At 71.5% G+C, this 56,958-nt stretch carries 51 protein-coding genes, 1 tRNA gene and 2 pseudogenes (1 of these 54 only partly in view); 34 read left to right on the forward strand and 20 right to left on the reverse strand.

Annotation, left to right across the window (positions count from 1 at the left end; genetic code table 11):
- The 7 genes from ABZ624_RS34425 to ABZ624_RS34455 form a co-directional block, all read left to right on the forward strand.
- The coding region (locus tag ABZ624_RS34425) for a sugar phosphate nucleotidyltransferase (RefSeq protein ID WP_360098114.1) at positions 1-375 on the forward strand (375 nt) is incomplete at its 5' end.
- Entirely contained in the window at positions 372-1,694 is a 1,323-nt protein-coding gene (gene glp, locus ABZ624_RS34430) for a gephyrin-like molybdotransferase Glp (RefSeq protein WP_360098116.1), read from the forward strand. The genes ABZ624_RS34425 and glp, both read left to right, overlap by 4 nt.
- An 85-nt stretch (positions 1,695-1,779) precedes the next feature.
- On the forward strand, positions 1,780-2,292 hold the full coding sequence (gene moaC / locus ABZ624_RS34435; RefSeq protein WP_360098118.1) for a cyclic pyranopterin monophosphate synthase MoaC: 513 nt from the start codon (positions 1,780-1,782) through the stop codon (positions 2,290-2,292).
- Entirely contained in the window at positions 2,289-2,789 is a 501-nt protein-coding gene (locus ABZ624_RS34440; protein WP_360098120.1) for a MogA/MoaB family molybdenum cofactor biosynthesis protein, read from the forward strand. The genes moaC and ABZ624_RS34440 overlap by 4 nt, the downstream gene beginning before the upstream one ends.
- 20 nt (positions 2,790-2,809) lie before the next feature.
- On the forward strand, positions 2,810-3,433 hold the full coding sequence (locus tag ABZ624_RS34445) for a GNAT family protein (RefSeq protein WP_360098122.1): 624 nt from the start codon (positions 2,810-2,812) through the stop codon (positions 3,431-3,433).
- Between the two features lie 174 nt (positions 3,434-3,607).
- Positions 3,608-4,873: a gephyrin-like molybdotransferase receptor GlpR gene (gene glpR, locus ABZ624_RS34450; protein WP_360098124.1), complete on the forward strand. Its 1,266-nt coding sequence runs from the start codon at positions 3,608-3,610 to the stop codon at positions 4,871-4,873.
- Between the two features lie 91 nt (positions 4,874-4,964).
- Positions 4,965-5,038: transfer RNA gene (locus ABZ624_RS34455), tRNA-Ala, on the forward strand.
- Positions 5,039-5,087: 49 nt separating this feature from the next.
- Here ABZ624_RS34455 and ABZ624_RS34460 read toward each other — a convergent pair.
- Positions 5,088-5,564 (reverse strand): GNAT family N-acetyltransferase, encoded by a 477-nt coding sequence (locus ABZ624_RS34460; protein ID WP_360098126.1) that lies wholly within the window; start codon positions 5,562-5,564, stop codon positions 5,088-5,090.
- Between the two features lie 78 nt (positions 5,565-5,642).
- Here ABZ624_RS34460 and ABZ624_RS34465 point away from each other — a divergent pair, with 78 nt between their 5' ends.
- Complete coding sequence (locus tag ABZ624_RS34465) at positions 5,643-6,446, forward strand: exodeoxyribonuclease III (RefSeq protein WP_360098128.1); 804 nt, start codon at positions 5,643-5,645, stop codon at positions 6,444-6,446.
- On the opposite strand, the gene ABZ624_RS34470 is transcribed toward ABZ624_RS34465, so the two are convergent.
- Positions 6,443-7,063 (reverse strand): MerR family transcriptional regulator, encoded by a 621-nt coding sequence (locus ABZ624_RS34470; protein WP_360098230.1) that lies wholly within the window; start codon positions 7,061-7,063, stop codon positions 6,443-6,445. The genes ABZ624_RS34465 and ABZ624_RS34470 overlap by 4 nt on opposite strands.
- Before the next feature lie 186 nt (positions 7,064-7,249).
- Between ABZ624_RS34470 and ABZ624_RS34475 the strand changes: the two genes are divergently transcribed.
- From ABZ624_RS34475 to ABZ624_RS34490, 4 genes are all read left to right on the forward strand, one after another.
- Positions 7,250-8,788, forward strand: a complete 1,539-nt coding sequence (locus ABZ624_RS34475; RefSeq protein WP_360098130.1) for an NAD(P)/FAD-dependent oxidoreductase — start codon at positions 7,250-7,252, stop codon at positions 8,786-8,788.
- Positions 8,785-9,777: an alpha/beta hydrolase gene (locus tag ABZ624_RS34480; protein WP_360098132.1), complete on the forward strand. Its 993-nt coding sequence runs from the start codon at positions 8,785-8,787 to the stop codon at positions 9,775-9,777. Before ABZ624_RS34475 ends, ABZ624_RS34480 begins: the two co-directional genes overlap by 4 nt.
- A complete protein-coding gene (locus ABZ624_RS34485; RefSeq protein ID WP_360098134.1) occupies positions 9,774-10,658 on the forward strand; it encodes an SDR family oxidoreductase in 885 nt (294 codons plus the stop codon). The genes ABZ624_RS34480 and ABZ624_RS34485 overlap by 4 nt, the downstream gene beginning before the upstream one ends.
- Before the next feature lie 93 nt (positions 10,659-10,751).
- Positions 10,752-11,009, forward strand: a complete 258-nt coding sequence (locus ABZ624_RS34490) for a hypothetical protein (RefSeq protein ID WP_360098136.1) — start codon at positions 10,752-10,754, stop codon at positions 11,007-11,009.
- A 159-nt stretch (positions 11,010-11,168) separates the two neighbouring features.
- On the opposite strand, the gene ABZ624_RS34495 is transcribed toward ABZ624_RS34490, so the two are convergent.
- A complete protein-coding gene (locus ABZ624_RS34495; protein WP_360098138.1) occupies positions 11,169-14,738 on the reverse strand; it encodes a S41 family peptidase in 3,570 nt (1,189 codons plus the stop codon).
- A gap of 153 nt (positions 14,739-14,891) precedes the next feature.
- Between ABZ624_RS34495 and ABZ624_RS34500 the strand changes: the two genes are divergently transcribed.
- Positions 14,892-15,536 carry a TetR/AcrR family transcriptional regulator gene (locus ABZ624_RS34500; protein WP_360098140.1) on the forward strand — a complete coding sequence of 215 codons (645 nt, stop codon included), beginning with the start codon at positions 14,892-14,894 and terminating at the stop codon, positions 15,534-15,536.
- Positions 15,537-15,695: 159 nt separating this feature from the next.
- Entirely contained in the window at positions 15,696-17,900 is a 2,205-nt protein-coding gene (locus tag ABZ624_RS34505; RefSeq protein WP_360098142.1) for an MMPL family transporter, read from the forward strand.
- A gap of 99 nt (positions 17,901-17,999) precedes the next feature.
- Here the strand turns inward: ABZ624_RS34505 and ABZ624_RS34510 are convergent, their stop codons facing one another.
- A complete protein-coding gene (locus tag ABZ624_RS34510) occupies positions 18,000-18,515 on the reverse strand; it encodes a hypothetical protein (protein ID WP_360098144.1) in 516 nt (171 codons plus the stop codon).
- Between the two features lie 158 nt (positions 18,516-18,673).
- Between ABZ624_RS34510 and ABZ624_RS34515 the strand changes: the two are divergent.
- The 3 genes and pseudogenes from ABZ624_RS34515 to ABZ624_RS34525 all read left to right on the forward strand — a co-directional run.
- Positions 18,674-18,858 (forward strand): annotated as a pseudogene (locus ABZ624_RS34515) (EamA family transporter); the annotation flags it as partial.
- A gap of 58 nt (positions 18,859-18,916) precedes the next feature.
- Positions 18,917-19,828, forward strand: coding sequence for an NAD(P)-dependent oxidoreductase (locus ABZ624_RS34520; protein WP_360098146.1), 912 nt, complete (start codon positions 18,917-18,919; stop codon positions 19,826-19,828).
- 64 nt (positions 19,829-19,892) lie between these two features.
- Positions 19,893-20,168 carry a DUF1876 domain-containing protein gene (locus tag ABZ624_RS34525; RefSeq protein ID WP_360098148.1) on the forward strand — a complete coding sequence of 92 codons (276 nt, stop codon included), beginning with the start codon at positions 19,893-19,895 and terminating at the stop codon, positions 20,166-20,168.
- Positions 20,169-20,202: 34 nt separating this feature from the next.
- Here the strand turns inward: ABZ624_RS34525 and ABZ624_RS34530 are convergent, their stop codons facing one another.
- The 5 genes and pseudogenes from ABZ624_RS34530 to ABZ624_RS34550 all read right to left on the reverse strand — a co-directional run bounded on the left by ABZ624_RS34530 (position 20,203) and on the right by ABZ624_RS34550 (position 24,241).
- Positions 20,203-21,363 (reverse strand): serine hydrolase domain-containing protein, encoded by a 1,161-nt coding sequence (locus ABZ624_RS34530; RefSeq protein WP_360098150.1) that lies wholly within the window; start codon positions 21,361-21,363, stop codon positions 20,203-20,205.
- A gap of 206 nt (positions 21,364-21,569) precedes the next feature.
- Positions 21,570-21,689: pseudogene (locus ABZ624_RS34535) on the reverse strand (MarR family transcriptional regulator); the annotation flags it as partial.
- Positions 21,686-22,447 (reverse strand): ABC transporter ATP-binding protein, encoded by a 762-nt coding sequence (locus tag ABZ624_RS34540; protein ID WP_360098152.1) that lies wholly within the window; start codon positions 22,445-22,447, stop codon positions 21,686-21,688. The gene ABZ624_RS34540 and the pseudogene ABZ624_RS34535, both read right to left, overlap by 4 nt.
- Positions 22,435-23,196, reverse strand: coding sequence for a cobalt ECF transporter T component CbiQ (gene cbiQ / locus ABZ624_RS34545; RefSeq protein ID WP_360098154.1), 762 nt, complete (start codon positions 23,194-23,196; stop codon positions 22,435-22,437). The genes ABZ624_RS34540 and cbiQ overlap by 13 nt, the downstream gene beginning before the upstream one ends.
- 1 nt (position 23,197) lies before the next feature.
- Positions 23,198-24,241, reverse strand: coding sequence for an energy-coupling factor ABC transporter permease (locus tag ABZ624_RS34550; protein ID WP_360098156.1), 1,044 nt, complete (start codon positions 24,239-24,241; stop codon positions 23,198-23,200).
- A gap of 170 nt (positions 24,242-24,411) precedes the next feature.
- On the opposite strand from ABZ624_RS34550, the gene ABZ624_RS34555 reads away from it, so the two are divergent.
- Positions 24,412-24,750 (forward strand): SsgA family sporulation/cell division regulator, encoded by a 339-nt coding sequence (locus tag ABZ624_RS34555; protein ID WP_360098158.1) that lies wholly within the window; start codon positions 24,412-24,414, stop codon positions 24,748-24,750.
- Here the strand turns inward: ABZ624_RS34555 and ABZ624_RS34560 are convergent, their stop codons facing one another.
- Positions 24,751-26,421, reverse strand: coding sequence for a penicillin-binding transpeptidase domain-containing protein (locus tag ABZ624_RS34560; RefSeq protein ID WP_360098160.1), 1,671 nt, complete (start codon positions 26,419-26,421; stop codon positions 24,751-24,753).
- 163 nt (positions 26,422-26,584) lie between these two features.
- Positions 26,585-28,333, reverse strand: a complete 1,749-nt coding sequence (locus tag ABZ624_RS34565) for a phospholipid carrier-dependent glycosyltransferase (protein ID WP_360098162.1) — start codon at positions 28,331-28,333, stop codon at positions 26,585-26,587.
- 98 nt (positions 28,334-28,431) lie between these two features.
- On the opposite strand from ABZ624_RS34565, the gene rsmI reads away from it, so the two are divergent.
- The 6 genes from rsmI (at position 28,432) to ABZ624_RS34595 (ending at position 34,557) form a co-directional block, all read left to right on the forward strand.
- Positions 28,432-29,280 carry a 16S rRNA (cytidine(1402)-2'-O)-methyltransferase gene (gene rsmI, locus ABZ624_RS34570; protein WP_360098164.1) on the forward strand — a complete coding sequence of 283 codons (849 nt, stop codon included), beginning with the start codon at positions 28,432-28,434 and terminating at the stop codon, positions 29,278-29,280.
- A gap of 326 nt (positions 29,281-29,606) precedes the next feature.
- Entirely contained in the window at positions 29,607-30,008 is a 402-nt protein-coding gene (locus ABZ624_RS34575) for a hypothetical protein (protein WP_360098166.1), read from the forward strand.
- A gap of 47 nt (positions 30,009-30,055) precedes the next feature.
- Entirely contained in the window at positions 30,056-30,952 is an 897-nt protein-coding gene (locus ABZ624_RS34580) for a TatD family hydrolase (RefSeq protein WP_360098168.1), read from the forward strand.
- A gap of 160 nt (positions 30,953-31,112) precedes the next feature.
- Complete coding sequence (locus ABZ624_RS34585; RefSeq protein WP_360098170.1) at positions 31,113-32,537, forward strand: ubiquitin-like domain-containing protein; 1,425 nt, start codon at positions 31,113-31,115, stop codon at positions 32,535-32,537.
- A 260-nt stretch (positions 32,538-32,797) separates the two neighbouring features.
- Positions 32,798-33,667, forward strand: coding sequence for a 16S rRNA (adenine(1518)-N(6)/adenine(1519)-N(6))-dimethyltransferase RsmA (rsmA, locus tag ABZ624_RS34590; protein WP_360098172.1), 870 nt, complete (start codon positions 32,798-32,800; stop codon positions 33,665-33,667).
- Positions 33,664-34,557: a 4-(cytidine 5'-diphospho)-2-C-methyl-D-erythritol kinase gene (locus ABZ624_RS34595; RefSeq protein WP_360098174.1), complete on the forward strand. Its 894-nt coding sequence runs from the start codon at positions 33,664-33,666 to the stop codon at positions 34,555-34,557. Before rsmA ends, ABZ624_RS34595 begins: the two co-directional genes overlap by 4 nt.
- A 9-nt stretch (positions 34,558-34,566) precedes the next feature.
- Here ABZ624_RS34595 and ABZ624_RS34600 read toward each other — a convergent pair whose 3' ends face one another.
- On the reverse strand, positions 34,567-35,172 hold the full coding sequence (locus tag ABZ624_RS34600) for a Uma2 family endonuclease (protein WP_360098176.1): 606 nt from the start codon (positions 35,170-35,172) through the stop codon (positions 34,567-34,569).
- 145 nt (positions 35,173-35,317) lie between these two features.
- On the opposite strand from ABZ624_RS34600, the gene ABZ624_RS34605 reads away from it, so the two are divergent.
- The 4 genes from ABZ624_RS34605 to ABZ624_RS34620 all read left to right on the forward strand — a co-directional run bounded on the left by ABZ624_RS34605 (position 35,318) and on the right by ABZ624_RS34620 (position 42,213).
- Positions 35,318-37,126 carry an ABC-F family ATP-binding cassette domain-containing protein gene (locus ABZ624_RS34605; RefSeq protein ID WP_360098178.1) on the forward strand — a complete coding sequence of 603 codons (1,809 nt, stop codon included), beginning with the start codon at positions 35,318-35,320 and terminating at the stop codon, positions 37,124-37,126.
- A gap of 500 nt (positions 37,127-37,626) precedes the next feature.
- Positions 37,627-39,414 carry a PQQ-binding-like beta-propeller repeat protein gene (locus ABZ624_RS34610; protein WP_360098180.1) on the forward strand — a complete coding sequence of 596 codons (1,788 nt, stop codon included), beginning with the start codon at positions 37,627-37,629 and terminating at the stop codon, positions 39,412-39,414.
- Positions 39,415-39,494: 80 nt separating this feature from the next.
- Complete coding sequence (locus ABZ624_RS34615; RefSeq protein WP_360098182.1) at positions 39,495-41,300, forward strand: PQQ-binding-like beta-propeller repeat protein; 1,806 nt, start codon at positions 39,495-39,497, stop codon at positions 41,298-41,300.
- A gap of 229 nt (positions 41,301-41,529) precedes the next feature.
- Positions 41,530-42,213, forward strand: coding sequence for a LuxR C-terminal-related transcriptional regulator (locus ABZ624_RS34620; RefSeq protein WP_360098184.1), 684 nt, complete (start codon positions 41,530-41,532; stop codon positions 42,211-42,213).
- Positions 42,214-42,322: 109 nt separating this feature from the next.
- On the opposite strand, the gene ABZ624_RS34625 is transcribed toward ABZ624_RS34620, so the two are convergent.
- Entirely contained in the window at positions 42,323-42,673 is a 351-nt protein-coding gene (locus ABZ624_RS34625; RefSeq protein ID WP_360098186.1) for a hypothetical protein, read from the reverse strand.
- A 21-nt stretch (positions 42,674-42,694) separates the two neighbouring features.
- The gene (locus ABZ624_RS34630; RefSeq protein WP_360098188.1) at positions 42,695-44,386 is read right to left on the reverse strand and encodes a sodium:solute symporter family protein; all 1,692 of its coding nucleotides are present in this window, start codon (positions 44,384-44,386) and stop codon (positions 42,695-42,697) included.
- A gap of 180 nt (positions 44,387-44,566) precedes the next feature.
- Between ABZ624_RS34630 and galT the strand changes: the two genes are divergently transcribed.
- The 3 genes from galT to galK are packed head-to-tail and all read left to right on the forward strand — an operon-like array spanning position 44,567 to position 47,741.
- Positions 44,567-45,628 carry a galactose-1-phosphate uridylyltransferase gene (gene galT / locus ABZ624_RS34635; protein ID WP_360098190.1) on the forward strand — a complete coding sequence of 354 codons (1,062 nt, stop codon included), beginning with the start codon at positions 44,567-44,569 and terminating at the stop codon, positions 45,626-45,628.
- Positions 45,625-46,587, forward strand: coding sequence for a UDP-glucose 4-epimerase GalE (gene galE, locus ABZ624_RS34640; RefSeq protein ID WP_360098192.1), 963 nt, complete (start codon positions 45,625-45,627; stop codon positions 46,585-46,587). The genes galT and galE overlap by 4 nt, the downstream gene beginning before the upstream one ends.
- Positions 46,587-47,741 (forward strand): galactokinase, encoded by a 1,155-nt coding sequence (gene galK, locus ABZ624_RS34645; protein ID WP_360098194.1) that lies wholly within the window; start codon positions 46,587-46,589, stop codon positions 47,739-47,741. Before galE ends, galK begins: the two co-directional genes overlap by 1 nt.
- Positions 47,742-47,763: 22 nt before the next feature.
- Here the strand turns inward: galK and ABZ624_RS34650 are convergent, their stop codons facing one another.
- Positions 47,764-47,967 (reverse strand): hypothetical protein, encoded by a 204-nt coding sequence (locus tag ABZ624_RS34650; RefSeq protein WP_360098196.1) that lies wholly within the window; start codon positions 47,965-47,967, stop codon positions 47,764-47,766.
- Between the two features lie 411 nt (positions 47,968-48,378).
- Here ABZ624_RS34650 and ABZ624_RS34655 point away from each other — a divergent pair, with 411 nt between their 5' ends.
- Positions 48,379-49,146 (forward strand): response regulator transcription factor, encoded by a 768-nt coding sequence (locus ABZ624_RS34655; RefSeq protein WP_360098198.1) that lies wholly within the window; start codon positions 48,379-48,381, stop codon positions 49,144-49,146.
- Here the strand turns inward: ABZ624_RS34655 and tamR are convergent.
- A complete protein-coding gene (tamR, locus tag ABZ624_RS34660) occupies positions 49,105-49,602 on the reverse strand; it encodes a MarR family transcriptional regulator TamR (protein ID WP_069780386.1) in 498 nt (165 codons plus the stop codon). The two genes, ABZ624_RS34655 and tamR, sit on opposite strands and share 42 nt — an antisense overlap.
- 89 nt (positions 49,603-49,691) lie before the next feature.
- Here tamR and ABZ624_RS34665 point away from each other — a divergent pair, with 89 nt between their 5' ends.
- Complete coding sequence (locus ABZ624_RS34665; RefSeq protein WP_360098200.1) at positions 49,692-50,504, forward strand: trans-aconitate 2-methyltransferase; 813 nt, start codon at positions 49,692-49,694, stop codon at positions 50,502-50,504.
- 599 nt (positions 50,505-51,103) lie between these two features.
- Here the strand turns inward: ABZ624_RS34665 and ABZ624_RS34670 are convergent.
- The gene (locus ABZ624_RS34670; protein WP_360098202.1) at positions 51,104-51,781 is read right to left on the reverse strand and encodes a TetR/AcrR family transcriptional regulator; all 678 of its coding nucleotides are present in this window, start codon (positions 51,779-51,781) and stop codon (positions 51,104-51,106) included.
- Positions 51,778-52,785 (reverse strand): fatty acid desaturase, encoded by a 1,008-nt coding sequence (locus ABZ624_RS34675; protein ID WP_360098204.1) that lies wholly within the window; start codon positions 52,783-52,785, stop codon positions 51,778-51,780. Before ABZ624_RS34675 ends, ABZ624_RS34670 begins: the two co-directional genes overlap by 4 nt.
- A gap of 299 nt (positions 52,786-53,084) precedes the next feature.
- On the opposite strand from ABZ624_RS34675, the gene ppc reads away from it, so the two are divergent.
- Positions 53,085-55,829, forward strand: a complete 2,745-nt coding sequence (ppc, locus tag ABZ624_RS34680; RefSeq protein WP_360098206.1) for a phosphoenolpyruvate carboxylase — start codon at positions 53,085-53,087, stop codon at positions 55,827-55,829.
- A gap of 70 nt (positions 55,830-55,899) precedes the next feature.
- Here ppc and ABZ624_RS34685 read toward each other — a convergent pair whose 3' ends face one another.
- Positions 55,900-56,589 (reverse strand): hypothetical protein, encoded by a 690-nt coding sequence (locus tag ABZ624_RS34685; protein ID WP_360098208.1) that lies wholly within the window; start codon positions 56,587-56,589, stop codon positions 55,900-55,902.
- A 133-nt stretch (positions 56,590-56,722) separates the two neighbouring features.
- Positions 56,723-56,958 carry the 3' end of a hypothetical protein gene (locus ABZ624_RS34690; RefSeq protein ID WP_360098210.1) on the reverse strand. The gene runs 268 nt beyond the window's last position, so 236 of the gene's 504 nt are visible here — the last part of the coding sequence; its start codon lies off the right edge, out of view; it ends in the stop codon at positions 56,723-56,725.

The raw sequence follows: 56,958 nt of genomic DNA on the forward strand, positions 1-56,958 counted from the left end.
GAGCCGACCGTCGACGGCGACGTCGTGCGGGTCACCGGTCTGGTCGAGAAGCCGGATGCGGCGGACGCCCCGTCGGCCTACGCGGTCATCGGCCGTTATGTCCTCGACCCGCACATCTTCGACATACTCCGCAGGACCGAGCCGGGCCGCGGCGGCGAGATCCAGCTCACCGACGCGCTCCAGCAGCTCGCGACCGACGAGAAGGTCGGCGGCCCGGTGCACGGTGTCGTCTTCAAGGGCCGCCGCTATGACACCGGCGACCGCGGCGACTATCTGCGTGCCATTGTCAGACTCGCGTGCGAACGTGAAGACCTGGGCCCGGACTTCCGGACCTGGCTCCGCAGTTACGTAGCCGAGGAGATGCAGCAATCTTGAGCAGCGCCGCTACCCACCCCGCCGGCCAGGACCAGCTGTGGTCGGTGGACGACCACCTGGAGGACATCCTCTCGACGGTCCGCCCCCTCGAACCCATCGAGCTGCAGCTGCTCGACGCCCAGGGCTGCGTCCTGGTCGACGACGTCACGGTGCCGGTGTCCCTGCCGCCGTTCGACAACAGCTCCATGGACGGGTACGCGGTGCGGGTCGCGGACGTCGCCGGCGCCGGCGAGGAGTTCCCGGCCGTCCTGGAGGTCGTCGGTGACGTCGCGGCGGGCGCCGCCGACCCGGTCCGGGTCGGCCCCGGCCAGGCCGCCCGCATCATGACCGGCGCCCCGTTGCCGCCGGGCGCCGAGGCCGTCGTGCCGGTGGAGTGGACCGACGGCGGACTCGGCGAGGGCCCGGTGAGCGGCATGCGGGCGCGCAGCCTCGCCCCCGAGGGCGCCGAGGGGCACGTGCGCGTGCACCGCCCCGCCGAGGCACGCGCGCACGTGCGCGCCAAGGGCAGCGACGTGAAGGCCGGCGACCGCGCCCTGGAGGCCGGGACGATCCTCGGCCCGCCGCAGATCGCGCTGCTGGCCGCGATCGGCCGCGGGACGGTACGCGTGCGCCCGCGCCCGCGCGTGGTCGTCGTGTCCACCGGCAGCGAACTCGTCCAGCCCGGCGAGGAACTGGCCGGCGGCCAGATCTACGACTCCAACAGCTTCGCCCTGACCGCGGCCGCGCGGGACGCCGGCGCCATCGCGTACCGGGTGGGTGCCGTCGCCGACGACGCCGAGACCCTCCGCTCCACCATCGAGGACCAGCTCGTCCGCGCCGACCTGCTGGTGACCACGGGCGGGGTGAGCGTCGGGGCGTACGACGTGGTCAAGGAGGCGCTGTCGTACGCCCGTGACGAGGACGAGGCGGGCAGCGGCGTGGAGTTCCGCAAGCTCGCCATGCAGCCCGGCAAGCCCCAGGGGTTCGGCTCCATCGGCCCCGACCACACGCCGCTGCTGGCCCTGCCGGGCAACCCCGTGTCGTCGTACGTCTCCTTCGAGCTGTTCGTCCGTCCCGCCATCCGCGCCCTGATGGGCCTCCCGGACGTGCACCGGCCCCGTGTCCGCGCCACCCTGAAAGCGGACAAGGCGCTGCACTCGCCCCAGGGGCGCCGGCAGTTCCTGCGCGGTGCCTACGGCGACGGCCAGGTGAGCCCCGTGGGCGGCACCGGCTCGCACCTGATCGCCGCGCTGGCGCGCGCCGACGCGCTGATCGTCGTCCCCGAGGACGTCGAGTCCGTCGAGCCCGGCGCCGAGGTGGAAGTGGTCCTGCTCGGCTGAGCCCTGCTGGTTGGGGGTACCGTGTCGCGCACAGCAGGCCCGTGCACCGCACTGTGACGGGCCCGGACCGGGAGCGGCACACAGCATGACTGAGTCTTTCCGGGGGGAGACCTCCGGACCGCCTGTGCAGGACGGACTGACGCACATCGACGAGGCGGGCGCGGCCCGCATGGTCGACGTGTCCGAGAAGGACGTGACCGCGCGCACCGCCCGCGCCAGCGGCCGTGTCCTCGTCTCACCCCGCGTGGTCGAGCTGCTACGCGGCGAGGGGATGCCCAAGGGGGACGCACTCGCCACCGCGCGTATCGCCGGCATCATGGGCGCCAAGCGCACCCCGGATCTGATCCCGCTGTGCCACCCGTTGTCGGTGTCCGGTGTGAAACTGGATCTGTCGGTCGCGGACGACGCCGTGGAGATCCGGGCCACCGTGAAGACGACGGACCGCACGGGCGTCGAGATGGAGGCCCTCACCGCCGTGACGGTCGCCGCGCTCACCGTGATCGACATGGTCAAGGCGGTCGACAAGGGAGCGGTCATCACGGACGTACGCGTGGAGGAGAAGACGGGCGGCAAGTCGGGCGACTGGAGCCGGGCATGACCTACCGCGCTCTGGTGGTCACCGCCTCCAACAGGGCCGCCGCGGGCGTCTACGAGGACAAGGGCGGCCCCTTGATCGCCGACGGCCTGAAGGGCTTCGGGTTCGACGTCGACGGCCCTCAGGTCGTCCCGGACGGGGATCCCGTGGCGGCGGCCCTGCGCGCCGGAGCCGACGCCGGTTACGACGTCATCGTCACCACCGGCGGCACCGGGATCTCGCCCACCGACCGCACGCCCGAGGCGACCCGCGCGGTGATCGACCACGAGGTGCCGGGCATCGCGGAGGCCATCCGGGCGTTCGGACGGGAGAAGGTTCCCACCGCGGCGCTCTCGCGGGGCCTGGCCGGGGTGGCGGGACGGACCCTGATCGTCAATCTGCCGGGCTCCACGGGCGGGGTGAAGGACGGCCTCGCCGTGCTGGAGCCTCTGCTGGTGCACGCCGTCGACCAGATCCGCGGCGGCGACCACCCCAGACCCAACAGCGGGGGTGCGAGCTGAACAGCCCTTCCTGGCCCGTCGTGCTGGCGGACGGCGATGTCGTCCTCCGTCCGATAAAGCTGCGCGACCAGCGGGCCTGGCGCGAGGTGAACCGGCGCAACCGGGACTGGCTGCGCCCCTGGGAGGCGACCATTCCGCCGCCCACGCCGAGCGGGCCGATCGCGCACCGGCCGACCTACCGCCAGATGGTCCGGCACCTGCGCTCCGAGGCCCACGCGAGCCGGATGCTGCCGTTCGTCATCGAGTACCAGGGGCGGCTCGTCGGCCAGTTGACGGTCGCCGGGATCACCTGGGGGTCGATGTGCTCGGGGCACATCGGCTACTGGGTGGACGAGGCCGTGGCCGGACGCGGGGTGATGCCGACGGCCGTCGCCCTCGTGGTGGACCACTGTTTCCGTATGGTCGGACTGCACCGCATCGAGGTCTGCATTCGCCCCGAGAACCGGCCCAGCCGCCGGGTCGTGGAGAAACTCGGTTTCCGCGAGGAGGGGCTCCGGCCGCGTTATCTGCACATCGACGGGGCCTGGCGCGATCATCTGGTGTTCGCGCTCACCGCGGAAGAGGTGCCCGACGGGTTGCTCGCGCGGTGGCAGCGGGCACGCTCCCAGGAGCTGCGGCAGAAACCCCAGAGCACAGGAAATTGAATATGTGTTCGAAATTGATCGGGTGTTGACCGCCTCGGATGCGTCGAAATTCGGTCCCGAGGCGGTCGGCTGATCGCATCGGTCGCAAAAGAAGCTGGAAATATCAGCCAGATCGTGCGACACACCGGCCCAATTGGCGGATGGCCTCACGCAAACCCCTCTACGGTGTGAGACGTGAGCAGCAGCGGCCTCATCTACGCAGTCATTGTCGGGGCCTGGGCCGCCTACTTGGTGCCGATGTGGCTCCGTAGGCAGGACGAGCTGAACGAGGCCCGTCCGACGGAACGCTTCAGCACCGCCATCCGGCTGCTGTCCGGACGGGCGGGAATGGAGCGCCGGTACGCCAAGGACCTGCGGGCGCGCTCCACCGAGGAGGGGGAGCCGGGCGCCGGCGACCCGGACGCCGTCACCGACTCGGTGGACGTCCGGGCCTTCGCCATGCCTCCGACCCGCCGTCAGGTGCACGCCGACGCCGAACCCGACGTGCCCGCGAAGGCGGAACCGGCACGCGAGCAGGCCGCCGGCCCGGCACCCAAGCACGCGTCCACGCACGCGTCCACGCACGCGTCCGGCGCCGTGCCCCCCTCCAGAACCGCTCCCGCGTCCGGGACCGCGCACGCACCGGGCTCCGTGCCCGCGCAGAAGCGGGTGCCGGCCGCGCGGCGTGCACCCTCCGCGCAGGCGGCCGCGGCGCGCGCCCAGCGCTCGAAGGTCCTCGCGCGCCGTCGGCGCACCACTGTGGTGCTCTTCCTTGCCTTCACGCTCGGCGCCATCGTCGCCGCCGTCGGCGGGTTCACCTTCCTGTGGGCGCCCGCCGCACCGGCCGTGCTGCTCAGCGCATACATCGCCTATCTGCGCTCCCAGGAGCGCCGGCGCTTCGCGTATCAGATGGACCGCCGGCGCGCCGAGGACGCGGCCCAGCGGCTGCGGGAGCGCCAGCCGCGTCGGCGCGCACCCGTGGAGGCGCGCCCCGGCGCGGAGGAAACGGAGGAGGCCCCTCAGGCCGAGACGGACACCGGGCTCGCCGCGCTCGCCGCGGACCGGCGCGCCCTGGTCGAGCAGACGGACCATGCCGAGTGGGTCGACCAGCAGCGCGAGCGACAGCGGCGGCCCGGGGGGGACAGCTGGGACCCGGTGCCGGTACCCCTGCCGACGTACGTGACCGCGCCGGTCGCGCCGCGTGCCACGTCCGACGTGGATCTGGGGGCGCCCGGCACATGGAGTTCGGCGCGCTCCAGCTCGGTCGCTCCGGAGCACGAGTCGAGCCACGCGCCGCAGGCCGGGGCGGCCGAGCCGGCGCCCGCGGCCGAGGGCAAGCCGGCCGGCGGTCGCAGCGACGCGCGCCGTGCGGCCTCCGCGCGCCGTGCGCGCGAGCGTGGCGGCACGCCGCTCTTCGACCAGTACGAGGACGGCGACCGTCCGCGCGCCGCCAACGAGTGACGGCCGCCACACCGCTGGAAGGCGTGCTGACCAGTCAGGGAACGGATTTCCAAGCACCCCGATCGGGGTGCTAAAGTTTCACTCGTTGCAAGGGCCTGTGGCGCAGTCCGGTAGCGCACCTCGTTCGCATCGAGGGGGCCAGGGGTTCAAATCCCCTCAGGTCCACGCAGCATGAAGCCCCGGCCGACGGAAGTCGGCCGGGGCTTCATCGTCTTCACAGCCGCTTCGCGAAGCAGCGGCTCTCCTCGTGGTGACGGTAGTAGCCGAACTTGGCGCACGGCTCGTAACCGCTGGAGGTGTACAGGGCGATGGCCTCCGGCTGCCTGGAGCCCGTCTCCAGGACCATGCGGACCCGGCCGGCCATGCGGGCGTCCTCCTCCAGCTCCGCCAGGATCCGGCGGGCCAGGCCCCGGCCGCGCATCTCGGCTATGACGAACATGCGCTTCAGCTCGGCGTCGCCGTCCAGGTTGCCCTCCTCGTTGCGGTCCCGGCTGCGCCAGCCGCCGGTCGCCACGGGCCGGTCGAACTCGTCGTACGCGATCAGATAGACGCCGCGGGGCGGGTCGAAGTCCGCCGTGTCGAGGACGGTGGCGTCGCCGTCGTCGCCGTAACGCTCGGCGTACTCGGCCTGGACCTCGTCGTTGAGTTTGACGGCGTCGGGGTGATCGAAACGAACACGACGTATATTCATGCTGGGCATCGTACTTCTATGCGGGAATGGGGGGCCGGGCTTTCGGGGCCCCGACCAGTGTGCCGGTATCGTGCCCTGGTGCTGACTGTGACCTCGGTGAACGTGAACGGACTGCGAGCTGCCGCCAAGAAGGGCTTCGCGGAGTGGCTCGCGCAGACCTCCGCGGACGTCGTCTGCCTGCAGGAGGTGCGCGCCGAGCCGCACCAGCTGCCCGAGGAGGTGCGGCAGCCCGCCGGCTGGCACGTCGTGCACGCCCCGGCAGCCGCCAAGGGCCGCGCGGGTGTCTCCCTCTACACCCGGCGTGAGCCCGACCGCGTCCGCGTCGGTTTCGGCTCGGCCGAGTTCGACGGCAGCGGCCGCTACGTCGAGGCCGACCTGCCCGGCGTCACCGTCGCCTCCCTCTATCTGCCCTCCGGCGAGGTCGGCACCGAGCGGCAGGACGAGAAGGTCCGCTTCATGGGCGAGTTCCTCGGCCACCTCAAGGAACTGCGCGAGCGGGCCGCCGCCGACGGCCGCGAGGTGGTCGTGTGCGGCGACTGGAACATCGCCCACCAGCAGGCCGACCTCAAGAACTGGCGCGGCAACACCAAGAACTCCGGTTTCCTCCCCGAGGAGCGCGAGTGGCTCGGCCGGGTGTTCGCCGCCGAGGAGGGCGGCTACGTCGACGTCGTACGGGCCCTGCACCCGGACGTCGAGGGCCCGTACACCTGGTGGTCGTACCGGGGGCGGGCATTCGACAACGACTCCGGATGGCGCATCGACTACCACGTCACCACGCCCGGTCTCGCCGGCAAGGCCGTCAAGGGCTTCGTCGAGCGCGCGGCCACGCACGCCGAGCGCTGGTCCGACCACGCGCCGGTGACCGTCGTCTACGACCTCTAGTCCCGCTTGCTGATCCGCCGGTCCAGCGCCAGGGACAGTTCCGCCTCCACCACGCTGCGGGCCAGCGGGCGCAGACGGTGGAGGTCCTCCTGGGGGGCGTGCCGGAGGATCAGGTCGGTGAAGAGCTCGGCCAGCGCGTCGGCGTGTTCGCGGACGCGGGCGGCGGCCGTGAGCACCTCGCCGAGCGGGATGCCCTCACGGACCAGCGCGGAGGAGACGTCCAGCAGACGGCGGCTGATGTGGACGATCTCGTCGCCGTCGGTGCCGAGATAACCCAGTTCCAGGGCGGCGGCGAGGTTCTCGGGGGTGACCTCGCCCTCGAAGCGGGCGGCGAGTTCCTCAGGGGTGAGGCGGACCGGCTCCTCCTCGCTCGGGGGACCGACGCCGAGGAGGTCGGCGACGTTCCGGCCCTGGTCGAGGGCCTCCGCGAGTTCCGCGATGCCGTTCAGGGTGTGGCCGCGCTCCAGCAGGGCGGCGATGGTGCGCAGGCGGGCCAGGTGGTGGTCGTCGTACCAGGCTATCCGGCCCTCGCGGCGGGGCGGCGGGATCAGCTTGCGCTCGCGGTAGAAGCGCAGGGTGCGCACGGTGATGCCGGCGAGCCGCGCCAGCTCCTCCATGCGGTACTCGCGGCCGGCTTCCTTGTGTTCTGCGTCCTCTGCCACGCCCGCAGCCTATGGTGTACCGCCGGTAACTTCCCTCTCCCGACCCCTACCGCTCGGTACGGAGCTGCTCTACAGTCCCATTGCGCCAGTGTTCACTGGCGGAGTTCCTGGGTTCCTAGGTGATGCGTGGAGGCTTCGTCGATGGCCGAGCACGAGCATGTACGGGTGGCGGTGATCGGGTCCGGTTTCGGCGGGCTGGGGGCCGCCGTGCGGCTGCGCCGCGAAGGGATCACCGACTTCGTCGTCCTGGAGCGGGCGGACAGCGTCGGCGGCACCTGGCGGGACAACAGCTACCCCGGGTGCGCCTGTGACGTGCCCTCCCACCTGTACTCCTTCTCCTTCGCCCCCAACCCCGACTGGCCGCGCACCTTCTCCGGGCAGCGGCACATCCGCGCCTACCTGGAGCACGTCACCGACCTGTTCGGACTGCGCCCGCACCTCCGCTTCGGCTCCGAGGTCAAGCTGATGGCCTGGGATGCCGAGAACCTGCGGTGGGAGATCGAGACCGCGCGGGGCACGCTCACCGCCGACGTCGTCGTCTCCGCCACCGGGCCGCTGTCCGACCCGAAGACCCCCGAGATCCCGGGCCTCGAGTCCTTCCCGGGCAAGGTGTTCCACTCCGCCCGCTGGGACCACGACTACGACCTGCGCGGCAAGCGCGTCGCCATGGTCGGCACCGGTGCCTCCGCCATCCAGATCGTGCCGTCCATCCAGCCGCAGGTCGGCCGGCTCACCCTCTTCCAGCGCACCCCGCCCTGGGTCATGCCCCGCATCGACCGCGCCATCAGCGGCGCCGAGCGCCGGCTGCACCGGTCGGTGCCCTTCACCACCCAGCTCAGGCGCGGCCTGCTGTGGGGCATCCGGGAGCTGCAGGTCCAGGCGTTCACCAAGCACCCCGACGAACTCGGACTCGTCGAGCGGCTCGCCAAGCGCAACATGGCCCGCGCCATCAAGGACCCGGCCCTGCGCGCCAAGCTCACCCCCGACTACCGCATCGGCTGCAAGCGGATCCTGCTGTCCAGCACGTACTACCCGGCGCTGGCCAAACCGAATGTGGACGTCGTCGCCGGCGGGCTCAGCGAGATCCGCGGCTCGACCGCCGTCGCGGCCGACGGCACCGAGGCCGAGGTCGACGCGATCATCTTCGGTACGGGCTTCCACGTCACGGACATGCCGATCGCCGAGCGGGTGATCGGGGCCGAGGGCATCACGCTCGCCGAGTCCTGGAAGAACGGCATGCGGGCGCTGCGCGGGGCCACGGCCGCCGGGTTCCCCAACTGGATGACGATCATCGGGCCCAACACCGGCCTCGGGAACTCCTCCATGATCCTCATGATCGAGTCCCAGCTGAACTACATGGCCGACTATCTGCGCCAACTGGACGTCCTGGGGGTCTCCCCAGGCCCTCAAGGCACTGGGGGAGGCCGTACGGCCCTCGACGCCCGGCCCGCGGCCGTCGAGGACTGGAACCACAAGGTCCAGGAACGCATGAAACGCACCGTGTGGAACACCGGCGGCTGCACCAGCTGGTACCTGGACGCGAGCGGCCGCAACACCACCGTCTGGCCCGGTACGACCTCCGAGTTCCGGCGGGCGACCCGGCGGGTGGACCTGGGGGAGTACGAGGTCATCCGCACGCCGGCAGCAGTGCCCGGGAAGCGGAGCGAGGCCGTCGCATGAGCCGCCGCGCCTCCGCCACCTCCGTCACCTCCGGCCCCTACGCCCCGCCCGCCCCCTCCCGTGAACTCACCGTCTTCTCCGCCGACGGCGCGCGGCTGCACGTCGAGGTGCACGGCCCCGAGGACGCGCCCCCCGTCGTCCTCTCCCACGGCTGGACCTGCTCGACCGCCTTCTGGGCGGTGCAGATACGGGACCTGGCGGCCGACCACCGGGTGATCGCGTACGACCAGAGGGGGCACGGGCGCAGTCCCGCGAGCCCCGCGTGCACGACCCGCGCGCTGGCGGACGACCTGGAAGCGGTGCTCGCGCAGACGCTCGCGCGCGGGGAGAAGGCGCTGATCGTCGGCCACTCCATGGGCGGGATGACGGTCATGGCCGCGGCCACGCGCCCCCGGTTCCGTGAGCACGCCGCCGCCGTCCTGCTGTGCAGCACCGGCAGCTCGCGGCTGGTCGCGGAGTCGCGGGTGGTGCCGTTGCGCGCCGGGCGTGTGCGCACCTGGATCACCGGGCGCGTACTCGGCTCACGCGCCCCGCTCGGACCGGTCACGCCGGTCGCGAAGAGCATCCTCAAGTACGCGACCATGGGCGCCGGTTCCGCCCCGCACATGGTGGAGGCGTGCGCACGGATCGTGCACGCCTGCCCGCGCGCCGTGCGCCACGCCTGGGCCGGTGTACTGGAGGCGCTCGATCTCGACCACGGCGTACGGGAGTTGCACGCGCCCACCGCGGTGGTGCACGGCGCGTCCGACCGGCTCACGCCCCCGGTGCACGCCCGTGCGCTGGTCGCGGCGCTGCCGCACTGCGTCGGCCTCACCGAGCTGGCCGGCGTCGGCCACATGACCCCCATCGAGGCTCCCGGCCCGGTGATCGGCAGGATCCGGGAACTCGTCACCACGTACGTCACCGTCACCGGAACCGGCCCCGACGCCGAGCACGCCGAGCACGTCGAGCACCGTTCCACGCCGGCGCAGATCAAGGAGGGCGCATGAGCAGGGTCAGTCTCGAAGGGCAGGTCGCGGTCGTCACCGGGGCGGCGCGCGGGGTCGGTGAGCTGCTGGCGCGCAAGCTCTCCGCGCGCGGCGCGAAGGTCGCGCTGGTCGGACTGGAGGAGGAGGCGCTCAAGGAGGTCTCCGCGCGCCTGCACAGCGACAGCGCCCACTGGTATGCCGACGTCACCGACCACGAGACGATGAGCCGGGTCGCGCAGGAGGTGAAGGCGCGGTTCGGGAAGGTCGACATCGTGGTGGCCAACGCCGGTGTGGCGACGGGCGGTCCGTTCGCCGACTCCGATCCGCAGGCGTGGCGGCGCGTGATCGAGGTCAACCTGATCGGTTCGGCGGTGACCGCGCGGGCGTTCCTGCCGGTGCTCGTGGAGAGCCGGGGCTATCTGCTGCAGATCGCCTCGCTCGCCGCGATCACCCCGGCGCCGATGATGACGGCGTACTGCGCGTCCAAGTCGGGCGTGGAGGCGTACGCGCACAGTCTGCGCGCCGAGGTCGGCTACCAGGGCGTGCGCGTCGGCGTCGGGTACCTCTCCTGGACCGACACCGACATGGTGCGCGGCGCCGACCAGGACGAGGTCATGCGGGAGTTGCGGCAGCGGCTGCCGTGGCCGTCCAACAAGACGTATCCGCTGGGGCCGGCGGTGGACCGGATCGTCGCCGGGATCGAGCGGCGCTCGGCGCATGTGTACGGGCAGTGGTGGCTGCGCGGCATGCAGGGCGTGCGCGGATATCTGCCGGCGCTCATCGGGACGGTCGGGCAGCGCGAGATGAAGCGGTTCGCGCCGCGTCTGCAGGGGATGCGCTCGGGACTCGTGGGCGCGGGCGGAGCGGCCGACGAAGCGGCCCGCGCTACGCCCCGTAACTGATCCACATGCATACCGTGGTCGGCCGTGTGAATCTGGGTGAGGCCCCACAGAGGGGCCGATTCCCCACCTCACCCACTACGGGAGTGAACCCACATGGGTATGAAGGACAAGGCCAACGAGTGGCAGGAACAGGGCAAGCAGAAGATCGGTCAGGCCCGGGAGCGGGCCGGCCAGCAGCCCCAGCGCGGCCAGCAGCAGCCGCAGCGCGGCCAGCAGCAGCCCGAGCGTGGCCAGCAGCAGCCCCAGCGTGGTCAGCAGCAGCCGCCGCAGCGCGGTCGTGAGAACATGCGCGACATCGAGGACACGGAAGCGGAGATGGAAGACCGCTTCGACCGGGACTACGACGCGTAGTCGCTGGGCTCGGCTTCGGCCGGTTCGCGTGGGGCGCCCTTCTTCACGGAGGGCGCCCTGCGCTTTGCGCATCTCCCCCAACGCCCAAGCTCCCTCCACGCCCAAGCTCCCTCCACGCCCAAGCTCCCTCCACACGCCCCAAACTCCCCCCGCGCCCCTTCATGGCTTGAAGCGTGGGGGGAGCTTGGGCCGGGACCGGTCGGGGACCTCGCTGTAGTCGGGGGGAATGGCCGCCGGGTTGGACTCCAGGAGTTCCAGAGCGAGCTGGACCGCGTCGTCGAGTTGGGCGTGGCGCCCCTCCGCCCAGTCCAGGGGGGTGCGCAGGATCTCCAGGTCGGGAGCGACGCCGTGGTTCTCCACGGACCAGCCGTAGGCGTCGAACCAGGCCGCGTTCATCGGCACCGTGATGACCGTGCCGTCGCCCAGCCGGTGGCGGCCGGTCATGCCGACCACGCCGCCCCAGGTGCGCTGCCCGACCACCGGGCCGAGCTTCAGCAGCTTGAAGGCGGCCGTGATCATGTCGCCGTCGGAGGAGGTCGCCTCGTCGGCGAGGGCCACGACCGGACCCCGCGGCGCGTTCGAGGTGTACGACACCGGTTGCGCGTCCCGTGTCAGGTCCCAGCCCAGGATCGTCCGGGTCAGCTTCTCGATGACGAGTTCGCTGATGTGCCCGCCCGCGTTGCCGCGCACGTCCACGATCAGGGCCGGCCGGGACACCTCCATGCGCAGGTCGCGGTTGAACTGGGCCCAGCCGGAGCCGCCCATGTCGGGGATGTGCAGGTAGCCGCACTTGCCGCCGCTCAACTCCCGGACGACGTCCCGGCGTTTGGCCACCCAGTCCTGGTAGCGCAGCGGCCGTTCGTCGATCAGCGGGACGACCGCGACCCGGCGGGCCCGGCCCGGCTGTCCTTCCGGCGGGGTGAACGTCAGCTCCACGGTCGTACCCCCGGAGCCGGCGAGGAGCGGATACGGCCCTGTCACCGGGTCCACCGGGCGGCCGTCGACGTGGGTGAGGACCGCACCCTCGCGGATGCCCGTGCCGGCCAGCGGTGAGCGGGCCTTGGAGTCGGAGGAGTCGCCGGGCAGGATGCGTCTGACGATCCAGCCCTCCTCGCGGTGTGCGAAGTTGGCGCCGAGGAGGCCCTGCCAGCGCTGGTAGTGGGGCGGGCCCTCGTTGCGGCGGGCGGCGGTGACGTAGGCGTGCGAGGTGCCCAGTTCGCCGAGGACCTCCCGCAGCAGATCGGCGAACTCGTCGGGGGAGGCGACGCGTTCGACGAGGGGGCGGTACTGGTCGAGCACCGCCTCCCAGTCGATGCCGCTCATGCCCGGGTCCCAGAAGTAGGCGCGGATGATCCGTCCGGCCTCGTCGTAGGCCTGACGCCACTCGGCGGGCGGGTCGACCGCGTGGAGGAGGCGCCGCAGGTCGATCCAGACGGTCGTGTCGCTGTCGCCCAGCTCCGTGGAGGGGACCGCGCGCAGGTCGCCCTCGTCGACGACGACCAGGCGGGTGCCGTCGCCGCTGACCGCGAACCAGTCCAGGTGGTCGACCAGTTCGGACTTCTTCGCCTTGGTGATGTTGAAGTACTCCAGGGTCGGGCGGCCGCTGATGTCGGAGGGGTTGGCGAAGGTCTCGCCGAGCGCGCCGGAGATCGGCCAGCGCAGCCAGACCAGGCCGCCGCCGGCGACCGGGTGCAGCGCGGAGTACTTGGAGGCGATGACCGGGAACGGCGTGACCCGCATCGCCAGGCCCTCCACCTCCACGGTCACCGTGCCGGCCTCGCCCGTCTCCTCGTCCTCGACCGGGTCGAGCCCGCCGGCCGCCGGACGGCCCTCGGGGTTCAGGGCGAAGGGGGAGGGGGTCGCCGAGTTCAGCGGGACGAGGTACGGGCGGCAGCCGAGCGGGAAGGACAGGTCGCCGGTGTGGACGTCGTAGACCGGGTCGAAGCCGCGCCAGGAGAGGAAGGCGAGGTAACGGCCGTCGCGGGTGAAGACGGGGTTCTCGTCCTCGAAACGGCCGTTGGTCACGTCCACGACCAGCCGGTCCTTGATGCGGGCCAGCTTGATCTGGCGCAGCGAGCGGCCGATGCCCGGGTGGGACCAGGCGAGCCAGGCGCCGTCCGGCGAGAAGGCGAGGTCGCGGACGGGACCGTTGACGGAACGGATCAGCTCGGTGACCCGGCCTCCGGCGGATTGCGAGGGTCCGGTGCCCTGGTCTCCGGCGGCGGCTGCGCTTACGTCGCCCTGTTCGCCGGTGTCTGCAGCGGTTCCGGTGTCTGCTGCGGTGCCGGTGCCTTGTTCGCCGGTGTCTGCTGCGGTGCCGGTGCCCGGTCCGGTTCCGGAACCCTGTTCATCGGCACTCGCTGCGGCCCCGGTGCCCTCGCCGTCGCTGCTTTCGGCGCCCTGACCGCCGTCCTCGGCCTCCTTGCCCTCGGCCTCCCCGCCCCCGTCCTCCCTCCCCCCGGCCTCGCCGCCCGCGCCCTCGCCGCCCTCGGCCTCCCCGCCCTCCTCCCCCACATCGATCAGCAGCAGCCGCCCGTCATGCGAAGCGATCGCCAGCCGTTCGCCCAGGGGGTCGGAGACCATTTCCAGGACCCGGCCCAGTGCGCCGGAGGCGAGCCGGCGGGGAGCGCGGTCGCCGGTCGCGCGGGGGAGCTGGGCGATCTCGACGGCGTCCTCGCCCTCGGCGTCCGTCACATAGGCCACCTGGCCGGTCGTGCCCAGCATCTCCGGCAGCCGCACCCGCACCCCGGGTGTGTCGGTGATCGTACGGGCGGGGCCGTCGCGGTGGGTGAGCCAGTACAGGCTGCCGCGTACGACGACGGCGCTGGCCCGGCCGGTGTCGTCCACGGAGATGCCGTCGACGTTCTGCGCGGCCGGCACCTGGTAGCGGCGGCGCCCGGTGGCCGGTCCGCTCAGGCGGATGTCCAGCTTGCGGGGTACGGCGTCCGGGGAGAAGTCGGCCACGAGCCACAGGTCGCCCGCGCACTGGTAGACCACGCGGCTGCCGTCGCTGGAGGCGTGCCGGGCGTAGAAGGCGTCGTGGTCGGTGTGGCGGCGCAGGTCGGTGCCGTCGGGGGCGCAGGAGTAGAGGTTGCCGACGCCCTCGTGGTCGGAGAGGAAGGCGATCCGGCCGGCGACGAACATGGGGCAGGCCAGATGGCCGCCGATGTCGGGCAGGAGACGTTGTCCGTGCAGCCAGAGTCGGCCGGTGGCGCCGCCGCGGTAGCGCTTCCAGGAGGCCGGTTCGTGCGGCGGGGTGCCGGTGAGCAGCAGGGTCTTGTGCTGTCCGTCGATGTCGGCGACCTGGATGTCGGAGACCGGGCCCCAGGGCAGTTTGCGGCCCGGTTCGCCGTCGGTGGACACCTTGTAGGCCCAGGTGAAGTAGGAGAAGGGCTCGCCGTGGGAGGCGACGGCCAGGATGTCGGTGTTGCCTTCCGTGTCGGGGGGTGTCCATCCGCAGACCTGGGTGTCGGTGCTGCCCCAGTACGTCAGCTGCCGCGCGGGGCCGCCGTCGACGCTCACGAGGTGGATCTCGGGCACGAGGCTGCGCCAGGACGTGTACGCGATGTGGCGGCCGTCGGGCGAGAAACGCGGGTGCCCGTCCTTCGTACGGTCCACCGTGAGCCGCCAGGCCCGGCCGGGGGTGTCGAGGGGGGCCAGCCACAGGTCGTCCTCGGCCACGAAGCACAGGAGGTCGCCGCTGAGGTGGGGGAAGCGCAGATAGCTCACCTCCCCATGCTTTTCCGCGCGCGGGGGCGCAGCAACTTATGCGTCCTTCACGGCCGTGACCCAGCACACGTACGAAACTGTTTCGTTTCGAAGTCTCTCAGGGTATCTTCATGGTGTACGAAGCAGCAGGGACCGGAGCGGAAGGTGAGTGGCATGACCGAGGTCGCATCCAAGGGCGCGGCGTCAGCCGCTCCGGGGGAGCCGGTGCCCGCACCGGCGCGTCGCAGCCGGATCACGCCCGAGCGCGAGGCCGAGTTGTACGAGGCCGTGCTCGACCTGCTCCGGGAGGTCGGGTACGACGCCCTCACCATGGACGCCGTCGCCGCCCGCACCCGCTCCAGCAAGGCCACGCTCTACCGCCAGTGGGGCGGCAAGGCCGAGCTGGTGGCGAAGGCGGTGCGGCACAACAAGCCGGGCCGGGCCGGGGAGGTCGACACCGGGTCGCTCAGGGGCGATCTGCACGCCCTCACGCTGGCCTCGGACGACTGCGAGATGGAGCAGAACTCCGCGCTGATGCGCGGACTGGCCATGGCCGTCCACAGCAACCCGGATCTCCTGCGGGCGTTCCGGGACCATCTCATCGAGCCGGAGACGGCGGAGTTCCGTCGCGTGCTGCAACGGGCGATCGACCGGGGTGAGGTCCGTGCGGACAACCCCGCGATCCACTATGTGATGCACATGATGATCGGCGGGTTCGCCGCCCGCACGATGATCGACGAGCAGCCGCCGACGCAGTCCTTCCTCCTGTCGTACATCGACGCCGTGGTCCTCCCCGCCCTCGGCGTCCCGACCGCCTGATCTCTACCTGATCTCTACCTGATCACTGCCTGATCACCAGCTGCTCGCCAGCTGAACCCTCTCCCCAGCAAGCCCACCACCTGACGTCACCGCTCACGTCGTCGGGCTGATCACCCCTGCCCTGATGAACCCCACGACCTGACCGGGAGTACGTCTCACGTGGCCACGTTCCTCTACAAACTCGGCCGGCTCGCCTTCCGGCGACGCCACTTCGTCGCCCTCATATGGGTCGCGCTGCTCACCCTCGCCGGGGTGGGCGCCGCATCCGCGCCGGCCGCCGGCAACACGTCCTTCTCCGTCCCCGGCACCGAGGCACAGAAGGCCTTCGACCTGCTGGAACAGCGCTTCCCCGGGATGAGCGCCGACGGCGCCACCGCACGGGTCGTCTTCAAGGCGCCCGGCGGCGAGAAGATGACCGACCACGACCACAAGGCGACCGTCGAGAAGACGGTGAAGGAGCTCGGGCGCGGCTCCGAGGTCGCCTCCGTCGCCGACCCCTACACCGGGCACGCCGTCAGCAAGAACGGCACGATCGCCTACGCCTCCGTGAAGTACAAGGTCTCCGGCATGGAACTGGAGGACTCCTCCAAGGACGCCCTGAAGGAGGCCGCGCAGCACGCGCGGGACGCCGGGCTGACCGTCGAGATCGGCGGTGACGCGCTGAGCGCGGCCCCGAAGACCGGATCCAGCGAGGTCATCGGCATCGCCATCGCCGCCGTCGTCCTCGTCATCACCTTCGGTTCGCTGCTCGCGGCCGGATTCCCGCTGCTCACCGCGATCATCGGGGTCGGCATCGGCGTCTCCACGATCACCGCGCTAGCCGGCGCCCTGGATCTCGGCTCCACGACCTCCACCCTGGCGTCCATGATCGGCCTCGCCGTCGGCATCGACTACGCCCTGTTCATCGTCTCCCGCTACCGCGCCGAACTGGCCGAGGGCCGCGAGCGCGAGGAGGCGGCCGGACGCGCCGTCGGCACGGCGGGCTCGGCGGTGGTCTTCGCCGGCCTCACCGTCGTCATCGCCCTGGTCGGCCTGTCGGTCGTCGACATCCCGATGCTGACCAAGATGGGCATCGCGGCGGCGGGCACGGTCGCCGTCGCCGTCCTCATCGCGCTGACGATGATCCCGGCGCTGCTGGGCTACGCGGGCCGCAGGATCAAGCCGACGGGTGCGAAGAGCAAGCTGCTCGGCGGCGGCCGTACGCCGAAGAAGCCCGGCCGGCCCAACATGGGCACCCGCTGGGCGAGCTTCGTCGTACGGCGTCCGGTGGCCGTCCTGCTGCTCGGCGTGCTCGGCCTCGGCGCGGCGGCGATCCCGGCCGCCTCCCTGGAGCTGGGCCTGCCCGACGACGGTTCCCAGCCCGCCTCCACCACCCAGCGCCGCGCCTACGACCTGCTCTCCGAGGGCTTCGGGCCGGGCTTCAACGGGCCTCTGACGGTCGTGGTCGACGCCAAGGACAGCGCTCATCCCGAGAAGGCGTTCACCGAGGTCGGCGACGAGATCAAGGGCCTGAAGGACGTCGTCACGGTCACCCCGGCCCTGGCCAACAAGGCCGGCGACACCGCGACGATCACCGTCGTACCGGGGTCCAAGCCGTCCTCCCACACCACCGAGGACCTGGTGCACGCCATCCGCGGCAAGGGCGCGGACATCGCCGAGCAGACCGACTCCAAGGTGCTGGTCACCGGCTCCACGGCGATGAACATCGACGTCTCGCAGAAGCTGAACGACGCGCTCCTGCCGTACCTCGCCCTGGTCGTCGGCCTGGCCTTCCTGCTGCTGATCGTGGTGTTCCGCTCGGTCCTCGTCCCGCTGAAGGCGGCGCTCGGCTTCCTGCTCAGCGTGCTCGCGGCGCTCGGCGCGGTCGTCGCCGTCTTCCAGTGGGGCTGGCTGTTCAGCCTGATGAACGTCGAGCAGACCGGCCCGGTCATGTCGATGATGCCGATCTTCATGGTGGGTGTCGTCTTCGGCCTCGCGATGGACTACGAGGTCTTCCTCGTGACCCGGATGCGGGAGGCGTTCGTCCACGGTGAGACGCCCAGCCAGGCCGTGGTCACCGGCTTCAGGCACGGCGCGCGGGTCGTCACGGCCGCCGCCGTCATCATGATCGCCGTCTTCTCCGGCTTCATCGGCTCCACCGAGTCGATGGTCAAGATGATCGGCTTCGGTCTCGCGATCGCCGTCTTCTTCGACGCGTTCATCGTCCGCATGGCCATCGTCCCGGCGGTGCTCGCGCTGCTCGGCAGGCGGGCCTGGTGGCTGCCGAAGTGGCTGGACCGCGCGCTGCCGAACGTGGACGTCGAGGGCGACGGCCTGCGCGCCCCGTCCGCCGGGGAGGAGGAGCGGGAGCTGGTACGGGTCTGACGCACCGCTTCCGGCCGGCGGCGACCGGCCGGTGAGGGTTCCGTGGGGACGGGACCGCCCTCACCGGCTGGTTCTCCTCATGCCGGGGAAGGGTGCCGCCTATGAACGTCCCGAACCGGTCATCCGCAGCCGGAATTTCGGGCACACGTCCGGGTCGTCGTCCTCGTAGAGGTACGTCCGCTCGGAATCCATGGCGATCGACAGCTTGTCGAGGGTGTCGCCGTTCAGGAAGGTGCGCGGCTCGGTGAAGGAGAGCTGCACGCGCGCGTGTGCCTCGGAGCCCGTACCGGACTGCACGGACCAGCTGCCCGACCCGTTGAACGTGGCGCCCAGTTCTCTCTTGTACCAGTCGCCGGTCGGCCAGTGGTGGACGGTGACCGTGCCGCCCGGTTTGCTGCCCGACGCCCTGAGGGTGATCGTCGCGCCCTTGGCGTCGCCTTCTCCCCCGTACGTGCCGGCCAGTTCCCCGGGCGTGGCGGAGTCCGCCTGTTTCGCCATGCACGCCTCGACGGCGGTGGACGCGGAGGAGCAGCCGGCCAGGGGGGACAGCAGCGCGGGCACGGCGACGGCCGTCATCCAGCGCAGCAGCCGGCCCGCCGGGAGGACTCGGGACACGGGGCTACTTCTCCTTCGCCGGAATACGCTCGGTCCAGACGATCTTCTCGTCCTCGGACGAGAAGACGCCGTGGTCGCGGTTGGCCTTCTCGAGCCAGTCGTAATAGCTGATGTAGTGCAGGAACGACTCGTTGCTCGTGGTGTTGTGCAGGGTCGCCGCATACGCCCTGGTCCTGTGGGCCCAGACCCGCGCCGACTCGCGCCGATCGCCGCCCTGCGCGAGTCCTCGGTCATCGTCGGCGCCGCGATCGGCGCGGTGTTCTTCGAGGAGCGGTCCGGGGCACCCAGAACCGCGGCGGCCGGACTGCTGGTGGTGGGCATCGGGCTGATGATGCGCGCCGGGGTAGACGTAGCGGTAGTGAGAAGCATCCGGGAGCAACAGGAACGACAGGGAGCCGTCCATGACCGACAAGCCGACCGTCAGTGTGCTGGGCACCGGCATCATGGGGGCTGCGATGGCCCGGAACCTGTGCCATGCGGGGCTGCAGGTGCGCGTGTGGAACCGCACGCGCGAGAAGGCCGAGCGGCTCGCCGCCGACGGCGCACGGATCGCCGGCACGCCCGCCGAGGCCGTCGACGGCGCCGACGTCGTCCTGACGATGCTGTACGACGGCAACACCGTCCTCGACGTCATGCGCGAGGCCGCGCCGGCCCTGCGGCCCGGCACGGTGTGGGCGCAGTGCACCACCGTCGGCGTCGACCTGATCGGCGGCCTGGCCGCCTTCGCCCGCGAGCACGGACTCGTCTTCTACGACGCACCCGTCCTCGGTACCAAGCAGCCCGCCGAGGCCGGCCGGCTGACCGTGCTGGCCGCCGGGCCCGAGGAGGGGCGCGAGACGGTCGCGCCGGTCTTCGACGCGGTCGGCGCGAAGACCATGTGGACGGGGGCCGACGGCGGCGCCGGCAGCGCCAGCCGGCTGAAGCTGGTCGCCAACAGCTGGGTGCTCGCCGCCACCGCCGCCGCCGGTGAGGTCCTCGCCCTCTCGCAGGCCCTCGATGTGGATCCGCAGGGTTTCTTCGACCTCATCGAGGGCGGCCCGCTCGACATGAGCTATCTGCGGGCCAAGGCCGCGCTGGTGCTCGACGGCACGCTGTCCCCGCCGTCGTTCGCGGTGGCCACCGCCGAGAAGGACGCCCGTCTCATCGTCCAGGCCGGCGAGCGCGCCGGCGTACGGCTGGACGTCGCCGCCGCGGCCGCGGAACGGTTCGCCCGTGCCGCCGCCCTGGGCCACGCGGACGAGGACATGGCCGCCGCGTACTTCGCCAGCTTCGACGAGCCCGGACACGACGGCGGGACCGTCCCGCCGAGGTGACGTTCCCCGCCCGCGGGAGCACCCTGGAAACAGCTGGAATCAGCTGTTCCCGGAGGTGATCGTCATGATGCGCACAGCTGTCGGATGGCATGTCGAGCTGGAGTTCATGGAGGACGATCAGCACACCAGGGCGGTGGCCCTGGTGCGCTTGCCCGACGGTACGGAGGTACGGGCACACGGCCACGCCACCCGGCACCGCGTCGACTCCAACCAGCCCAGGGTCGGCGAGGAGATCGCCGGCGCGCGTGCCCTCAACGAACTGGCCATGCAACTGCTGACCAAGGCGCACGACGAGATCGACGCGGAGTCCGGACGGACCTCGCACACGATCAACGTGTGAGAGCGCCGTACCTGACGCCGTGGGTTCGGCGGCCCTACCCGAGCGCCGCGCGGACCGCCCGTACCAGCGCCTGCGCCCGCGGGTCCGCCGTCACGCTCTTCCTGAAGCCGTTGGTGACATAGCCGAAGGCGATGCCGGTCTCCGGGTCGGCGAAGGCCAGGGCGCCGCCCCGGCCCGGGTGACCGAAAGAGCCGGGGGAGAGCAGCGGGGACGCGGCGCCGTGCAGCATGTAGCCGAGGCCGAACCGGGTGCCGACCACCAGGACCCGGTCCGGTCCGGCGGACTGCTCGGTGCGGGCCAGTTCGCCCGTCTCAGGGGTGAACAGCCGGGTGCCGCCGTCGACCTCGCCGATGAGTGAGGCGTAGAAGCGGGCCAGCCCGTCGGCGGTGGCGATGCCGTTGGAGGCGGGCAGGGCGGCCGTGCGGTAGGCGGCGTCGTTCTCGTCGGGCAGCGGGGTGATCGCGGCGAACGCGCGGCGGGTCAGCGAGTCCGGGTCGGCGTAGGCCTCGGCCATCGCCCGCTTGGGGCGGGTCTTCAGGGCGCCCGCGGCCTCGGGCGCCCCGACCGGGCCGACGCGCCCCACGCGCGCGTGCTCGGACTCCGGCAGGCCGAGCCAGAGGTCCGCGCCGACGGGGCCGGCGATCTCCTGCGCGATCCACGCGCCGGCCGGGCGGCCGGTGACCCGCCGGATCAGTTCGCCGGTGAGCCAGCTGTAGGTCTGGGCGTGGTAGCCGTGGTCCGTGCCCGGCTCCCACACCGGAGCCTGCGCGGCGACCGCCGCGGCGCCCAGGTCGGGATCGGCGGCCTCGGCGGGGGTCAGCGGGCGGTCCAGCACGGGCACCCCCGCGCGGTGCGCGAGCAGGTGCCGGACGAGGGTGTGCTCCTTGCCGGCCGCCTTGTACTCGGGCCAGTACGCGCCGACCGGGGCGTCCAGGTCCAGCTCGCCGCGCTGGTGCAGGAGCAGCAGCGCGGCGGCGGCGACACCCTTGGTGGCGGAGCGCACGATCTGCGCGGTGCCGCGCTCCCAGGGAGCCGCGCCGTCCACATCCCTGGTGCCGGCCCACAGGTCGACGACCCTGCGCCCGTCGCGGTACACGGCGACGGCCGCACCGCGTTCCCCGAGCAGCGCGAAGTTCGCTGCGAACGCCTCCCTGACCGGCTCGAAGCCCTCGGCCACTGCGCCGTTCACGTCCACGCCCGCCGTCCTTTCGATCACTGCCCCAACTGGCCTGCGACAGTGAGTGCAACGCGGCCTGTGTGCCTGTGATTCCTCGGTGGGATCAGCCCAGCAGGATCGTTACATCGACGTTGCCGCGCGTCGCCTGGGAGTACGGCAGACCGCGTGCGCCGCGTCCGCCGGCCGGGCCGCCGGGTCCGGGTCCAGGACCGGCAGGGAGACGCGAGGTCGTCCAGAAGTGGACGGTATGCGGCGGTGACGGCGCGCTGCGCGGCGTACAGCGCGAAGCACAGCTGGTCGTCCAGCAGCAGCGAGCCCTCGACGGCATGGTCCTCGTTCGTCACGCGCCCCTGGTCACGGACGTCGGGTCGAACCCGAACGGCAGCTCCAGACGGTGCGCGCGCATCAGCTCGTCGTCGGAGAGCAGCCCGGCGGTCGGGCCGTCGGCCGCGATCACGCCGTCGCTGAGGATGAGCGAGCGCGGGCACAGCTCCAGGGCGTACGGGAGGTCGTGGGTGACCATGAGGACGGTGACGTCCAGGGAGCGCAGGATGTCGGCGAGTTCGCGGCGGGAGGCCGGGTCGAGGTTGGAGGACGGCTCGTCGAGGACGAGGATCTCCGGCTCCATGGCGAGCACGGTGGCCACGGCGACCCGCCGGCGCTGGCCGAAGGACAGGTGGTGCGGCGGACGGTCGGCGAAGTCCTGCATGCCGACCCGCTCCAGGGCGCTGCGCACCCGCTCCTGAAGCGCGGCCCCCTTGATCCCGGCGGCGGCCGGCCCGAACGCCACGTCCTCCCGCACGGTCGGCATGAACAACTGGTCGTCCGGGTCCTGGAAGACGATGCCGACCTTCTGCCGGATCGCGGCCATGTGCTGCCTGCCGACAGGCAGCCCGGCCACCGTCACCGTGCCGGTGCCGCCGCCCAGGATGCCGTTGAGATGCAGCACCAGGGTGGTCTTGCCGGCGCCGTTCGGGCCGAGCAGCGCGACCCGTTCCCCGCGGGCGATCGTGAAGCCGACGCCGAACAGGGCCTGGTGGCCGTCGGGATAGGCGAAGGCGAGGCCGGAGACCTCCAGGGAAGCAGTACTCACAGGATCCATCCCAGCAGACAGACGACAAGGGCGGCGCAGGGCAGTGCGAGAGCGTGCCGCCACTGCGCGCCGGACGCGGTCACCTCGTCGATGACCGGCATGGAACCGGCATATCCGCGGCTCACCATGGCCAGGTGCACGCGCTCCCCGCGCTCGTAGGAGCGGATGAACAGCGCGCCGGCGGACTTGGCGAGCACGCCCCAGTGCCGTACGCCCCTGGCCTCGAAGCCGCGCGACTCACGGGCGATCCGCATCCTGCGCATCTCGTCGGTGATGACGTCGCCGTAGCGGATCATGAAGGAGGCGATCTGGACCAGCAGGGGCGGAAGCTTCAGCCGCTGCAGGCCCAGCAGCAGTTCGCGCAGCTCGGTGGTGGCGGCCAGCAGGAGGGAGGCGGCGACGCCGAGCGTGCCCTTGGCGAGCACGTTCCAGGCACCCCACACACCGTTCACGCTCAGCGAGAGCCCCAGCACATGCAGCCGCTCTCCCTCCGCCACGAACGGCATGAGCACCGCGAACGCCACGAACGGCACCTCGATCAGCAGCCGCTTGAGCAGGAAGACGGCGGGTACGCGCGCGTGGTGCGCGACGCACGCGAGCAGGACGGCGTACCCCGCGAACGCCCACATCGCCTCGCGCGGGGTGGACACGACCACCACCACGAACAGGAAGGCGGCGGCGAGCTTGGTGTGCGGCGGCAGGCCGTGCACGGGCGAGTGCCCGTGCCGGTACAGCCTGTGCGCGTGCCCGGCCCCCATCTCACAGTCCCGTGTCGACGGGGGAGACGTCCTCGGCCCGGCGCCGGCGCAGCGCCCAGAACACCGCGCTGCCCGCCACGACCGTGACACCGACGCCGATCACGCCCGCGAGGCCGCCGGACAGCCGGGCGTCGGAGACGTTTGTGACGCCGTAGCCGGCGAGCGGGGAGTCGGCGGAGGCGTGTTTCTCCTCCTTCTTGTCGATCCCCTTGTCGTGCGCGACCTTCTCCAGGCCGTCGGGGTCGGCGGAGGCGTAGAAGCTCACGAACCCGGCGAGCACCAGCGAGGTGACCAGGCCCGTCGCCCACAGCGCGCGCCGCGAGGTGCGCGCCGCCACGGGCGCCGTGGGAGCCGGGGCGTCCACCAGCGCGCCGTCGACGCGCAGCTTGAGCCGCTGGTGCAGGCCGCGCGCGCCGTGCACCAGATCCGGGCGCACCGCGATCACCGCGCTCACCGTGAGCGCGGTGATGACGGCCTCGCCGACGCCGATCAGGACGTGGACGTCGACCATCGCGGTCGCGACCTTGCCGAGGGAGACGTCGGTCGTCCCGCCGACCGCGTACAGGAGCGTGAAGACGACCGCGGCGGCCGGCACGGACACCAGCGCGGCGACGAAGGAGGCGACGGTCACCGAGCGCCGTTGGCGGGGCAGGACGGCGAGCAGCGCGCGGAAGACGGCGTACGAGACGACCGTCGTGGTGATCGCCATGTCGGTGATGTTCACGCCGAGCGCGGTGAGCCCGCCGTCCGCGAACAGCACACCCTGCATGAGCAGCACCACGGACACGCAGAGCACGCCCGTGTACGGGCCGACCAGGATCGCGGCGAGCGCTCCGCCCAGCAGATGGCCGCTTGTTCCGGCCGCGACGGGGAAGTTGAGCATCTGTACGGCGAAGATGAACGCCGCCACCAGGCCGGCCAGCGGGGCCGTCTTCTCGTCGAGTTCGCGGCGGGCGCCGCGCAGGCTCACCGCGAGGGCGCCGGCGGCCACCACCCCGGTGACGGCGGAGGTGGGGGCGTCGATGAATCCGTCAGGTACGTGCACCGGATGATTTTAGGGTGTTGTTGCGAACTCTTTGCAAGAGCCAGCCAGTCGTGCATCCGGTCCCGCAGGACGGCCCGCTCCAGCGGGCGGGAACCGGAAAGTGTGCGACATTGGAGAGAAAGCGGATGGACATCTTTCACTTAGGTCACTCAGCGTGAAAGGGCGGTACGATGTCTGTGGTCGAGCAGTACGCGCGCGCCCATATCGTCACGGACGAGGAGGACCCGGGGGCCGTACCGGTGATGCTGCGGTACGACCCCGACAGCGATCCCCGCTCGGTCCGGGTCGGCCTGCCGGGTCCGCACGAGTGGACCTTCTCCCGCGCACTGCTGGAACGGGGGCTGCGGGTACCGGCCGAGAGCGGCGCGGTGCGGGTGTGGCCGTGCGGGCGGGTTCAGGCCGTCGTCGAGTTCCACTCCGACAACGGTGTCGAGGTGGTCCAGTTCGACTCGAAGGCGCTGGTCAGATTTCTGCGCCGCACCTACACCGCCGAGCCCGTACGGACCTGATCAGCCGCCCGTCTTCAGCAGGGCCGCCACGATCGGCCCGGCCGTGTCGCCGCCGTGGCCGCCCGCCTGGACCACGCCCGCGGCGGCGAGGTCGCCCTTGAAGGCGGTGAACCAGCCGTTCGGCTTCTTCTGCCCGTCGACCTCGGCGGAGCCCGTCTTCGCGCCGTAGTCCCCGCTCATCCCCGCCATCGCCTTGGCCGCCGTGCCGTAGTCCGCGGTGAACCGCATGACGTCCTTCAGCTGGGACTGCGTCGCCGACGACATGGTGCGCGCGGCCTTCGCCAGCGTGCGGTGGTCCACCTCGGGGGCCACCAGGTACGGCTGGTGGAAGACACCCGACTCGACCGTCGCCGCCACGGACGCCATGTTCAGCGGGTTCATGCGCACCCCGCCCTGACCGATCAGCGAGGCGCCCATCTGCGCACCGCTCTGCACCGGGACCGAGCCGTCGAACGACGGGACGCCGATGGCCCAGTTGTCCATACCGAGGCCGTAGACCTGCTGGGCCTCCTTCGTCAGGTCGCTGTTCGACAGCTTCGGCGCGAAGTCGATGAAGGCGTTGTTGCAGGAGGCACCGAAGCTCTGCTTGAACGTGCCCTTCTTGATCTCGGAGTCGTCGTCGTTGTGGAACGTCCAGCCGGCCAGCTTGTACGTCTTGGGGCACGGGTGCGATGCGCCCGGGGTGATGAGCTTCTTCTCGAAGAGCATCGTCGACGTCACGATCTTCATCGTGGAGCCGGGCGCGAGGGAGCCCTGGAAGGCGACATTGAAGCCGCGCCCGCTGTTGGCGACCGCCAGGATCTCCCCGGTCGAGGGCCGTACGACGACCACGGACGCCCGCGCCCGCTTGCCGACCTGCTGCTCGGCCGCCGCCTGCAGGGCCGGGCTCAGCGTCGTCCTCACCGTGCCCGGGGTGCCCTTGCTCAGCTCCACGAGCGTCTTGTCGGACAGCTCGGCCTTCTGCGACGCCTTGCCGCGCACCACGCGCAGCTCCACGCCCGCCTTGCCGCCCGCCGTCTTGCCGTACTTCTCCCGCAGCCCGTCCAGCACCGTGCCCAGCGACGGGTACGTGGCGGCCGTCAGCTCGCCGCCGGCACGGTCCAGCGCCTTGATCGGCGGGGTGCCGGACTCACCGGTGACGAGGCTGTCGCCGTCCTTCAGATCCGGATGCACGACCGAGGAGTGCCAGTCGACCAGCGGCTTGCCGTCGCTCGCCCGCCGCACCACGGTGAACGCACTCCGGTACGCCAGCGGCTTGCTCAGGTTCTTGTACGACACCGTCGCCTTGACGGAGAACGGCACCTCGGCGCCCTTGGCCGCGCCCGGCGTCAGCCTGACGTCCTTCAGATGCGCGTCCTTGGCGTAGCCGGTGAGCAGCCTGGCGGCGGCGGAGGCGTCGTCGGTGGCGGCGGCCGCCTCGGCGGGTCTGCCCTGCTGCCACGCGGTGAGGAAGCGGGTGGAGGCCGTGCGGACCTCGGCGGCGCTGAGCGGGCCGGTCGGGACCGCCTTGTGGCCGGCCGTGGCGGACGGGCGCTCGTCGGCCGCGGCACCGCCGTCGTACACCGCGTAGACACCGAACCCGGCGCCGCCGACGACCAGCGCGATCATCCCGCCGAGCACGGCGGGACTGGTCGTCTTCCGTCGCTCGGCGACGCGCCTTCTCTTGCCCACAGCCTCAGATCCTCCGTCTGTTCCCCAGGCTCCCCGTAGCCCTCACACTCCCCAACGACGGCACTCACCTTAAAGTCCCCGCCTCAGAGGGTGATGTCGGCGGCCGATCCGTAGCAGGCTTGCGACAATCCGACTGCGGCACCCGTGAGCGGCCGGCCACGCATCACACCCAGGTGTCCAGCCACATCCGCGACCGCCACTGGTCGATCGGGATGGCGGTGCCGGTGTAGAGCGGCCAGAAGTAGATGAAGTTCCAGGCGATCAGCAGCACCAGTACGCCGGCCGCCGACGCGCCGATCACCCGGCGGGTGTCGGAGGAGCCCGGCGGGCCGACGATCGCGCCGGTCAGCATCGCCACCGCCAGGCACAGGAACGGCACGAAGACGACCGCGTAGAACAGGAAGATCGTCCGCTCCTGGTACAGGAACCAGGGCAGGTAGCCGGCCGCGATCCCGCACGCGATGGCACCGGCACGCCAGTCGCGGCGGAACGCCCAGCGCCACAGCACGTACAGGATCGCGAAACAGGCCGCCCACCACAGCAGCGGTGTGCCGATCGCCAGCACCTCACGCGCGCACTTCTGGCCGGCGTCCGCCGGGCAGCCGTCCGCGCCGGGATTCGGCGACTCGTAGAAGTACGACACCGGGCGGCCCAGCACGATCCAGCTCCACGGGTTGGACTGGTAGGTGTGCGGGGACGTCAGGCCGACGTGGAACTTGTACACCTCGTGCTCGTAGTGCCACAGGCTGCGCAGCCAGTCCGGCAGGAAGCTCCAGCTGCCGCCCTTGCCGTCGGTGGCCGCCCAGTTGCGGAAGTAGCCGCCGGTGCCGTCCGTGGGGGAGAGGATCCAGCCGGTCCAGGAGGCCAGGTAGACGACGATCGCCACCGGAACCGTCGCCAGGAAGGCGATGCCCGTGTCGTACTTCAGGGCCGCCGCGTACGGGTGCCGCGCACCGGCGGTCCTGCGGGCGCCGACGTCCCACAGCACCGCCATGACGCAGAACGCCGCCAGGATGTACAGACCGTTCCACTTCGTACCGATGGCCAGGCCCAGCATCAGCCCGGCCGCCCAGCGCCAGGGGCGCAGACCGAAACGGAACGTGTCGGCCACGCGCGCGTGCGGGCGGACCCGGCCGTCCGGGCCGGCGGGCAGCGCGGCGGCCAGCCTCTCCCGCGACCGGTCCCGGTCGAGGATCAGGCAGCCGAACGCGGCCACCACGAAGAACATCAGCACGCCGTCGAGCAGCGAGGTCCGGCTCATCACGAAGTGCAGACCGTCCACCGCCATCAGCGCGCCCGCCAGGCAGCCGAGGAACGTCGAGCGGAACATCCGGCGCCCGATCCGGCACAGCAGCAGGACGGAGAGGGTGCCCAGCAGCGCGGTCATGAACCGCCAGCCGAACGGGTCGAACCCGAACATCAGCTCGCCGAGCCCGATGACGTACTTGCCGACCGGCGGATGCACGACGTATGCCGCGTCCGTCGGGATCGCCAGGTGGCCGTGCGTCTGCAGCACCAGGTCGTTGGCGTTCTTGTCCCAGTTGACCTCGTAGCCGCGGTGGACGAGCGCCCAGGCGTCCTTGGCGTAGTACGTCTCGTCGAATATCACCGCGCGCGGGCTGCCCAGGTTCCAGAACCGCATCAGGCCCGCCATCAGCGTCACCAGCAGCGGACCGCCCCAGCCCGACCAGCGCGTGATCCGCTCGGCGAGGACCGGCGGCACGCCGAGCACCTGCCACAGCCGGGGGCTCGGCTCCGCGTACGGGGGCACCAGCCGGTCCCGTACGTCGCCCGAGGGCGCCTCCCCCGCCGGTACGTACCCGAATCGGCGCAGCCGCCGCTGCCACGACGGCCGCTGGTCGTGCGGCGCCTGGCCCTGCCGGAGGTCCATGGAGGACGCGGTACTGGTCACCGCGCCATCGTAGGGAACGGTTCTGTGCGAGTCCCGTGCATGGGCGGTACCGGCCGGCTTTCGGGGGGACTGTCAGTGGTTCCTGGGAGGATGGTCGTGTGACTGGAACCCTTGTCCTCGCAGGTACCCCCATCGGCGACATCGCGGACGCGCCGCCCCGGCTGGCCGACGAGCTGGCCGGCGCCGACGTCGTCGCGGCCGAGGACACCCGGCGGCTGCGCCGGCTCACCCAGGCCCTCGGCATCACGCCGAAGGGCCGCGTCGTCTCGTACTTCGAGGGCAACGAGTCCGCCCGCACACCGGAACTGGTCGAGGAGCTGCTCGGCGGCGCGCGCGTGCTGCTCGTGACCGACGCCGGGATGCCGTCGGTCTCCGACCCGGGCTACCGGCTGGTCGCGGCCGCCGTGGAGAAGGACATCCGGGTCACCGCCGTGCCGGGGCCGTCCGCCGTGCTCACCGCGCTCGCGCTGTCCGGGCTGCCCGTCGACCGGTTCTGCTTCGAGGGCTTCCTGCCGCGCAAGGCGGGCGAGCGGCTGTCCCGGCTGCGGGAGGCCGCGGGCGAGCGGCGCACCCTCGTCTACTTCGAGGCCCCCCACCGGCTCGACGACACCCTCGCCGCGATGGCCGAGGTCTTCGGCGCCGAGCGGCGGGCCGCCGTGTGCCGGGAGCTGACCAAGACGTACGAGGAGGTGCGGCGCGGCCCGCTGGCGGAGCTGGCGCGGTGGGCCGCGGAGGGCGTCCGCGGGGAGATCACCGTCGTCGTCGAGGGAGCCCCCGAGGCCGGGCCGGAGGAGCTCGGCGCGGAGGAACTGGTGCGCCGGGTGCGGGTGCGGGAGGAGGCCGGGGAGCGGCGCAAGGAGGCGATTGCGGCGGTCGCGGTCGAGGCGGGGGTGCCGAAGAGGGTCGTTTTCGATGCGGTTGTTGCCGCCAAGCGTGCCGGTGAATGAGGGGCGTTTGTTCGGGTAGCGACTGCCGGGTTTCGGTTTTGTCGCCGGCTGCCGGTCGTCGCTGGTTGCCCGCGCCCCTTTCGGAGCGCTGCACGAACCGCCTCTGAGCAGGGCTGTTCTCGGGTGAGCGGCTGGGCCATGGGAGGGCAAAAGGCTGTCGCCGAAAGCAAAGCTCAGTGGGGTGGGAGAGGGCGGTTTCTGCAAGGAACTGCCAAATCGCCTCCAACACTCGACAGCCCTGCTGCATTCGCGGCGGCGGAAGAGTCCACTGGTTGAAGAGGCGCCCCGTTGCGGGGCGCCTGTCCAGCGGATCAAGAGGAGCTGGCATGAGTGAGATCGCAGGGCACTCCGGCCTCCGCGGTACGGCCACAGCCGTCGTTCACGAGTCGTATTCCTTCGCCTGCATGCGATGCGGGCACGGCTGGGAGCAGTCGTACGAGATAGAGCACCACACGGACGCCGACGGGCAGGAGTTCGTGCTCTACGTGGCCGACGGCCATGTCGTGCCGTCGCCGCTGAGCCGGCCCAGCTGCCACAACTGCGACGGCCACGTCGTGCGGATCATGCGCGCCGGGCAGGTCTCGTCGGTGCGCGGCGCCGCGGAGCGGCACCACGGCGCGCCGCAGGCGGGTCCGGTCGAGGCGTCGGAGGCGCCCGCGCAGGACAAGGAACCGCACCACTGGCACCTGTCCGATCTCCTGCACCCGTTCCAGCGCAAGGCGAGCTGAGCGGCTCGCCGGCCGCCGCAGGCATGCCCCTTTCGTAGGATCGGGGCATGCCTTCGAACGCCGGCCAGAACGCCAAGGCCGACAAGAACGCCGCGCCGCCGCTTCCCGCGCCGCTGCGGGTTCCGGTCGCCGACTCCCACACCCACCTCGACATGCAGTCCGGCACGGTCGAGGAGGGCCTCGCGAAGGCCGCGTCGGTGGGGGTGACGACGGTCGTCCAGGTCGGCTGCGACATCAAGGGCTCGCAGTGGGCCGCCGAGATCGCCGCCGCCCACGACGGCGTCCACGCCGCCGTCGCCCTCCACCCCAACGAGGCCCCGCGCATCGTCCACGGAGACCCCGACGGCTGGTCCCGGCAGAGCGCCCGCGAGCCGGGCGGTGACGCGGCGCTGGACGAGGCCCTCGCCGAGATCGACCGGCTCGCCGGACTCCCCCAGGTCAAGGGCGTGGGCGAGACCGGGCTCGACTACTTCCGCACCGGCCCGGAGGGCAAGGCGGCCCAGGAGCGGTCCTTCCGCGCCCACATCGAGATCGCCAAGCGGCACGGCAAGGCGCTCGTCATCCACGACCGGGAGGCGCACGCCGACGTCCTGCGCGTGCTGAAGGAGGAGGGCGCCCCCGAGCGCACCGTCTTCCACTGCTACTCCGGCGACGCCGAGATGGCGGAGATCTGCGCCGGCGAGGGCTACTTCATGTCCTTCGCCGGCAACGTCACCTTCAAGAACGCCCAGAACCTCCGGGACGCCCTCGCCGCCGCCCCGCTGGAGCTGGTCCTAGTGGAGACCGACGCGCCCTTCCTGACCCCGGCGCCGTACCGGGGCCGGCCCAACGCCCCGTACCTCGTCCCGGTCACGGTCCGCGCGATGGCCGCCGTGCGCGGCATTGACGAGGACGCGCTCGCGACGGCCCTCGCCGCCAACACCGCTCGCGCCTTCGGCTACTGAGCCCCTGTTCGAGCGGCGAGCCGCGCCTCCGTGTCCGGGGGGCGAGCACACACTCGGCGGGCAACAGTACGTAGTCGCGTCGCTTTGGAGAGTGACGGTCGCTCCGCTAGGTTCTGGGGGCCCGATCCGGACCCCTCTGGCACCTCTGGAGCGCGTCGGCGTGAGCAAGTCGCAGTACGAGACGTTCGAGACATGGTGGCCGTACGAGCCGTACGGCCGCGGCGCCTCCGTGTACACCGCGGATACCCAGCCGTACGCGCTGTACGAGGACACCTACCGGCCCGCTTACGAGGCGCAGGCGTACTTCGTCGCCGAGCCGGTGCTGCCCCGGCAGGGCGGGCGCGCACAGCAGGCCGGGCGCGCGCCGCAGGCGGGAAGAGCGCCGCAGGCGGGGAGCGCGCCGGACGAAGAAGGGGCGAGCGCACCCGAGACGCTCGCCGGTGTGGGCGGCCGGGCCGCGCGCCGGCGCAAGGGGCGCTACTCGGAGCGCCCCGAGTCCGCCGTGCGCCGTCTGCTGCCGCAGGCGCTGGTCGTGGCCTTCCTCGCCGGCGGCACCACCGCGTTCGTCGCCAAGGACAAGGCGGTCGAGCTGACCGTCGACGGCAAGCAGCGCACCCTGCACACCTTCGCCGACGACGTGAGCGAGCTGCTCGCCGAGGAGCGCGTGCCCGTGGGAGCGCACGACCTGATCGCGCCCGCCCCCGGCACACCGCTCGCCAGCGGTGACACGGTCGCCGTGCGCTACGGGCGCCCCGTCCGGCTCACCCTGGACGGCCAGCAGCACGAGGTGTGGACGACGGCGCACACGGTGGAGGGAGCGCTCGCCGAGCTGGGGGTGCGCGCGGAGGGCGCGTACCTGTCCACCTCGCGCTCCCAGAGCATCGGACGCGCCGGGCTCACGCTCGACGTGCGCACCGAGCGCGCCGTCACGGTCATGGCCGACGGCCGGACCCGCACCATCCGCACCAACGCGGCCACCGTCCGCGAGGTCATCGGACAGGCCGGGATCGGCCTGCACGGCGAGGACATCACCTCCGTGCCGCTCGACAGCTTTCCGCGCGACGGGCAGACGGTGACCGTGCTGAGGGTCAGCGGCACCCGGGAGGTCCGCGAGGAACAGATCCCGTTCGAGGTCGAGCGCACCGAGGACCCCACCCTCTTCAAGGGCACCGAGGTCGTCGTACAGGCGGGGCAGCCCGGACTGCGGCGCGACACCTACCTGCTGCGCATCGTCAACGGGGTCCGGGAGAAGCCGCGCCGGGAGACCTCCGAGGTGGTGCGCAAGCCGCGCAAGCAGATCGTGAAGGTGGGCACCAAGGCGCTGCCGCCCTCCGTGGCCGGCGCCGATCACCTGAACTGGCACGGTCTCGCCACCTGCGAGTCCGGCGGCCGGCCGAACGCGGTCGACCCGTCCGGGACGTACGGCGGCCTCTACCAGTTCGACGCGCGCACATGGCACAGCCTCGGCGGCACCGGACGCCCGCAGGACGCACCGGAGGCCGAACAGACCTTGCGCGCGAAGAAGCTGTACGTGCGCCGGGGGGCGACGCCCTGGCCGCATTGCGGGGTGCGGCTGCGGGGCTGAGGGCCGGCGGGTGCGGGGATGCGCCGTGGGGACGTCTCGCCGTCGCCCAGGTGCCCGGTGCTGCGGCTGGGCGGCTGGGCGGCTCGTGACCGTCGCGCCCGCGCGACGGAGCCGCATCGATACAGCCCCGCGCCCCTGGGGGAGCTGCGGCACCGTCGGCTTCCACACCCCGCCGGCGCGGGCAGGCGGCACCCACCCCGCCCAGCCGCAGCACCGGGCACCTGGCAACCCGGCCGTGCAGACCCCCGTACCCTTGTCCCGTGAGCAGCCCCACCCCCGACGCCCTCCTCGGCCCCGCCGACATCCGTGAGCTCGCGGCAGCGCTCGGTGTCCGTCCCACCAAGCAGCGCGGCCAGAACTTCGTGATCGACGCCAACACGGTCCGCCGTATCGTCCGCACCGCCGGGGTCCGCCCCGACGACGTGGTCGTCGAGGTCGGCCCGGGGCTCGGCTCCCTCACGCTCGCGCTGCTGGAGGTCGCCGACCGGGTCACCGCGGTCGAGATCGACCACGTGCTGGCCGCGGCCCTCCCCACGACCATCGGGGCGCGCATGCCGGCGCGCGCCGACCGGTTCGCGCTGGTCCACTCCGACGCGATGCACGTCACCGAGCTGCCCGGCCCCCCGCCGACGGCGCTGGTGGCGAACCTCCCGTACAACGTCGCCGTCCCCGTGCTGCTGCACATGCTCGACACCTTCCCGAGCATCGAGCGCACCCTCGTCATGGTGCAGTCCGAGGTGGCCGACCGGCTGGCCGCCGCGCCCGGCAACAAGGTGTACGGCGTGCCGTCGGTGAAGGCGAACTGGTACGCCGAGGTGAAGCGGGCCGGGGCGATCGGCCGTAACGTCTTCTGGCCCGCGCCGAACGTCGACAGCGGGCTGGTGTCGCTGGTGCGGCGGGCCGAGCCGATCAAGACGACCGCCTCCAAGGCCGAGGTCTTCGCCGTCGTCGACGCGGCCTTCGCACAGCGCCGCAAGACCCTGCGGGCGGCACTGGCCGGCTGGGCCGGGTCCGCCGTCGCCGCCGAGGCCGCCCTGGTCGCGGCCGGGGTCTCGCCGCAGGCGCGCGGGGAGTCGCTGACCGTGGAGGAGTTCGCGCGGATCGCGGAACACAAGGAGAGCGGTAAGTGAGCGTCACGGTACGGGTACCGGCCAAGGTCAACGTCCAGCTCGCGGTCGGCGCAGCCCGCGCGGACGGGTTCCATGACCTCGCCAACGTCTTCCTCGCCGTCGGCCTCCACGACGAGGTGACGGTGACCCCCGCGGACGAACTCCGGATCACCTGCGAGGGGCCGGACGCCCACCAGGTCCCCCTGGACCGCACCAACCTCGCCGCGCGCGCGGCCATCGCCCTCGCCGGGCGGCGGGGCATCGAGCCGGACGTCCACATCCACATCGCCAAGGACATCCCGGTCGCCGGCGGCATGGCCGGCGGCAGCGCGGACGGCGCGGGCGCGCTGCTCGCCTGCAACACGCTGTGGGGCGCGGGTGCCTCCCGGGCCGAGCTGCTCGCGATCTGCGCCGAGCTGGGCAGCGATGTGCCGTTCAGCCTGGTGGGCGGCGCGGCGCTCGGGGTCGGGCGCGGCGAGCAGCTGACGGTCCTGGAGACCGGCGGCACCTTCCCCTGGGTGTTCGCGATGGCCGAGCGGGGGCTGTCGACCCCGGCCGTCTTCCGGGAGTTCGACCGGCTGGCTCAGGGACGGGAGATCCCGGTGCCGGTGGCTTCGGCGGACCTGCTGGAGGCGCTGGCGAAGGGGGACGTGGAGGGGCTGGCGGCAGCCGTGTCCAATGACCTGCAGCCTGCGGCGCTGTCCCTGTTCCCTGAGCTGGCCGACACGCTGGACGCGGGGCGCGGGGCGGGTGCGCTCGCCGCGCTGGTCTCCGGGTCCGGGCCCACGACGGCGTTCCTCGCGCGTGATGCGGAGTCGGCGGAGAAGGTGGCCCAGGCCCTGCGGGCGTCGGGGACGTGCAGGGCGGTGCGGACTGCGGTGGGGCCGGTGGCGGGGGCGACGGCGGTCTGAGGGCGCCTGTCAGAGTTCGTCGATCGCCGTCAGGTCGATGTCGATGAAGTACGGCTTGTCGACCTTGATGAGGTCCCGGTGCATGCCGGTGTGGATGTACGCCCTGGTGAGCGGGTCGAGCTCGTAGGCGTGGACGACGGGCCTGCCGCTCATCCCGTTCTCCTCGACGCGCCAGAAGTTCGGGATCCCGGCAGCGGCGTACTTCTGGGGCTTGGTCGTGCGGTCCCGGGACTCCGAGTCCGGGGAGACGACCTCGATGGCCAGGAGCAGGTCCTTGGCCTCGTACTTCGTCTGGCCGGGGCCCGTGACGGCGTCGACACGGATGACGCTCACATCGGGTTCTGGACCATTGCGGTTGTCGAGCACGACGGTCATTTCCCGACTGACCCTGAACTGGGCAGGCAGCGTCGCACGCAGGCCATTGACAAGCAGGTCGATCACATTGGCGTGGAAACGGCGCTGCGGGCTCACGAAAACCAGGCTCCCGTCGATCAGCTCGGTGTGCGGCGGGAGATCAGGCAGCGTGAACAGGTCGTCCACGGTGTAGCCGTCCTGGGGCGGCACCGGCCACTGGACGCGGTGCTCTACGGACTCGGCGGTCATGGTTCCTCCCATGGACGGGATCCTGCTGCCTGTCCTCCACGGTAGCGGCCGTCTCCCGATCACGTCATCACAAAGAGTGACAAGCCCCTCGCGCGCCGTCCCTCACCCCGCAGGCCCTACGCTAGAAGGCTGACCCACCCCCGCGCACAGGAGTGAAATGGCCGTCAACCTGGTCAATGTCGAGAACGTCAGCAAGGTGTACGGCACCCGTGCCCTGCTGGACGGCGTCTCGCTCGGTGTGTCGGAAGGGGACCGGATCGGGGTCGTCGGGCGCAACGGCGACGGCAAGACCACCCTCATCCGGATGCTCGCGAAGGTGGAGGAGGCCGACACCGGGCGCGTCACGCACTCCGGCGGTCTGCGGCTCGGCGTGCTCACCCAGCACGACTCCCTCGACCCCGCCGCCACCGTCCGCCACGAGGTCATCGGCGACATGGCCGACCACGAGTGGGCGGGCAACGCCAAGGTGAGGGACGTCCTGACCGGGCTGTTCGGAGGTCTGGACCTGCCCGGCTTCCCCAAGGGGCTCGACACCGTCATCGGACCGCTGTCCGGCGGTGAGCGACGCCGGATCGCGCTCGCCAAGCTGCTCATCGAGGAACAGGACCTGATCGTCCTCGACGAGCCCACCAACCACCTCGACGTCGAGGGCATCGCCTGGCTCGCGCAGCACCTGCAGAACCGGCGCTCGGCGCTGGTGTGCGTCACACACGACCGGTGGTTCCTGGACCAGGTCTGCACGCGCATGTGGGACGTGCAGCGCGGTGACGTCCACGAGTACGACGGCGGCTACTCCGACTATGTCTTCGCGCGCGCGGAGCGCGAGCGGATCGCCGCCACCGAGGAGGTCAAGCGGCAGAACCTGATGCGCAAGGAGCTGGCCTGGCTGCGACGCGGGGCGCCCGCCCGCACGTCCAAGCCGCGCTTCCGCATCGAGGCCGCCAACGAGCTGATCGCGGACGTGCCGCCGCCCCGGGACAGCTCCGAGCTGATGAAGTTCGCCTCCTCGCGGCTCGGCAGGACGGTCTTCGACCTCGAAGACATCACCGTCCAGGCCGGGCCCAAGGTGCTGCTCAAGCACGTCACCTGGCAGCTCGGCCCCGGTGACCGGATCGGTCTCGTCGGCGTGAACGGCGCCGGCAAGACCTCCCTGCTGCGGGCCATGGCCGCGGCGGCGCGTACGGGGGGTGAGGAGCAGCCGGCCGGTGGGCGCATCGCCGTCGGCAGGACCGTCAAGCTCGCCTACCTCTCCCAGGAGGTCGCCGAACTCGATCCGACCTGGCGGGTCCTGGAGGCGGTGCAGCGGGTCCGTGAGCGCGTCGACCTCGGCAAGGGGCGCGAGATGACCGCCGGGCAGCTGTGCGAGACGTTCGGCTTCAGCAAGGAGAAGCAGTGGACGCCGGTCGGGGATCTGTCGGGTGGTGAGCGCCGCCGGCTGCAGCTGCTGCGGCTCCTCATGGACGAGCCCAACGTCCTCTTCCTGGACGAGCCCACCAACGACCTCGACATCGAGACCCTCACCCAGCTGGAGGACGTCCTCGACGGCTGGCCCGGCTCGATGATCGTCATCTCCCACGACCGGTTCTTCGTCGAGCGCACCACGGACCGGGTCTTCGCCCTCCTCGGCGACGGCACCCTGCGGATGCTGCCGCGGGGCATCGACGAGTACCTGGAGCGGCGGCAGCGGATGGAGGAGGCGGTCGCCGCGCAGGCCGCCGCCGCGGCACCCAAGCCGGCCACAGCGGAGAAGAGCGCCGCCGACCAGCGCGCCGCCAAGAAGGAACTCCAGAAGGTCGAGCGGCAGTTGGACAAGGTCTCCGAGAAGGAGGCCAAGCTGCACGCCCAGATCGCCGAGAACGCCACCGACTTCGCGAAGGTCGCCGAACTGGACGCCCGGCTGCGCGACCTCGCCGGCGAGCGCGAGGAACTGGAGATGCGCTGGCTGGAGTTGGCGGAGGACGCGTAGCGGGGAGCGCGGAGGCGGGGGCTGAGCGGGCGCGGGGGCGGGGGCTGAGCGGGCGCGGGGGCCTGGGCGCCGGCGCGAGCCGGGGGTGTGCGCGCCGCCGAGTACGGCGCTCGATCCGGTTGTCCGCGCCGTCAGGAGCGGCGCCACGTATGGGTTTACGCGCAGTCAGCGGCAGCGCCAGGCATGGGCTTGCGCGCCGTCAGGAGCCCCGTCACCGTCTGCCCCGAGGCGTGAACCAGCCACCGCCCGCGCCCGCCTCACATCCCAACGCTCCCGGCGCGCGGCGCTGTTGCGTGCGCCGCGTGAAGGGGGCGTGAAGGCGCGTAACAGGGGCATCACGGCCCGGTCGTCCCTTGGGAACAGCGGCGGATCCGGGCCGCTGTGCTGTCGGTGCCGGGTGATAGAAAGGGCCGTCTGAGAATTGTGTGAGTAACGACCCAGGGTCCGTCAAGAACCTCAGGGCGTGGCTAAAAATCAGTGAACGAGGGGGAAGAGCGCTGATGACTCAGCCGCCCAACCATCCGCCGCAGGGCGGTTTCGGAGCGCCGCAGGAACAGCCGCCGCAGGGTGGTGGTTTCGGCGCTCCGCAGACGCCACCGGCACCGGGCGGCTTCGGCGCCCCGCAGAGCACCCCGGGCGCCCCGGGCGTGCCTCCCATGCCGCCGCCGCCGGCCCAGCAGCCCGCCGCCCCGCCGCAGCAGCCCCAGCCCGGCTACGGCTACCCACAGCAGCCGGGTCCGTACGGCACCCCGGGCCCCTACGGCTATCCGCCGCAGCAGCCGGGCCCGTACGGGGCGGCGCCCCAGCCCGGTTTCGGGCATCCGCAGCAGCCGCCGTACCCGGGTGTGCCCGGCGCCGCGCCCGGCGGTACGCCGGCGTCCAGGAAGAAGAAGACGGCGCTGATCACCGGTGCCGCGGTGGCCGCGCTGCTGGTCATCGGCGGCGCGGCGTACGCGGTCGTGAGCGGCGACGGCGGCGGCAAGAAGAAGCCCGTCGCCCAGCAGAGCGACGACCCCAAGCACTCCGCCTCCGGCACGCCGAGTCCGTCGAGCGGCGGTGACGACCCGGAGAACCTCAACGACGGCCGGAAGCCCGGTGAGGACAGGGTGCTCTGGTACAAGTCGGCGCCGGACGCCCCTCGCAGCGGCGCGGAGGCGCCCGGCATGTGGGTCACGGACAAGGCGGTGGTGAAGGCGGCGTACAAGCAGGTCTTCGCCTATGGCGTCGGTGACGGCAAGCCGGCGTGGGCTCCGGTCTCCTTCCCGCAGAAGATCTGCGCGGTCACCCCGCAACAGTCGGACGACGACAAGGTCGTCGTGGCGTACATGAGCGGCACCAGCGACAAGGCCGAGTGCAACCAGCTGCAGCAGATCGACCTGAACACCGGCCAGAAGGGCTGGAACGTCAAGGTCGACCGCCAGGGGGCGTTCGACATCGCGGTCGAAATCAGCCTGACCATCAGCGGCAAGACGGTGATAGCGGGCCGCGCGGGGTCGGCGGGCACGGCGTACGACGTCGACAGCGGCAAGAAGCTGTACGACAAGGGGAGTGACGGCGGGTCGTGCGCTCCGTCCGGGTACGCGGGTGGCGCCGGCCGGCTGATCCAGGCGTCCTCCTGCGCCGCGTTCGAGCCCAACGAGCACGACGAGATCCAGGAACTGGACCCGGCCACCGGCAAGGTCAAGTGGACCCAGAAGGTCAAGAAGGGCTGGGAGGTGACCAAGGTGTACTCCCTGGACCCGCTCGTGGTGTACCTGACCAACTCGGACAAGAAGGCCTGGAACATCTCCACGTTCGGCAAGGACGGAAAGTTCCGCTCCCAGGTGAAGGTCGACGAGAAGTTCGCCCCCCACTGCGGATTCCTCGACCGGGATCTGCAGGGCTGTCAGGGCGTCGTGACCGACGCCGACACGCTGTACCTGCCGACGGACAGCACGAGCAGCGCCAACGAGATCGTCGCGATCAGCCTCACCACCGGCAAGGCCGAGTGGCGGGTCAAGTCCCCGGCCGCCGAGCCGATGTATCCGATGAAGACCGAGGGGGGCAAACTCGTCGCGTATGTGCAGCCGTCGTACGACGCGGGCGGCCAGGTGGTGTCGATCCCGACCGCCGGCTCCTCCCACAAGCCCACCAGTCTGCTGCAGAACCCGCAGGGTACGGCGCAGATCGAGGAGACCTTCTTCGAATCCGTCGTGGGCTGGTCCGACGGACGGTTCTTCATCTCCAGCGGCCAGCTGTCCGGCAGCGACCAGGCCAGGGAGAAACTGATCATGGCCTTCGGCAACTGAGCGGCCGTCCCGGCTTCCCCTGTCCCTGCCAACTCCCCGATGCCGTCCGGCCTTCCGAGCCTCACTGAGGTGCCCAGCCCATGACCCAGCCGCCCCCTCCGCCGCCGAACCAGCCCCCGCAGCAGCCCGGTTTCGGCCCCCCGAGCCCACCACCGCAGCAGCCTCCGCAGCCCCCTCAGCCGCAGCCCGGCTACGGCTACCCGCAGGCCGCTCCGGTCCCGCAGCCCCCTCAGCCGCAGCCCGGCTACGGCTATCCACAGGCCGCTTCGGCCCAACAGCCGCCCCAGCAGCCCCAACCGCCCCAGCCCGGTTACGGCTACCCCGGCGCTCAGCAGAACCCGTACGGCCAGCCGCCCCCGGCCTACGGTCAGCCGCAGACCCCGTACGCGCAGCCCGCGCAGCCGGGTTACGGCTATCCGGGCCAGCCGCCGACCGTGCCGGTCCAGCCGCAGGCGGGGCAGAGCGGTGGCGGGCGGAACAACACGGTGCTGTTCATCGTCGTCGCGGCCGTCGTCGCCATCGCCCTGATCGTCGCCGGCGGCATCTGGTACGCCAACTCCTCCGGGGGCGACGTCAAGAAGCACGAGGCCGCTTCCTCCAGCGGCGGCACGGGCGGCAGCGGCGGCACGGGCGGCGGCAAGGAGAAGGTGCCGGCCGACCCCGCGGCCAAGGTGCTGTTCCAGGTGCCGCTGCCCACCACGGACGACACGACCAGCACCGTGGGTTCATGGCTGACCGACAAGGTGTACGCCAAGAGCGGTGTCGCCGAGATCGCCGGTTACGACCCGGTCAAGGGCACCAGGCTGTGGACGATCAAGCTGCCGGGTCCGGTCTGCGCGGCCAGCAGGCAGACCACGTCCGACGGCAAGACCGCGATCACCTACCAGCCGAAGTGGAACACGAAGAACAGCTTCGCCGGATGCACCCAGATCGCCGCGATCGATCTCGACGCCGGTACAAAGCTGTGGACGAAGTCGGTCAAGGTCGGCGATTATCCGATCAACTACGAGGATGTGACGGTCGGTCAGCGCACTGTGGCGGTCGGCGACACCGAGGGCGGTGCCGCCTTCGACATCGACTCCGGCAAGCCGCTGTGGCTGCCGAAGCAGGGCGACGACTGCTACGACGCGGGGTACGGCGGTGGCACCAAGCTGGTCGCGGTGCGCAGCTGCGGAGACGCCGACAACCCGCGCCTGCTCATCCAGACCCTCGACCCGAAGACGGGGAAGGTGATCTCCGAGTACAAGATGGACCCGGGCATCGACGAGGCGTCCGTCGTCTCCACCGACCCGCTGGTGGTGGCCGCCGCCGTGGGGGAGAGCACCCAGATCACGGACTACTTCTCCATCGACAACAAGACGGGCAGACTGCTCGCGCACATCTCCGCGCCGGGCGACAACTACGGCGGCAAGTGCGCGGGCATCACCCGCGTCGAGGACTGCCACGAGATCGTCGTCGGGAACGGCAAGCTGTACCTGCCGACCGCGGAGCACGACGGCTCCTCGTCCCTCAGCCAGACCAACGAGATCGTCTCCTTCGACCTCACCACCGGAAAGCCGACCGGTCAGCGTGCCGAGGCGGGCGACGACACCACGATCTCCCCGCTGCGCATGGACGGGAGCAACCTGCTCGCCTACAAGTCGCCGTCGTACAAGGCCGGCGGTCAGATCGTCAGTATCGACGGCGGCAGCTTCAAGATGACCAAGCTGCTGGTGAACCCTGCCGCGAGGAAGATGCGGGAGACGGAGAGCAACATACTGCCCGACAGCGATGAGCTCCTCTTCCGTGACGGCCGCCTGTACATGGGGCAGGTCTACGCCAAGCAGAAGGACCTGTCGTCGATCGGCCAGGAGGACCTGGTGCTGGTCTTCGGCACGGGCGGCTGACGCCGCGCCGCCGCCGCGGCGGGTCTCGCCCGAATGGGTGACTTACCGAGAAGTGCCCCGGATTTCATCGATCCGGGGCACTTCTCATCAAGAGGGGCAGCGCGACGTCGAACAAGCGTGTAGCTTCCGGGAGCGTATGGAGGGCGGGGGTGCCGGGGGGCCCTCTGTCCTCGCGGACAGGTGGGCGTCCATAGTGGGGCATCCATGGGGGGGACTGGGGGGTTGCTCTATGGGAGTGCGGCTCATGGTCGTCGACGACCATCGCCTGCTCGCGGAGGCGCTGGCGTCGGCGCTCAAGCTGCGCGGGCACCGGGTGCTCGCCGCGGCGGCGCCGGCCGCGGGTGCGGCGGACCTGGTGATCGCGCGGGCGCCGGAGGTGTGCCTGCTGGGCACGGCGGCGCCGGCCGAACCGGGCGTGTTCGACCCGGTGGTGAAGGTCAAGCGGGAGCGGCCGCAGGTGGCGGTGCTGGTGCTCGGCCCGGTGCCGTCGCCGCGCGGGATCGCGGCGGCGTTCGCGGCCGGGGCGTCGGGGTACGTACGGCACGACGAGCGGATCGAGGGGGTCGAGCGGGCGATCATGAAGGCGCGGGCGGGGGAGGCGGCGGTGGCTCCGCAGCTGCTGCAGGGGGCGTTCGAGGAACTGCTCAATCCTGCCGCGCAGCCCGATGACGAGGCACAGCGGTTGCTGTCAGTGCTGACGCCGCGGGAGGTGGAGGTGCTGGTGCGGGTGGCCGACGGGGAGGATACGCGGCTGATCGCGGCCGGGATGGGCATCGCGCCGAGTACGGCTCGTACGCATGTGCAGCGGGTGTTGATGAAGCTGGGGGTGGGGTCGCGGCTGGAGGCGGCGGCGTTGGCCGCGCGCACGGGGCTGCTGGACCGGGCGGGACCGTTGGGCTCCGGTCCCGGGTAGGCGCCCTGCGCCGGTGCGGGCCCGGTCCGGGGCGCGGGGAACTGGGCGACCCGCCCCCACGCACCCGCAGCCGACCAGCCCCCACGCGCCCGCAGCCGGGGACGGCGGGTTACTCCCCCTGTCTGTCCTCCGGCAGACCCTCCGGAGGAAGCGGCGGCGGAGTGGGCCGCAGCTTCAGCCAGGCCAGGAAGAAGAGGCCCAGCAGGAGCATGCCGATCCCGGTCCAGAGGTTGATGTTGACGCCCTGGGCCTTGTCGATCGCGGACCGGGAGTCGGTGACGCCCACGATCGTGACGATGACGCCGTAGAGCACGAACAGCCCGCCGATGATGCGGCGCAGGTCGAAGATGCGCGCGGCGGTCGCGGACTTGCCCTCCAGCTCGGTGACCTCCCGCTGGACGTCCTCCTCGCTGTAGTGAAAGCCCTCGTGACGGCGCTCGGAGTGCGCGTTGTCGCTCATGGTTTCCTCGATCCTCCCGCGTCAGAACGAGAACGGGATGTAGCAGGCGGCGGCCAGCACGACCGCGCCCCAGCCCAGCAGGGCCGGCTTGCGGTACCAGGCGTCGTCGCCGGCGGCGGCCGGCTCGGACATGCCGGGGGAGCGGGTGCCGTAGACCAGCCCCTGCAGCTCCTGTACCGGCTTCGGCCTGGTGAACAGGGACACCGCGACCATCACGACCGCGCCGGCGACGAAGCCCGCGATCGCGGAGACGAAGTTGGCGCCCTGGTCGGAGGGGATGGAGATGATCCCCTTCTTGTAGAACACGAAGTAGTTGACCATCGCGGTCACGGTGCCCGCGAGCAGGCCCCAGAAGCCGGACCTGGCGGACGCGCGCTTCCAGAACATGCCGACGATGAAGACGACGAACATCGGCACGTTGAAGAAGGAGAACAGTGTCTGCAGGTAGCTCATGATGTTCGAGAACGAGGACGCCAGGAACGCCGTACCGATCGACGCCAGGACGCCGATCGCGGTGATCAGCCGGCCGAAGCGGACGTAGTAGGCGTCCTCGCGGCCGCGCACCACGTACTTCGCCCAGATGTCGTTCGTGAACACCGTGTTGAAGGACGACACGTTCGCCGCCATGCCCGCCATGAAGGCCGCCAGCAGACCGGTGACGGCGATGCCGAGCACGCCGTTGGGCAGCAGCTCCTGCATCAGGTAGGGGATGGCGTCGTTGTACTGGTATCCGGAGCCGGCGGTGCCGAACTTCGGGACGACCGCGGCGGCGACCAGGCCCGGGATCATCACCAGGAAGACGATGAAGATCTTCGGGTAGGCGGCGATCAGCGGGGTGCGCTGCCCGGCGGAGAGGTTCTTCGCCGACAGGGCACGCTGCACCTCGGCGAAGTTGGTCGTCCAGTAGCCGAAGGACAGCACGAACCCGAGGCCGAGGACGATGGTCAGCCAGTTGGCGCCGAGTGGGTTGACGCTGCCGATGCCGGTGCCGCCCCACGCGGTGGTGAAGTTCGCCCCGTGGCTCGCGGTGAGCTTGTCGGTCAGGCCGTTCCAGCCGCCGACCTTCTTCAGCCCGAGGATGGTGATCGGGATGAGGGCGGCCAGGATCACGAAGAACTGCAGCACCTCGTTGTAGATCGCCGAGGACAGACCGCCGAGGGTGATGTACGCCAGCACGAACGCGCCGGCCACCACGATCGCCACCCACTGCGGCCAGCCCAGCAGCGCCTCGACGACGATCGCGAGGGCGTAGAGGTTGACGCCCGCGATCAGGATGGCGGCGAACGCGAACAGGATCGAACTGAGCAGGTGGGCGGCCCGGTCGAAGCGCAGCAGCAGGAACTCGGGGACCGAGCGGACCTTGCTGCCGTAGTAGAAGGGCATCATCACCAGGCCCAGGAAGACCATGGCCGGGATGGCGCCGATCCAGTACCAGTGCACGGTGTAGGCGCCGTACTGGGCGCTGTTCGCGGCCATGCCCAGGATCTCGGTGGCCGCCAGGTTCGCCGAGATGAAGGCGAGGCCGGTGATCCAGGCGGGCAGCGAGCGTCCGGAGAGGAAGAAGTCGAGGCTGGTCTTCACCGAGCGGCGGGCCGCGAAGCCGATGCCGAGGACGACGACGAAGTAGATCGCCAGGATCGTGTAGTCCAGCCAGTTGACGGGGAGCTGTAGCTGCGCCGCCAGATACCGGGGACTCTCTGTGGTGGTTTGCATGCGTACTCGCTTCGTTGCGCGAACGGGTCCAGAGCGGAACCTACGTCTCCAAGTTCGTTAATTGAACACTTCTGTTGGTGTTCTTTGTTTGATTGTGATGAAACAGTCCTGTGGTGAGTTGTGGTCTGTTATGTTTGATTGTGTTGAGTGATTGGGTGCGGGGCGTAGAGGAGTCCAGCGTTGAAGAAGACCTCGACACGGCTGGCCGACGGCCGTGAGCTGATCTACTACGACCTGCGGGACGACGCCGTGCGCGACGCCGTCGACCGCCGGCCCCTGGACCGCACGGTCACCACCTCCGAGATCCGCCGCGACGTGCTGCTCGGCGACTCGGTCGCCGTCGCCTCCCACCGGCAGGGGCGCACGTACCATCCGCCGGCCGACGAGTGCCCCCTGTGCCCGACGCGCGGTGAGCGGCTCAGCGAGATCCCGGACGCGTCGTACGACGTCGTCGTCTTCGAGAACCGGTTCCCCTCGCTCGCCGGCGACTCCGGCCGCTGCGAGGTCGTCTGCTTCACGTCCGACCACGACGCCTCCTTCGCCGGCCTGAGCGTCGAGCAGGCGCGCCTCGTGCTCGACGCGTGGACGGACCGCACGTCGGAGCTGTCGCACCTGCCCGCCGTCGAGCAGGTCTTCTGTTTCGAGAACCGCGGTGCCGAGATCGGCGTGACCCTGGGCCACCCGCACGGGCAGATCTACGCCTACCCGTTCACCACCCCGCGCACCGCGCTGATGCTCCGCTCACTCGCCGCGCACAAGGAGGCCACCGGCGGCGAGAACCTCTTCGACGCCGTGCTGGAGCGGGAACTCGCCGAGGAGCGGGTCGTCCTTGAGGGTGAACACTGGGTGGCCTTCGTGCCGTACGCGGCGCACTGGCCGTACGAGGTCCACCTGTACCCCAGGCGCCGCGTCCCCGACCTGCTCGCCCTCGACGAGGCGGCGCGCACAGAATTCCCCCAGGTCTATCTGGAACTGTTGAAACGCTTCGACCGGATCTTCGGCACCGCTGAGCCTCCGACGCCGTACATCGCGGCCTGGCACCAGGCGCCGTTCGGCGCGCTGGAGGAGTTCGACGGTGTGACGCGGAACGACTTCGCGCTCCACCTCGAGCTTTTCACCGTACGCCGCACTTCCGGCAAGCTGAAGTTTCTCGCGGGTTCCGAGTCCGGCATGAGCGTGTTCATCAACGATGTGCCGCCGGAGCGCGCGGCCGAGCGACTGCGAGAGGTAGCGAGTTCATGAAGTACCTGGTGACGGGTGGCGCGGGTTACGTCGGCAGTGTCGTGGCCCAGCACCTGCTGGAGGCCGGCCACGAGGTCACCGTCCTCGACAACCTCTCCACCGGCTTCCGCGAGGGCGTCCCGGCGGGTGCCGCGTTCATCGAAGGCGACATCCGTGACGCCGCCAAGTGGCTCGACCCCTCCTACGCCGGCGTGCTGCACTTCGCCGCGTCCTCGCAGGTCGGCGAGTCGGTGGTGAAGCCGGAGAAGTACTGGGACAACAACGTCGCCGGCTCCATGGCGCTGCTCGGCGCGATGCGCGAGGCGAACGTCCGCACCCTGGTCTTCTCCTCCACGGCGGCGACCTACGGCGAGCCGGAGCAGGTCCCGATCGTGGAGAGCGCCCCCACGAAGCCGACCAACCCCTACGGCGCCTCCAAGCTGGCCGTCGACCACATGATCACCAGCGAGGCCGACGCCCATGGCCTGGCGGCGGTCTCCCTGCGCTACTTCAACGTGGCCGGCGCCTACGGCGCCCACGGCGAGCGCCACGACCCCGAGTCGCACCTCATCCCGGTGGTCCTCCAGGTCGCCCAGGGCCGCCGCGACGCGATCTCGGTCTACGGCGACGACTACGCGACCCCCGACGGCACCTGCGTGCGCGACTACATCCACGTGGCGGACCTGGCCGAGGCGCATCTGCTGGCCCTGCGAGCCGCCGCCCCGGGCGAGCACCTGATCTGCAACCTCGGCAACGGCAGCGGCTTCTCGGTCCGCGAGGTCATCGAGACCGTCCGCAAGGTCACCGGCCATCCGATCCCCGAGGTGGCCGCCCCGCGCCGGGGCGGCGACCCCGCGGTCCTGGTCGCCTCGGCGGCCACCGCCCGCGAGAAACTGGGCTGGAACCCGTCCCGCGCGGATCTCGCGGGGATCGTCGCGGACGCCTGGGAGTTCGCGCAGAACATCACAAGGGAGCAGTAGTGGGGGCACAGCAGGTCCGGGAGCGCTTCGCCGAGCTGTACGGCGCGGAGCCGGAGGGCGTCTGGGCGGCGCCGGGCAGGGTCAACCTGATCGGTGAGCACACCGACTACAACGACGGCTTCGTGATGCCCTTCGCCCTGCCGCACCAGGCGACGGCGGCCGTCTCCCGCCGCACCGACGGCGTGCTGCGCCTGCACTCGGCGGACGTCGGGGGCGGGATCGCCGAGCTGCCGCTGGACGCGCTCACCCCGCAGGGCGACGACGGCTGGACGGCGTACCCGGCGGGCGTGGTCTGGGCGCTGCGCGAGGCGGGCCACGAGGTCACCGGCGCGGACATCCACCTCGCCTCGACCGTGCCGGCCGGCGCGGGTCTGTCCTCCTCCGCCGCCCTGGAGGTCGTGATCGCGCTTGCCCTGAACGACCTGTACGGACTCGGCCTCGCGCGCTGGCAGCTGGCCCGCCTGTGCCAGCGCGCCGAGAACGTCTACGTCGGCGCGCCGACCGGCATCATGGACCAGACGGCGTCGGCCTGCTGCCAGGCCGGGCACGCCCTGTTCCTGGACACCCGTGACCTGTCCCAGCAGCAGATCCCCTTCGACCTGGCGGCCGGGGATCTGCGCCTGCTGGTGGTCGACACCCAGGTCAAGCACGCCCACAGCGGCGGCGAGTACGGCAAGCGCCGGGCAGGCTGCGAGAAGGGCGCGGCCCTGCTCGGCGTCGACGCCCTGCGGGACATCCCGTACGCCGAGCTGGACGCGGCGCTGGCTCTGCTCGGCGACGAGGAGGAGATCGTCCGCCTGGTCCGGCACGTGGTCACGGAGGACCAGCGGGTCGAGCGGGTGGTGGAACTCCTCCGCGCCGGCGAGACCCGGGCGATCGGCCCCGTCCTCACCGAGGGCCACGCCTCGCTGCGCGACGACTTCCGCATCTCCTGCCCCGAACTGGACCTGGTGGTGGACACGGCCCTCGCCGCCGGCGCCCTGGGCGCCCGCATGACCGGCGGCGGCTTCGGCGGCTCGGCGATCGTCCTGACGGAGACGACCGACGTGGACACCCTCACGAAGACGATCGAGGAGGCCTTCGCGGCGGCAGGCTTCACGGCCCCACGGGTGTTCGAGGCGGTGCCGTCGGCGGGAGCCGCCCGGCTGGACTGACGGCCTCACCGGCCGTCCGCGATCAGTGGTTGCGGTCGCCGTCCCAGCTGGACTCGTCGCAGCCCAGCGCCCAGATGCCGCGGTTGTCCTGCAGGGAGGCCGGCCACGTCTTCTCGGTGGCGGCGCCGGTGCAGACCTTGTGCCAGCTGTAGCTGGTCAGCTTGCGGTCCGGCGTCAGGGACTGCACACGGATGCCGGCGGAGTGCCTGCCCGTCCTTGCCGACACGCCACCGCACGCGTCGGCGAGTCATGTCCATGCCGATTACCGATCGCCGATTGCGGAATTCCTTTGTCGATTTGCGTCCCTTACGGAACATGAGGCACACCAGACACGCATCGGAGGCCAGTTCTGCAAATCCGCTTCCGCTGTGTGCTCCCTTCCGTACTCTGTGGAGCAGCACCGGTGGGGGCCGGTGCTGATCAGGGGGCGAGACAGGCGGGTACGGCATCCGCGGTGGGGGTAGCAGTTCCGCGACGGCGGCGGCCGCGCGGCGCACGTTCCTTCCCTGGGGTGTCGTACCCGCGCGGGTCGTCGTTCTCCGGGCCGTTCCGGTCCTCGCGGACCGGCTGACGGCTGCCGGCCCTTTCCGGACCTGGTTGTCCCCTGCTCCGCGCGGAGCCTGGGGAAGGGGGTTTCGTGGTTCGTATCCGAGTCCTGGTCGTGGACGACCACCGCATCTTCGCCGAGTCGCTCGCCGCCGCGCTGGCCGCCGAGCCCGACGTCGACGTCTTCGCCGCCGGCAGCGGTCCCGCCGCGCTGCGCTGTCTGGACCGGGCGGCCGGCGAGGGCCGCCGCTACGACGTCCTGCTGGTCGACGCCGACCTGGGCGGCAACGTGCCCGGCGGCCGTCCGGCGGTGCCCGTGCAGGAGGGCGACGAGGAAGGGCTGGTCGACGGCATCTCGCTGGTCGCGGGCGTGCGCGCCGCCCAGCCCGCCGTGCGGATCGTGGTGCTCGCCGAGAAGGACGATCCCCGGCGGGCGGCGCTCGCGCTGCAGGCCGGGGCCTCGGGCTGGGTCGCCAAGGACTGTTCGCTGTCCCGGCTGCTGACGGTGATCCGGGGCGTGCTGCGCGACGAGACCCATCTGCCGCCCGCCCTGCTCACGGGCGTCCTGCGCGAACTCACCGCCGCCCGCCGGCACCGTACCGAGAGCGAGCGGCTGGTGGAGTCCCTCACCCCGCGCGAGCGGGAGGTGCTGCGCTGCATGGTCGCGGGGCTGGGCAGGAAGGCCGTCGCAGAGCGGCTGTTCCTCTCCCCGCACACCGTGCGCACCCACATGCAGAACGTCCTCGGCAAGCTGGGTGTCCACTCGACGCTGGCTGCCGTGGCACTCGCCCGCCGCGCCGGGGTCGGACCGGCCGACCTAGCCGGGGATGTTGTCGAACGGGGCGGTCAGCTGGCGTAGCAGACCGGCCAGTTCCGCCCGCTGGGCGCGGGACAGCTCGGCGAGGATCGCCCGCTCCTGCTCCAGCAGCCCCGCGAGCGCCTGGTCCGCGCGGTCCCGGCCGGTGTCGGTCAGCCGGACCAGCACACCGCGCCGGTCGCTCGGGTCGGGCAGCCGCTCCACCAGGCCCTTCTTGGCCAGCCGGTCGATGCGGTTGGTCATCGTGCCCGACGTGACCAGGGTCTGCGTCAGCAGCTGGCCGGGGGAGAGCTGGTACGGCGTGCCCGCGCGCCGGAGCGCGGTCAGCACATCGAACTCCCAGGGCTCCAGCTGATGCTCGGCGAAGGCGAGCCGGCGCGCACGGTCCAGATGCCGGGCGAGTCGGCTCACCCGGCTGAGCACTTCCAGCGGCTCCACGTCGAGGTCCGGACGCTCCCGGCGCCACGCTGCGACCAGCCGATCGACCTCGTCCTCCATGGAGATCAGTGTAGTGGTTGTGTCGACGTGAAGTCTCTTGACGTCGAGTCTCTTGACATCGAGATAAATGGGCGGGGAAAGTGACAGTCATGACGAACCCCATCTGGGACCCCGGCCAGTACCTGCGCCACGCCGGTCACCGGGCCCGCCCCTTCACCGACCTCCTCGCCCGGATCCCGGACCCGCGCACCGGGCAGCCCCGCATCGCCGACCTCGGCTGCGGCCCGGGCAGCGTCACCGTCCTGCTCACCGAACGCTGGCCCGCCGCCCACGTCACCGGGTACGACAACTCCCCCGAGATGCTCGACGCGGCCCACACCGAGCACGAGGGCCCCACCGCGGCCGGCGGCCGGCTGGACTTCGCCCACGCCGACGTCCGTACCTGGACGCCCGGGGAGCCGTACGACCTGATCGTCTCCAACGCCACTCTCCAGTGGGTGCCGGGGCACGCCGAGCGCTTCCCCGACTGGATCGCCGGCCTGCGCCCCGGCGGCGCCCTCGCCTTCCAGGTGCCCGACAACATCGACGCCCCGCTGCACGCCCTGATGCGCGAACTCGCCGGCAGTGCCCGCTGGAAGTCCCGCCTCGCCGACGTGCTGCGCCACACCGACTCCGTGCACGCCCCCGACGTCTATCTGGACCGCCTCACCCGCCTCGGCTGCGCGACCGACGTGTGGCAGACGACCTACCTCCATGTCCTCGCCGGTGCGGACCCGGTCCTGGACTGGGTGAAGGGAACCGGACTGCGGCCCGCCCTGACCGCGCTCGCCGACGATCCCGAGGCGCGGGACGCGTTCGTCGCCGAATACCGCGATCTGCTGCGGCAGGCCTACCCCAGCGCGCCGTACGGCACGGTCCTGCCCTTCCGCCGCCTGTTCGCCGTCGCCGTCAAGGAGACCTGACCGTGCTCGTCGCCGTCGATCATGTACAACTGGCGGACCCCCGGGTCGCAGGACGCGCTGCGGGCGTATGACACCGGCGTTCTCGGGATGAACGAGATACCGAAGCTGATCCCGGGGCCGGACGGCAGCGCCGCGGGCTGGGCCGGCCGTGCAGCGCCTCGTCCTCGGCGGACGGATGAGCGGGGCGCGGCGCGGACCACGGCGCGGGCCCGGACGCCGTCGCCGCCCTGGTCCGCACCGAGGCGCTGCGGCTGCTGCGCCACCCCGCCTTCCTCGTTCTCCGTCGCGCCTACCTTGCCCTGTGGGCCTACGACCTCCCCCTCGGCGCCGACGCCCAGCGCGCTACCCGGTGCTCCAGGACAGCTCTTGCACCGGCCGGCCGCCACTGCTGCTGACCGCCGCGGGCGTGCTGCTCGCCGCCGACCTCGGGGTGCGGCGCGGGCGACGGCACGGAGCGGAGCCGGTGTACGCCGTCCTCGTGCCCGGCCGGCGTTGCCCGCGGGCACGGTGCCGGCCCCGGGGTGCCGACCGGGCGCCCGCGCCCCTGGAGGGCGCACGCGCGGTGCGCGTCAGGCCCCGGGGCGCGGCGCGCGGGCCGCTCAGTTCTTCCGGTGGCCTATCAGGCGGGGCTTCGGCTCCAGCCCGTCCAGGCCGTGCCATGCCAGGTTCACCAGATGCGCCGCGACCTCCGCCTTCTTCGGGCGGCGCACGTCCAGCCACCACTGCCCGGTCAGCGCGACCATGCCGACCAGCGCCTGCGCGTACAGCGGCGCCAGCTTCGGATCGAAGCCGCGGCTCTTGAACTCACGGCCCAGGATGTCCTCCACCTGGGTGGCGATGTCGGAGATCAGCGAGGCGAAGGAACCGGTCGACTGGGGGATGGGGGAGTCCCGGACCAGGATGCGGAAGCCGTCCGTGTACTCCTCGATGTAGTCCAGCAGCGCGAACGCCGCCTGCTCGCACAGCTCGCGGGGATGCCCGGCCGTCAGCGAGCTGGTCACCATGTCCAGCAGGCGCCGCATCTCGCGGTCCACCACCACCGCGTACAGGCCCTCCTTGCCGCCGAAGTGCTCGTACACCACCGGCTTGGACACCCCGGCCTTCGCCGCGATCTCCTCCACCGAGGTGCCCTCGAAACCCTTCGCCGCGAAGAGGGTGCGACCGATCTCCAGCAGCTGCTGGCGGCGCTCGGCACCGGTCATACGGGTCCGGCGGGCCCGCCGGGGTTTGTCGTTGCTGGAGGTGCTGCTGGAGTCGGTCGCCACGGCGTCAATCATGCCGCCTTCGCGGTCTCCTTCCGGCGCCGGGAGCCGTCCTGACCGGTGTCCCGGCGCGAATCGATACGCGAGCGTGACGGCCAGCGCACGTCGTACGCCCAGCCGAACAGCTCGAAGATCCGGATGAACCGGGCCGAGGAGTCGATCTGGCCGCGCATCACACCGTGCCGCGCCGAGGTCGGGTCGGCGTGGTGCAGGTTGTGCCAGGACTCACCGCACGACAGCACGGCCAGCCACCACACATTGCCCGAGCGGTCCCGCGACTTGAACGGCCGCTTGCCCACCGCGTGACAGATCGAGTTGATCGACCACGTCACATGGTGCAGCAGAGCCACTCGGACGAGTGAACCCCAGAAGAACGCGGTGAACGCGCCCCACCAGGACATCGTCGCCAGACCACCGACCAGCGGCGGCAACCCCAGGGACACGGCCGTCCACAGCACGAACTGGCGGGAGATCGCCCGCATCGCCGGGTCCTTGATCAGATCCGGGGCGTACTTTTCCTGCGGGGTCTGCTCCTCGTCGAACATCCAGCCGATGTGGGCCCACCACAGGCCCTTGACCAGCGCCGGAACCGACTCGCCGAACCGCCACGGAGAGTGCGGGTCGCCCTCGGCGTCGGAGAACTTGTGGTGCCTGCGGTGATCGGCCACCCAGCGCACCAGGGGCCCCTCCACCGCCAGCGACCCCATGATCGCCAGCGCGATCCGCAGGGGCCGCTTCGCCTTGAACGAACCATGAGTGAAGTACCGGTGGAAACCGATCGTGATGCCGTGGCACCCCAGGAAGTAGAAGAACACCAGCAGGCCCAGATCGAGCCAGCTCACCCCCCAGCCCCAGGCCAGCGGCACAGCCGCCACGAGTGCCAGGAACGGCACGGTGATGAACAAAAGCAGCGTGATCTGCTCGATCGAACGCTTCTGCTCGCCACCCAGCGTGGCGGACGGGGGAGGAGTGTCGTCGGCCTTACGGGCTTCTTCGATCACATCGGAACTTGAGGTCATGCGCGTCCCCTGTGGGGTCGAGGGTCGAGACAGGTGCCGGGCCGGGACCGGACGGGACTCGACGCTACTTCCCTACGGTTCCGTAACCTACGGCTTCGTAAGTATGGCAGCGTGTCGTGCGGCGGCAAGAGCCCCACGGCCTGCGCGTCTCCATGGACACCTATCCTTGGAATCGGTCGGACAGCGCGGTCCGCTGACGTTTCCTTCCCGGACGCTCCGGCCCGTATGCGGCGCACGCCGCCCGGCAGCCGGCCGGGTTCCCTCCCAGACGAGCTTCAACACTGCAAGGAGCCGCACCTGTGAGCAGTGCCGACGACCAGACCACCACGACCAGCAGCGAGCTGCGCGCCGACATCCGCCGGCTGGGTGATCTCCTGGGCGAGACCCTCGTCCGGCAGGAGGGACCCGAGCTCCTCGACCTGGTCGAGAAGGTCCGCCGCCTCACCCGCGAGGACGGCGAGGCCGCCGCCGAGCTGCTGCGCGGCACCGAACTGGAGACCGCGGCCAAGCTGGTGCGCGCCTTCTCCACCTACTTCCACCTCGCCAACGTCACCGAGCAGGTCCACCGCGGCCGTGAACTGCGCGTCCGGCGCGCCGCCGAGGGCGGCCTCCTCGCCCGCACCGCCGACCGGCTCAAGGACGCCGACCCCGAACACCTCAGGCAGGCCGTCCACAACCTGAACGTCCGCCCGGTCTTCACGGCCCACCCCACCGAGGCCGCGCGCCGCTCGGTCCTCAACAAGCTCCGGCGCATCGCCGCGCTCCTGGACAGCCCCGTCCAGGGCTCCGACCGCCGCCGCCACGACGTCCGCCTCGCCGAGAACATCGACCTGGTGTGGCAGACCGACGAGCTGCGCGTCGTCCGCCCCGAGCCCGCCGACGAGGCCCGCAACGCCATCTACTACCTCGACGAACTGCACGCCGACGCCGTCGGCGACGTCCTGGAGGACCTGACGGCGGAGCTGGAGCGGGTCGGCGTCAGGCTGCCCGACGACACCCGGCCGCTCACCTTCGGCACCTGGATCGGCGGCGACCGCGACGGAAACCCCAACGTCACCCCCCAGGTCACCTGGGACGTCCTCATCCTCCAGCACGAACACGGCATCAACGACGCCCTGGAGATGATCGACGAACTGCGCGGACTGCTCTCCAACTCCATCCGCTACACCGGCGCCACGGAAGAGCTCCTGCAGTCCCTCAAGACCGACCTCGACCTGCTGCCCGAGATCAGCCCCCGCTACAAGCGCCTCAACGCCGAGGAGCCCTACCGGCTCAAGGCCACCTGCATCCGGCAGAAGCTGGAGAACACGAAGCAGCGCCTCGCCAAGGGCACCCCGCACGAAGCGGGCCGCGACTACCTCGGCACCGGCGAGCTGCTCAGCGACCTGCGGATCATCCAGGCCTCCCTGCGCGAGCACCGCGGCGGCCTCCTCGCCGACGGCCGCCTGGCCCGCACCATCCGCACCCTCGCCGCCTTCGGCCTCCAGCTCGCCACCATGGACGTACGCGAACACGCCGACGCCCACCACCACGCCCTCGGCCAGCTCTTCGACCGCCTCGGCGAGGAGTCCTGGCGCTACGCCGACATGCCCCGCGAGTACCGCGCCAAGCTCCTCGCCAAGGAGCTCAGGTCCCGTCGTCCGCTCGCCCCGACCCCGGCCCCCGTGGACGCGGCCGGCGCCAAGACCCTCGGCGTCTTCGAAACCGTCAAGAAGGCCCTGCAGGTCTTCGGCCCCGAGGTCGTCGAGTCCTACATCATCTCCATGTGCCAGGGCGCCGACGACGTGTTCGCCGCCGCCGTCCTCGCCCGCGAGGCCGGCCTGGTCGACCTGCACGCCGGCTGGGCCAGGATCGGCATCGTCCCCCTCCTGGAGACCACGGACGAGCTCAAGGCCGCCGACACCATCCTGGAGGACATGCTCTCCGACCCCTCCTACCGGCGCCTGGTCGCACTGCGCGGCGACGTCCAGGAGGTCATGCTCGGCTACTCCGACTCCTCCAAGTTCGGCGGCATCACCACCAGCCAGTGGGAGATCCACCGCGCCCAGCGCCGGCTGCGCGACGTCGCCCACCGCTACGGCGTACGCCTGCGCCTCTTCCACGGCCGCGGCGGCACCGTCGGCCGCGGCGGCGGCCCCTCCCACGACGCGATCCTCGCCCAGCCCTGGGGCACCCTGGAAGGCGAGATCAAGGTCACCGAACAGGGCGAGGTCATCTCCGACAAGTACCTGATCCCGTCCCTGGCCAGGGAGAACCTGGAACTGACCGTCGCGGCCACCCTGCAGGCCTCCGCCCTGCACACCGCCCCCCGCCAGTCCGACGAGGCCCTGGCCCGCTGGGACGCGGCGATGGACGTGGTCTCGGACGCCGCCCACGCCGCCTATCGCAGGCTCGTCGAGGACCCCGACCTCCCGGCGTACTTCTTCGCCTCCACCCCCGTCGACCAGCTCGCCGACCTCCACCTCGGCTCCCGGCCCTCCCGGCGCCCCGACTCAGGCGCCGGTCTCGACGGCTTGCGCGCCATCCCCTGGGTGTTCGGCTGGACCCAGTCCCGGCAGATCGTCCCCGGCTGGTTCGGCGTCGGCTCCGGCCTGAAGGCACTGCGCGAGGCGGGCCTGCGGCACGAAGGTGACACCGTGCTCGACGAGATGCACCAGCAGTGGCACTTCTTCCGCAACTTCATCTCCAACGTCGAGATGACCCTCGCCAAGACCGACCTCAGGATCGCCCAGCACTACGTCGACACCCTCGTCCCCGACGAGCTCAAGCACGTCTTCGACACCATCAGGGCCGAACACGAGCTGACCGTCCGCGAGGTGCTGCGCATCACGGGTGAGCAGGAACTGCTGGACGCCCAGCCCGTCCTCAAGCAGACCTTCACCATCCGCGACGCCTACCTGGACCCGATCTCCTACCTCCAGGTCACCCTGCTCAAGCGCCAGCGCGACGCGGCAGCCGCGGGCAACGACCCCGACCCGCTGCTCTCCCGCGCCCTGCTCCTCACCGTCAACGGCGTGGCGGCCGGCCTGCGCAACACCGGCTGACGGCCACGACACACACAGGGGTGCCCCCGAGGTCGTACGACCCCGGGGGCACCCCTGCGTCACGGAGCCCTCAGCCCCGCTGAACCCTCCGGCGCCGGGCCACGAGACAGCCGCCCACACCGACCAGCGCCGCGGCAGCGGCCGACAGCAGACCCACCGGCGCGCCGTTGCCGGTCTCGGCGAGGCCGCCGCCGGCGCCCCGGGCGGACGGGGAGGAGGACGGAGCCGCGGCGGCGGGCGATCCGGACGCGGACGCACTCGGGGCCGTACCGGACGACGAAGAGGAAGGTGATGAAGAGGAAGGCGACGACGGTGACGCCGAGCCGGACGGCTTCCCGCCACTCCCCGCCGAGCCCTTGCAGTCCGTCCAGAACACCTTGTGCTTGGCCGCGCCCTTCTCGCCCGCGAAGTTCCAGAACAGCTTGTAGTGCCCGTCCGGCAGCGACAGGCCGTCCGTACGGCCGTGGCCGTCCGCGCCCAGCGTGATCGCGCCGGTCTTCACGGTCCGGCCCTTCGGGGCGGCCGTCGGCGCCCAGGCCTCGATGTGCCAGTCGACCCGCTGGCCACCGTCGAAGCCGAAGGCGTCCAGATAGAACGTGCACACGTGCGGCTCGTTGCGGCGCAGCTCCGCGCCGGTCCGGGCATCGTGGATCTTGACGGTGCCGTTGTCACCGGGGGCGCCGGCGTAGGCGGCCGGGGCGCACACGAGCGCCGCCGCGGCGCCGGCGCTCAGCGCGCCGGCACGGATGAGGGTACGCATGGGGCAGATCCATCTTCGAGTGGTGAACGGGGAAGATGTGGAGGGGGCGGCTCAGCTTCCGGCCACGCCCGACAGCCGGTCAAGCACGAACCGGCAACGAACACCCCCACAGACGTGAAGAACGCCCGAACCCTCAGAGAGTCACGAAAGCAGCCGTCAGCAGCGCGATCCCCGCCCCCGCCAGCACCCACCCGGCCCGGCTCAGCCGCATCCCGCCCGCCACCACCACCGACGCCAGCAGCAGCGCCCCGCCGAACGGCACCCACGCATACAGGACCCCCGCCGGACCCGAGCGCACCGCGTCCGCCGTACCCGGCTTCAGGACCACGTCGTACGTCCGCCCCCTGCGCACCGCCACCGACTGCCCGA

The organism is Streptomyces sp. NPDC007205 (assembly GCF_040634095.1).
Taxonomy (GTDB): domain Bacteria; phylum Actinomycetota; class Actinomycetes; order Streptomycetales; family Streptomycetaceae; genus Streptomyces.

Coding starts and splice junctions, on each gene's coding strand:
- moaC (WP_360098118.1), top strand. CDS start 1,780: ATGACTGAGTCTTTCCGGGGGGAGACCTCCGGACCGCCTGTGCAGGAC.
- ABZ624_RS34440 (WP_360098120.1), top strand. CDS start 2,289: ATGACCTACCGCGCTCTGGTGGTCACCGCCTCCAACAGGGCCGCCGCG.
- ABZ624_RS34460 (WP_360098126.1), bottom strand. CDS start 5,564: ATGAATATACGTCGTGTTCGTTTCGATCACCCCGACGCCGTCAAACTC.
- ABZ624_RS34470 (WP_360098230.1), bottom strand. CDS start 7,063: ATGGAGGAGCTGGCGCGGCTCGCCGGCATCACCGTGCGCACCCTGCGC.
- ABZ624_RS34475 (WP_360098130.1), top strand. CDS start 7,250: ATGGCCGAGCACGAGCATGTACGGGTGGCGGTGATCGGGTCCGGTTTC.
- ABZ624_RS34480 (WP_360098132.1), top strand. CDS start 8,785: ATGAGCCGCCGCGCCTCCGCCACCTCCGTCACCTCCGGCCCCTACGCC.
- ABZ624_RS34485 (WP_360098134.1), top strand. CDS start 9,774: ATGAGCAGGGTCAGTCTCGAAGGGCAGGTCGCGGTCGTCACCGGGGCG.
- ABZ624_RS34490 (WP_360098136.1), top strand. CDS start 10,752: ATGGGTATGAAGGACAAGGCCAACGAGTGGCAGGAACAGGGCAAGCAG.
- ABZ624_RS34500 (WP_360098140.1), top strand. CDS start 14,892: ATGACCGAGGTCGCATCCAAGGGCGCGGCGTCAGCCGCTCCGGGGGAG.
- ABZ624_RS34520 (WP_360098146.1), top strand. CDS start 18,917: ATGACCGACAAGCCGACCGTCAGTGTGCTGGGCACCGGCATCATGGGG.
- ABZ624_RS34525 (WP_360098148.1), top strand. CDS start 19,893: ATGATGCGCACAGCTGTCGGATGGCATGTCGAGCTGGAGTTCATGGAG.
- ABZ624_RS34540 (WP_360098152.1), bottom strand. CDS start 22,447: ATGGATCCTGTGAGTACTGCTTCCCTGGAGGTCTCCGGCCTCGCCTTC.
- cbiQ (WP_360098154.1), bottom strand. CDS start 23,196: ATGGGGGCCGGGCACGCGCACAGGCTGTACCGGCACGGGCACTCGCCC.
- ABZ624_RS34555 (WP_360098158.1), top strand. CDS start 24,412: ATGTCTGTGGTCGAGCAGTACGCGCGCGCCCATATCGTCACGGACGAG.
- ABZ624_RS34575 (WP_360098166.1), top strand. CDS start 29,607: ATGAGTGAGATCGCAGGGCACTCCGGCCTCCGCGGTACGGCCACAGCC.
- ABZ624_RS34580 (WP_360098168.1), top strand. CDS start 30,056: ATGCCTTCGAACGCCGGCCAGAACGCCAAGGCCGACAAGAACGCCGCG.
- ABZ624_RS34600 (WP_360098176.1), bottom strand. CDS start 35,172: ATGGGAGGAACCATGACCGCCGAGTCCGTAGAGCACCGCGTCCAGTGG.
- ABZ624_RS34605 (WP_360098178.1), top strand. CDS start 35,318: ATGGCCGTCAACCTGGTCAATGTCGAGAACGTCAGCAAGGTGTACGGC.
- ABZ624_RS34610 (WP_360098180.1), top strand. CDS start 37,627: ATGACTCAGCCGCCCAACCATCCGCCGCAGGGCGGTTTCGGAGCGCCG.
- ABZ624_RS34615 (WP_360098182.1), top strand. CDS start 39,495: ATGACCCAGCCGCCCCCTCCGCCGCCGAACCAGCCCCCGCAGCAGCCC.
- ABZ624_RS34620 (WP_360098184.1), top strand. CDS start 41,530: ATGGGAGTGCGGCTCATGGTCGTCGACGACCATCGCCTGCTCGCGGAG.
- ABZ624_RS34625 (WP_360098186.1), bottom strand. CDS start 42,673: ATGAGCGACAACGCGCACTCCGAGCGCCGTCACGAGGGCTTTCACTAC.
- ABZ624_RS34630 (WP_360098188.1), bottom strand. CDS start 44,386: ATGCAAACCACCACAGAGAGTCCCCGGTATCTGGCGGCGCAGCTACAG.
- galE (WP_360098192.1), top strand. CDS start 45,625: ATGAAGTACCTGGTGACGGGTGGCGCGGGTTACGTCGGCAGTGTCGTG.
- tamR (WP_069780386.1), bottom strand. CDS start 49,602: ATGGAGGACGAGGTCGATCGGCTGGTCGCAGCGTGGCGCCGGGAGCGT.
- ABZ624_RS34665 (WP_360098200.1), top strand. CDS start 49,692: ATGACGAACCCCATCTGGGACCCCGGCCAGTACCTGCGCCACGCCGGT.
- ABZ624_RS34670 (WP_360098202.1), bottom strand. CDS start 51,781: ATGATTGACGCCGTGGCGACCGACTCCAGCAGCACCTCCAGCAACGAC.
- ABZ624_RS34675 (WP_360098204.1), bottom strand. CDS start 52,785: ATGACCTCAAGTTCCGATGTGATCGAAGAAGCCCGTAAGGCCGACGAC.
- ABZ624_RS34685 (WP_360098208.1), bottom strand. CDS start 56,589: ATGCGTACCCTCATCCGTGCCGGCGCGCTGAGCGCCGGCGCCGCGGCG.